General features: G+C 37.1%; 48 protein-coding genes and 1 rRNA gene. 26 read left to right on the forward strand and 23 right to left on the reverse strand.

What is annotated here, in order from left to right:
* The first annotated feature begins 7 nt into the window (after positions 1-7).
* Positions 8-116: ribosomal RNA gene (rrf, locus tag G6N06_RS17915) — 5S ribosomal RNA — on the forward strand.
* A 348-nt stretch (positions 117-464) separates the two neighbouring features.
* Here the strand turns inward: rrf and G6N06_RS17920 are convergent.
* The 11 genes from G6N06_RS17920 to G6N06_RS17970 all read right to left on the reverse strand — a co-directional run bounded on the left by G6N06_RS17920 (position 465) and on the right by G6N06_RS17970 (position 14,088).
* Complete coding sequence (locus tag G6N06_RS17920; RefSeq protein WP_163518080.1) at positions 465-695, reverse strand: DUF6095 family protein; 231 nt, start codon at positions 693-695, stop codon at positions 465-467.
* Positions 673-1,503, reverse strand: coding sequence for an N-acetylmuramic acid 6-phosphate etherase (gene murQ, locus G6N06_RS17925; RefSeq protein ID WP_163518081.1), 831 nt, complete (start codon positions 1,501-1,503; stop codon positions 673-675). The genes G6N06_RS17920 and murQ overlap by 23 nt, the downstream gene beginning before the upstream one ends.
* A 189-nt stretch (positions 1,504-1,692) precedes the next feature.
* Positions 1,693-2,505: a DUF4249 domain-containing protein gene (locus G6N06_RS17930; protein ID WP_163518082.1), complete on the reverse strand. Its 813-nt coding sequence runs from the start codon at positions 2,503-2,505 to the stop codon at positions 1,693-1,695.
* 3 nt (positions 2,506-2,508) lie between these two features.
* The gene (locus G6N06_RS17935; protein ID WP_163518083.1) at positions 2,509-4,884 is read right to left on the reverse strand and encodes a TonB-dependent receptor; all 2,376 of its coding nucleotides are present in this window, start codon (positions 4,882-4,884) and stop codon (positions 2,509-2,511) included.
* A 107-nt stretch (positions 4,885-4,991) separates the two neighbouring features.
* Positions 4,992-7,232 carry an NADP-dependent isocitrate dehydrogenase gene (locus G6N06_RS17940; RefSeq protein WP_163518084.1) on the reverse strand — a complete coding sequence of 747 codons (2,241 nt, stop codon included), beginning with the start codon at positions 7,230-7,232 and terminating at the stop codon, positions 4,992-4,994.
* Positions 7,233-7,326: 94 nt separating this feature from the next.
* Positions 7,327-7,899 (reverse strand): pentapeptide repeat-containing protein, encoded by a 573-nt coding sequence (locus G6N06_RS17945; RefSeq protein WP_163518085.1) that lies wholly within the window; start codon positions 7,897-7,899, stop codon positions 7,327-7,329.
* 693 nt (positions 7,900-8,592) lie between these two features.
* Positions 8,593-8,943 carry a 50S ribosomal protein L19 gene (rplS, locus tag G6N06_RS17950; protein WP_163518086.1) on the reverse strand — a complete coding sequence of 117 codons (351 nt, stop codon included), beginning with the start codon at positions 8,941-8,943 and terminating at the stop codon, positions 8,593-8,595.
* Positions 8,944-9,243: 300 nt separating this feature from the next.
* Complete coding sequence (gene trmD, locus G6N06_RS17955; RefSeq protein WP_163518087.1) at positions 9,244-9,921, reverse strand: tRNA (guanosine(37)-N1)-methyltransferase TrmD; 678 nt, start codon at positions 9,919-9,921, stop codon at positions 9,244-9,246.
* A 358-nt stretch (positions 9,922-10,279) separates the two neighbouring features.
* Positions 10,280-10,897 carry a tRNA (guanine-N1)-methyltransferase gene (locus G6N06_RS17960; RefSeq protein ID WP_163518088.1) on the reverse strand — a complete coding sequence of 206 codons (618 nt, stop codon included), beginning with the start codon at positions 10,895-10,897 and terminating at the stop codon, positions 10,280-10,282.
* 140 nt (positions 10,898-11,037) lie between these two features.
* Positions 11,038-12,486 (reverse strand): glyceraldehyde-3-phosphate dehydrogenase, encoded by a 1,449-nt coding sequence (locus G6N06_RS17965; protein ID WP_163518089.1) that lies wholly within the window; start codon positions 12,484-12,486, stop codon positions 11,038-11,040.
* A gap of 183 nt (positions 12,487-12,669) precedes the next feature.
* Positions 12,670-14,088, reverse strand: coding sequence for a trypsin-like peptidase domain-containing protein (locus tag G6N06_RS17970; RefSeq protein WP_163518090.1), 1,419 nt, complete (start codon positions 14,086-14,088; stop codon positions 12,670-12,672).
* 176 nt (positions 14,089-14,264) lie between these two features.
* Between G6N06_RS17970 and dapF the strand changes: the two genes are divergently transcribed.
* The 5 genes from dapF to G6N06_RS17995 all read left to right on the forward strand — a co-directional run bounded on the left by dapF (position 14,265) and on the right by G6N06_RS17995 (position 18,290).
* The gene (gene dapF, locus G6N06_RS17975; protein WP_163518091.1) at positions 14,265-15,038 is read left to right on the forward strand and encodes a diaminopimelate epimerase; all 774 of its coding nucleotides are present in this window, start codon (positions 14,265-14,267) and stop codon (positions 15,036-15,038) included.
* On the forward strand, positions 15,035-15,562 hold the full coding sequence (locus tag G6N06_RS17980; RefSeq protein ID WP_163518092.1) for a GNAT family N-acetyltransferase: 528 nt from the start codon (positions 15,035-15,037) through the stop codon (positions 15,560-15,562). The genes dapF and G6N06_RS17980 overlap by 4 nt, the downstream gene beginning before the upstream one ends.
* Positions 15,562-16,605: an endolytic transglycosylase MltG gene (gene mltG, locus G6N06_RS17985; RefSeq protein ID WP_163518093.1), complete on the forward strand. Its 1,044-nt coding sequence runs from the start codon at positions 15,562-15,564 to the stop codon at positions 16,603-16,605. The genes G6N06_RS17980 and mltG overlap by 1 nt, the downstream gene beginning before the upstream one ends.
* Positions 16,606-16,609: 4 nt before the next feature.
* Positions 16,610-17,515, forward strand: a complete 906-nt coding sequence (locus tag G6N06_RS17990) for a DUF2279 domain-containing protein (protein ID WP_163518094.1) — start codon at positions 16,610-16,612, stop codon at positions 17,513-17,515.
* 106 nt (positions 17,516-17,621) lie between these two features.
* Positions 17,622-18,290: a peptidoglycan-binding protein LysM gene (locus G6N06_RS17995; protein WP_163518095.1), complete on the forward strand. Its 669-nt coding sequence runs from the start codon at positions 17,622-17,624 to the stop codon at positions 18,288-18,290.
* Here the strand turns inward: G6N06_RS17995 and G6N06_RS18000 are convergent, their stop codons facing one another.
* From G6N06_RS18000 to dnaA, 4 genes are all read right to left on the reverse strand, one after another.
* Positions 18,291-19,007 (reverse strand): SAM-dependent methyltransferase, encoded by a 717-nt coding sequence (locus tag G6N06_RS18000; protein ID WP_163518096.1) that lies wholly within the window; start codon positions 19,005-19,007, stop codon positions 18,291-18,293.
* On the reverse strand, positions 19,007-20,410 hold the full coding sequence (locus tag G6N06_RS18005; RefSeq protein ID WP_240338103.1) for a PQQ-dependent sugar dehydrogenase: 1,404 nt from the start codon (positions 20,408-20,410) through the stop codon (positions 19,007-19,009). The genes G6N06_RS18000 and G6N06_RS18005 overlap by 1 nt, the downstream gene beginning before the upstream one ends.
* Positions 20,411-20,470: 60 nt before the next feature.
* Positions 20,471-20,932, reverse strand: a complete 462-nt coding sequence (locus G6N06_RS18010; RefSeq protein ID WP_163518125.1) for a low molecular weight protein-tyrosine-phosphatase — start codon at positions 20,930-20,932, stop codon at positions 20,471-20,473.
* A 133-nt stretch (positions 20,933-21,065) separates the two neighbouring features.
* Entirely contained in the window at positions 21,066-22,493 is a 1,428-nt protein-coding gene (gene dnaA / locus G6N06_RS18015) for a chromosomal replication initiator protein DnaA (protein ID WP_163518098.1), read from the reverse strand.
* Positions 22,494-22,684: 191 nt separating this feature from the next.
* On the opposite strand from dnaA, the gene G6N06_RS18020 reads away from it, so the two are divergent.
* The gene (locus G6N06_RS18020) at positions 22,685-23,095 is read left to right on the forward strand and encodes an acyl-CoA thioesterase (protein WP_163518099.1); all 411 of its coding nucleotides are present in this window, start codon (positions 22,685-22,687) and stop codon (positions 23,093-23,095) included.
* On the opposite strand, the gene G6N06_RS18025 is transcribed toward G6N06_RS18020, so the two are convergent.
* The 4 genes from G6N06_RS18025 to ribD are packed head-to-tail and all read right to left on the reverse strand — an operon-like array spanning position 23,092 to position 26,257.
* Positions 23,092-23,712, reverse strand: a complete 621-nt coding sequence (locus G6N06_RS18025) for an IMPACT family protein (protein WP_163518100.1) — start codon at positions 23,710-23,712, stop codon at positions 23,092-23,094. The genes G6N06_RS18020 and G6N06_RS18025 overlap by 4 nt on opposite strands.
* A 1-nt stretch (position 23,713) precedes the next feature.
* The gene (locus tag G6N06_RS18030; RefSeq protein WP_163518101.1) at positions 23,714-24,577 is read right to left on the reverse strand and encodes an EamA family transporter; all 864 of its coding nucleotides are present in this window, start codon (positions 24,575-24,577) and stop codon (positions 23,714-23,716) included.
* Positions 24,574-25,185, reverse strand: a complete 612-nt coding sequence (locus G6N06_RS18035) for an HAD family hydrolase (RefSeq protein WP_163518102.1) — start codon at positions 25,183-25,185, stop codon at positions 24,574-24,576. Before G6N06_RS18035 ends, G6N06_RS18030 begins: the two co-directional genes overlap by 4 nt.
* On the reverse strand, positions 25,178-26,257 hold the full coding sequence (ribD, locus tag G6N06_RS18040; protein WP_163518103.1) for a bifunctional diaminohydroxyphosphoribosylaminopyrimidine deaminase/5-amino-6-(5-phosphoribosylamino)uracil reductase RibD: 1,080 nt from the start codon (positions 26,255-26,257) through the stop codon (positions 25,178-25,180). Before ribD ends, G6N06_RS18035 begins: the two co-directional genes overlap by 8 nt.
* Positions 26,258-26,292: 35 nt before the next feature.
* On the opposite strand from ribD, the gene G6N06_RS18045 reads away from it, so the two are divergent.
* Positions 26,293-26,784, forward strand: coding sequence for a GNAT family N-acetyltransferase (locus G6N06_RS18045; protein WP_163518104.1), 492 nt, complete (start codon positions 26,293-26,295; stop codon positions 26,782-26,784).
* Positions 26,784-27,659, forward strand: coding sequence for a peptide chain release factor N(5)-glutamine methyltransferase (gene prmC / locus G6N06_RS18050; protein ID WP_163518105.1), 876 nt, complete (start codon positions 26,784-26,786; stop codon positions 27,657-27,659). Before G6N06_RS18045 ends, prmC begins: the two co-directional genes overlap by 1 nt.
* A 31-nt stretch (positions 27,660-27,690) precedes the next feature.
* On the opposite strand, the gene G6N06_RS18055 is transcribed toward prmC, so the two are convergent.
* A complete protein-coding gene (locus G6N06_RS18055; protein ID WP_163518106.1) occupies positions 27,691-28,416 on the reverse strand; it encodes a copper homeostasis protein CutC in 726 nt (241 codons plus the stop codon).
* A gap of 57 nt (positions 28,417-28,473) precedes the next feature.
* A complete protein-coding gene (locus G6N06_RS18060) occupies positions 28,474-30,738 on the reverse strand; it encodes a family 20 glycosylhydrolase (protein WP_163518107.1) in 2,265 nt (754 codons plus the stop codon).
* A gap of 62 nt (positions 30,739-30,800) precedes the next feature.
* Between G6N06_RS18060 and ligA the strand changes: the two genes are divergently transcribed.
* The 3 genes from ligA (at position 30,801) to G6N06_RS18075 (ending at position 34,790) form a co-directional block, all read left to right on the forward strand.
* The gene (gene ligA, locus G6N06_RS18065) at positions 30,801-32,795 is read left to right on the forward strand and encodes an NAD-dependent DNA ligase LigA (RefSeq protein ID WP_163518108.1); all 1,995 of its coding nucleotides are present in this window, start codon (positions 30,801-30,803) and stop codon (positions 32,793-32,795) included.
* A gap of 97 nt (positions 32,796-32,892) precedes the next feature.
* Complete coding sequence (locus G6N06_RS18070; protein WP_163518109.1) at positions 32,893-33,627, forward strand: hypothetical protein; 735 nt, start codon at positions 32,893-32,895, stop codon at positions 33,625-33,627.
* Between the two features lie 395 nt (positions 33,628-34,022).
* Positions 34,023-34,790: a hypothetical protein gene (locus G6N06_RS18075; RefSeq protein ID WP_163518110.1), complete on the forward strand. Its 768-nt coding sequence runs from the start codon at positions 34,023-34,025 to the stop codon at positions 34,788-34,790.
* On the opposite strand, the gene G6N06_RS18080 is transcribed toward G6N06_RS18075, so the two are convergent.
* Positions 34,787-35,698 carry a bifunctional metallophosphatase/5'-nucleotidase gene (locus tag G6N06_RS18080; RefSeq protein WP_163518111.1) on the reverse strand — a complete coding sequence of 304 codons (912 nt, stop codon included), beginning with the start codon at positions 35,696-35,698 and terminating at the stop codon, positions 34,787-34,789. The genes G6N06_RS18075 and G6N06_RS18080 overlap by 4 nt on opposite strands.
* 103 nt (positions 35,699-35,801) lie before the next feature.
* A complete protein-coding gene (locus tag G6N06_RS18085; protein WP_163518112.1) occupies positions 35,802-36,560 on the reverse strand; it encodes a 5'-nucleotidase C-terminal domain-containing protein in 759 nt (252 codons plus the stop codon).
* 67 nt (positions 36,561-36,627) lie between these two features.
* Between G6N06_RS18085 and G6N06_RS18090 the strand changes: the two genes are divergently transcribed.
* From G6N06_RS18090 to G6N06_RS18155, 14 genes are all read left to right on the forward strand, one after another.
* Entirely contained in the window at positions 36,628-37,146 is a 519-nt protein-coding gene (locus G6N06_RS18090; protein ID WP_163518113.1) for a DUF6913 domain-containing protein, read from the forward strand.
* Positions 37,146-38,024 carry a 4-hydroxy-tetrahydrodipicolinate synthase gene (dapA, locus tag G6N06_RS18095; RefSeq protein ID WP_163518114.1) on the forward strand — a complete coding sequence of 293 codons (879 nt, stop codon included), beginning with the start codon at positions 37,146-37,148 and terminating at the stop codon, positions 38,022-38,024. Before G6N06_RS18090 ends, dapA begins: the two co-directional genes overlap by 1 nt.
* Before the next feature lie 209 nt (positions 38,025-38,233).
* Positions 38,234-39,049 (forward strand): outer membrane protein assembly factor BamD, encoded by an 816-nt coding sequence (locus G6N06_RS18100; protein WP_163518126.1) that lies wholly within the window; start codon positions 38,234-38,236, stop codon positions 39,047-39,049.
* 13 nt (positions 39,050-39,062) lie between these two features.
* Positions 39,063-39,395, forward strand: a complete 333-nt coding sequence (locus tag G6N06_RS18105) for a DNA-directed RNA polymerase subunit omega (protein WP_205334795.1) — start codon at positions 39,063-39,065, stop codon at positions 39,393-39,395.
* Between the two features lie 5 nt (positions 39,396-39,400).
* Positions 39,401-40,633, forward strand: coding sequence for a bifunctional phosphopantothenoylcysteine decarboxylase/phosphopantothenate--cysteine ligase CoaBC (coaBC, locus tag G6N06_RS18110; RefSeq protein ID WP_163518116.1), 1,233 nt, complete (start codon positions 39,401-39,403; stop codon positions 40,631-40,633).
* Entirely contained in the window at positions 40,626-41,513 is an 888-nt protein-coding gene (gene porD / locus G6N06_RS18115) for a type IX secretion system protein PorD (RefSeq protein WP_163518117.1), read from the forward strand. Before coaBC ends, porD begins: the two co-directional genes overlap by 8 nt.
* 109 nt (positions 41,514-41,622) lie before the next feature.
* On the forward strand, positions 41,623-43,275 hold the full coding sequence (gene recN / locus G6N06_RS18120) for a DNA repair protein RecN (protein ID WP_163518118.1): 1,653 nt from the start codon (positions 41,623-41,625) through the stop codon (positions 43,273-43,275).
* 60 nt (positions 43,276-43,335) lie between these two features.
* Positions 43,336-43,560 carry a ubiquitin family protein gene (locus tag G6N06_RS18125; RefSeq protein WP_163518119.1) on the forward strand — a complete coding sequence of 75 codons (225 nt, stop codon included), beginning with the start codon at positions 43,336-43,338 and terminating at the stop codon, positions 43,558-43,560.
* Between the two features lie 63 nt (positions 43,561-43,623).
* Positions 43,624-44,439 (forward strand): enoyl-ACP reductase FabI, encoded by an 816-nt coding sequence (locus G6N06_RS18130; protein ID WP_163518120.1) that lies wholly within the window; start codon positions 43,624-43,626, stop codon positions 44,437-44,439.
* Positions 44,440-44,521: 82 nt separating this feature from the next.
* On the forward strand, positions 44,522-45,532 hold the full coding sequence (locus G6N06_RS18135; protein ID WP_163518121.1) for a glycosyltransferase family 2 protein: 1,011 nt from the start codon (positions 44,522-44,524) through the stop codon (positions 45,530-45,532).
* On the forward strand, positions 45,522-46,490 hold the full coding sequence (locus G6N06_RS18140; protein WP_163518122.1) for a YbbR-like domain-containing protein: 969 nt from the start codon (positions 45,522-45,524) through the stop codon (positions 46,488-46,490). Before G6N06_RS18135 ends, G6N06_RS18140 begins: the two co-directional genes overlap by 11 nt.
* A 3-nt stretch (positions 46,491-46,493) precedes the next feature.
* A complete protein-coding gene (coaE, locus tag G6N06_RS18145) occupies positions 46,494-47,087 on the forward strand; it encodes a dephospho-CoA kinase (protein ID WP_163518123.1) in 594 nt (197 codons plus the stop codon).
* A 68-nt stretch (positions 47,088-47,155) separates the two neighbouring features.
* Positions 47,156-48,730 carry a sensor histidine kinase gene (locus G6N06_RS18150; protein ID WP_205334796.1) on the forward strand — a complete coding sequence of 525 codons (1,575 nt, stop codon included), beginning with the start codon at positions 47,156-47,158 and terminating at the stop codon, positions 48,728-48,730.
* Positions 48,731-48,733: 3 nt separating this feature from the next.
* Positions 48,734-49,444 carry a response regulator transcription factor gene (locus G6N06_RS18155; RefSeq protein ID WP_163518124.1) on the forward strand — a complete coding sequence of 237 codons (711 nt, stop codon included), beginning with the start codon at positions 48,734-48,736 and terminating at the stop codon, positions 49,442-49,444.
* The last annotated feature ends 175 nt before the right edge of the window (positions 49,445-49,619 follow it).

A 49,619-nucleotide genomic window follows, 5' to 3' on the forward strand; every position in this document is an offset into this window, starting at 1 on the left:
TAGAGCTTAAGGTGGTTATAGCGACGGGGCTCACCTCTTACCATTCCGAACAGAGAAGTTAAGCCCGTTTGCGCCGATGGTACTGCATCCCGTGGGAGAGTAGGTCGCCGCCTTTTTTGGAGAATCCCTTCATGGAAACATGAAGGGATTTTTTTGTTTATACGGGCCGTATGGCCCTGACCTCTTTTAATCAGAATGATCTTGAGAAACTTTTGGTTGTATAATTTGGGAATCTGAATAGAATGTCAATGAATATAGAAATGCTCCAATCAATAAAGATGAAAAATGATGGATCTCATTAATGTAAATAGAAAATCCTGTTGATTAAAATACTTGTCACTGGCATGAATGAATCAGTAGTATTCAACACCTAATTTCTTACTTTTCGAAGGAGTTGTAAATGCTGTTGCCAGAATAAATACAACAATGTTTAAAATTATGTGGAGTGGAGGGACTAAAAGAATTTAGTCATTAAATAAGCTCTTCATAATAATATGGATGCCTCTAAATAAAAAGAAAATGGCACCAAGACATAGTATACTTCCAAGAATCAATACTAAAATATAGGTAGGCTTATCCTGATTGCTAAATGCAAGATGGAGGATGGTTGGTCCTGTAAACATTAATACCAGGCATATGCCCATATTTTGAATTCCCTTGACCAATAGATTCTTATTTGTGCGCTTTGTTTCCATGAGTGTAGTGTTGAATTGCAGACCTGACATTTTTGTGGGTCTCTAAAAGTGATTGAGCCTCTATAAAATCAATATTAAGCTCCCTCATTAGCATTTTAATGCCTCTATCCACTAGTTTATTATTACTCAACTGCATATCTACCATTTTGTTCCCTTTAACTTTTCCTAATTGAATCATAGCAGCAGTAGAAATCATGTTCAATACCAGTTTTTGAGCGGTACCTGCTTTCATTCTGGAGCTTCCTGTTACAAACTCTGGGCCTACAATAACTTCTATGGGAAATTGTGAGGTTTGAGATAGCGGACTATTGTGGTTACAAGAGATAGATCCCGTTGTAATATTATTGGCATTACATGCTTCCAAGGCGGAAATTACGTAAGGTGTGGTTCCTGAAGCGGCGATACCAACTACAACATCGTTGGAATTGACTTTGAATTCTTCTAAATCACGCCATCCTTGTTCTGTGGAATCTTCAGCAAATTCCACAGCATTTCTAATTGCTCCATCGCCCCCTGCAATTATACCGACAACTAAATCAGGGCTCACACCAAAAGTTGGCGGGCATTCGGAAGCATCCAAAACACCCATTCGGCCACTTGTGCCCGCACCAATATAAAATAGCCGCCCTCCCGATTTTAATTTTGGGATAATTTGTTTTATTAATGCTTCAATTTCTGGCATTGCCTTCTCTACAGAAAAAGCAACCGTTTTATCTTCTGCATTGATGTTTGACAGTAATTCAGAAACGCTCATTTTTTCTAAATGATCGTAGGATGAATCTTGTTCCGTAGTTTTAGTGAATTGCATAGTACAAAAATACGAAATTTTGTTAATTGCCCTATCAATTCGATTGGGTTAGTGCTATAGGGGGCATCCTTTTTGTGCGTTTTCTGTAAAAAATTAATGACTATTTCTTATTCACTTATATCAGCCCGTTGGTCGATGGGTGCACAAACCGATAGTGATGGAGGATGAAAATCAGAATTGACATGGCTTCTACTGAATTGTATATATGACTTCCGCTACTTCTGAAAGTCTAAAATATCCTAACGGAAAATTGTTGGGATTTGTCTGATTGACACAATTGCCTTTAACCACGGTAGGATGGGTTTCAAACGGCCCGCCTCCATTGCTGTTTTGTTGGAGCAAAATGAACATGTAGTTATAAAATCGTTCAGAAATTCCATGGTTTCTGATGGTAACCTGATCTCCAATATCTAAATCTTCCTCTGAATAGTATCCGAAAATCTGATTGCCATTGTTATACCTGTCCTCATAGACAGCTAAGGTTGGTATGGCAGGTATGTCGCTTATGAATTCGAAAAAGTAAAAGTTCTTTTCATCTGCAGGATCCGTGTAATAGGCTTTCAATTCGGTGTCTTCACCTGAAAAACCTCCTTCAAGGGTTTGTCCAACATAATCTATGGGAACTACCGATTTTAAATTTTCAGTAGCTGTATATACCTCATCATTATAGGTGATATGTAGTGAATAGGTGCTGTTGATGATTGGAACAAATTCAGTATTCTTGTAAATTCCTGATGTGCCTTCTTCCACAAAGTTATAGACCACATTATATTGATCTGTTATGACAACAGTTGCCCCATTGGCTGGTGGAACGGTAGAATCAAAGTAAGGCGCTGTTAGTGAAAGTTTTACAAATTGTTCGTTGCCAGAAGTGCCTTTTACCCAATTGATAGACGCTTCAATTACTAATTTAGGTTCTGCATTATTGAGATCAAGCTCAATAATTTCTTCACATGAGGTTTGAAGAATTAGTACAGATATTATGAATAAATAAGTTCTCATTTTCTAAAATTTAAAATTGTATGAAATTGAAGGAATAATACCGAAAAGGGACAGTCTGCTAGCTTCATTGACCCCAGTATCGCGGTTTTCCTTGAATGCGATTGACGCTGCATTTTTCCGATTATAAATATTATAAATACCAAAGACCCATTCACCTTTCCATCTTTTTGTTGAATTAGGATTGGGTTTATAATTGACAGAAAGGTCTAAACGGTGATAATTGGGTAATCGGCTTGTATTTCTTGCTTCATAATTGGGGATGGAAATACCATTATATTCGTATTGCCCATTAGGAAAAGTGGTAGGCTGTCCTGTTTGAAAAATGAAATTACTGCTCAAACTCCACTTTTTACTCAATTCATAACTTGAAGTTATGGAAATGTCATGGGTTTTATCATAAGGGGTATTGTACCAATTGCCATTGTTAATGCCTGTCTCACTAGCCGTTCTACCTGGAGTTTGCTGTTCGGATTTTGAGAGGGTATAGGCAATCCACCCTGTTAATTGACCTTCATTTTTTTTAAGTAAAACCTCTAATCCGTAAGCTCTTGCTTTCCCGTTTAAGATAACTTGCTCAATGGCGTCATTGGCTATAAGGTTAGCACCATCTATATAATCGATGCGGTTTTTGATGTCCTTGTAAAAGGTTTCAACTTCCAATGTATATCTATTGTCCTTAAATGTTTTGAAGTAACCTAAAGCAACCTGATCCAGTAATTGGGGCTTGATATATTTCCCACTGGGTGCCCAAACATCCAAGGGCGTAGGAGAACTTGTATTGGAAAGCAGATGAAGGTACTGGCTCATCCTGTTATAACTTGCCTTAATTGAGGAATTATCATTGAGTTGGTAAGCCAAGGCCAATCGCGGTTCGATATTCACAAATGATTCTATCACGTCAGATCTATGAAACGTGTCAACACCAATAACTTCTGCTTTTTCATAAACTTGAAGTTTTTCATTGAAACTGACCGGCTCATCATTTTCATAAATATTTAGTTCCGTTTGGCCCAATCGATCGAATGAGCTTAGTCTTACCCCGTAAGAAATGGCAAATTTGGAACTTATTTGATGCTCTGCATCTATATAAAGAGCATTTTCAAATGCGTATTTTTTGATGAGATCATAGGGATTGATTCCTGATGTTTCGGTAGTTGGATGAATCTCTCCAGGATTGAAGGTTAGGTAAAGACTGTTCAATCCATATTCCAGCTTGAAGTTGGAAGAGATATAATGTTTAAGGTCATACTTAAGATTGAAATTCCTGATTCCCGATATCCAATCAAACTCCACAAATTTGAGCGTTAGCCCATAGTAATAATCCGAATAGATGAGGGACATGTTCGAGAATAGTTTATCTGAATACAAATGGTTCCATCGAAAATTTAAAACGGTATTTCCGTAGGAATTATCAAAACTGTCAGAGATTTGGAAAACGTCCCTCCCAAAATAACCAGAGAGGTAAATGTTATTGTTTTTATTGATATTCAAACTTATTTTGGTGTTGAGATCATAAAAATAGGCTTTGCTATCGAGGTCAAAGAGGGGGAAGAACAAGTGTGCATAACTTGAACGGCCGCCAAATAAAAAGGATCCCTTTTCTTTTACGATGGGACCTTCAGCCAGCAGTCTGCTCGAAACAATGCCGATGCCTCCGTTCATATGAAACTTATTGCTGTTGCCTTCCTTTTGATAAATATCCAGAACAGAAGACACACGTCCTCCATATTTTGCCGGAATACCTCCTTTATAGAGTTTTAAATCCTTAATGGCATCTGGATTGAAGACTGAGAACAATCCGAAAAGATGGGATGAATTGAAAATAGTTGCTTCGTCCAAAAGAATTAAATTTTGATCTACTGCACCACCTCTGACATTGAATCCTGAAGAACCTTCGCCAGCATTGCTGACCCCAGGTAGGAGGGTTATTGATTTGAGAATATCGACCTCTCCCAAGATTACTGGCATTTGCTTTATTGTGTTTATAGATAGCGAATTGACACTCATTTGTGGTTTACGAATGTTCAATTTCTCCACATTTTCAGTAATGACAATCTCGTCCAAACTTTCCGTGGATTCGGTAAGTTTAAAATTAAGCGTTTTGTTTTTATCCATAGTGATGGTTTCGGAAATACTATTGAAACCCAAATAACTGATTTGAAACTTGTAGATCCCCTCCGATAAGGTGATGGAATAAAAGCCGTATTCATTGGTAATAGCCCCGGTTTGGAGTTCTGGAAAGATAATATTGACACCAATTAAGGTTTCATTACTAAGTGCATCTGTTATTTTTCCGCTGAGTGTAAATTTTTCTTGGGCAGTTATATATATGGGCAAACACAGCATCAGCCATAAATGGACTTTGAGTTTGGAGGTCATTTGCAATTTTTTATTAAAAATAAAAAAAGCTCCTCGATTAAAGGAGCTTTTTGTGATAATATTGTTTAATTAATTATGAATAATTATAAACAAATAAAAAAGTCGACTTAAGATATGTTTTCAGCTTTATTATTAAGTATCGCATTCAGCGTCAAACTAGGTCGCATGGCTGTATTGATCATATCTTCATTTGGATTATAATAGCCTCCAATTGACACAGGTTTTCCTTGAACTTCTATAAGTTCTGAGTTGATGACGCTCTCATTCGATTTTAGCACTTCTGACAGAGCCTTAAACTCTTCCTGCAATTGCATGTCCAAAGATTGGTTGGCCAATGCTTCTGCCCAATAGAGTGCCAAATAGAAATGGCTGCCTCTATTGTCCAATTCGCCTGCCTTTCGTGAAGGTGATTTTCCATTGTCCAATAATTTCCCGGTGGCTTCATCTAATGTATCTGCTAAAATCTGAGCTTTAGGATTATTATTTGTTTGAGCCAAATGTTCTAAAGATACCGCCAAGGCCAAAAATTCGCCCAAGGAGTCCCAGCGTAAATGATTTTCATCAACAAACTGTTCGACGTGCTTAGGAGCGGATCCACCGGCACCAGTTTCAAACAATCCTCCGCCATTCATTAAAGGTACAATAGATAACATTTTTGCGCTTGTTCCCAACTCTAAAATAGGGAAGAGGTCTGTTAAATAATCGCGTAGCACATTTCCTGTGACAGAAATCGTATCTTTCCCCTCTTTTATTCGCTCCAAAGTGAACGTTGTCGCTTCTGCAGGGGAAAGAATTCTAATATCCAATCCATGCGTATCGTGATTAGGAAGGTATTGATTCACTTTTTTGATCAATTCAGCATCATGCGCTCTGTTTTTATCCAACCAAAAAACGGCTGGGGTATCAGAAGCTCTTGCTCTTGTTACAGCTAACTTTACCCAATCCTGAATCGGTGCATCTTTGACTTGGCACATTCTCCAGATATCTCCTTTTTCAACATCATGTTCAATGATGGTGTTTCCTTCTGAATTGATGACCACAACTTTTCCATCATTGGTCATTTCAAAAGTTTTGTCGTGAGAACCATATTCTTCGGCTTTTTGTGCCATCAGTCCAACATTGGGAACTGTACCCATGGTTGTTGGGTCAAAAGCCCCATGTTTTTTACAGAAATCGATGGTCGCTTCGTATAAACCAGCATAGCTACTATCAGGTATAACTGCTAATGTATCTTCAGGTTTCCCTTGCGCATTCCACATTTTACCAGAAGTTCTGATCATTGCTGGCATTGAGGCATCGATAATCACATCACTTGGAACATGAAGATTGGTGATCCCTTTATCCGAATTGACCATGGCCAAATCCGGTCCGTTAGCAATGGCATCTGCAATGGCGGTTTTTATTTCTTTGCGTTTAGCTTCCGGAAGTGCATTCAATTCGTCATATAAATTCGCTAAACCATTGCTTGGGCTGAAGCCAATTTCTTTAAACTCGTTGTGATATTTATTAAAAACATCTTTAAAATAAACTTCCACGGCGTGCCCAAAGATGATTGGATCAGAAACCTTCATCATGGTAGCCTTTAAATGTACCGAAAGAAGGATATTTTTAGCTTTGGCTTTAGAGACTGCTTCTTGCAAGAATTCTAACAAGGCTTTTTTTCGCATTACTGAAGCATCAATAATCTCGCCATCCTTTAAGTTTAAGTTCTCCTTTAGAACAGTTTCTTTACCATTTTCGTCAATAAATTTAATGCTAACGGTATCGGCCTTAGAGAAGGTCAATGATTTTTCAGTGTGAAAGAAATCGCCATGGGACATGGTAGCTACTTCGGTTTTTGAATTTGGCGACCATTCACCCATTGAATGAGGGTTCTTCTTGGCGTAGTTCTTTACAGCCCTCGGTGCGCGTCTATCTGAGTTCCCCTCGCGAAGTACTGGATTTACTGCACTGCCCTTTACCTTGTCATAACGTGATCTGATGTCTTTGTCTTTATCTGTCTGAACTTCATCAGGATAGTTGGGAATATTAAACCCTTGGGATTGTAATTCGGCAATCGCCTCCTTGAGTTGAGGAACAGAAGCACTTATATTTGGTAACTTAATGATATTTGCCTCAGGCTTTTTCACCAATTCTCCCAATTCGGCCAGTGCATCAGATACTTTTTGGTCTCCCTTTAAATAATCAGGGAAAAGGGCCAAAATACGCGAGGCCAATGAAATGTCTTTAGTAACGATATCAATATTGGACGATGCTGTAAATGATTTTATGATAGGTAATAACGAGCGTGTTGCCAAAGCAGGAGCTTCATCTGTTTTTGTATAAATGATAGTGGAAGTTTTCGCCATAAGTACTGTGAATTTAATTTTTAAAAATATGCCCGAAATTAGGCTGTGCAAATATACAAAAATGAGTTTAGCATAGAAAGCCGAAAGCGCTCAATTAAACAATGCTTATTTGATAGTGATATAATAATCCCAAGACATTTTCTTTTGAGAATTTTGCTCGTGTGATGGTATTGTTTTCAGGGTTTATTACAAAGTTTTCCGAGGAACTTAAGTCGCTGTTTTTCAGATTGGTTTTCTCGAAAATGGCATGCTTGAAGTCGCAGTTATCGAATAGACCATTGCTAAGATCAGCCTCAACAAAATTGACTTGATTGAGATTGCAGTTGCTGAACCTGATTCCTTTTAGTTTTAATTTATAGAAGGATGAGAATTGCAATTGGCAATTTGAGAATGTAAACGACAGCAAAAACGGATTGCAATCCTGGAATTGGAGTCCAATCATTTTACAATCCATAAAATCAACTTCCCTAAAGGTGGTGTATTTGATATTGGCATTACTAAAATTACAAGTATCAAATTCACATTCTATAAACGTAACAGAAGACAGATCGACCTCCGTAAAATTACAGTTAGTGAATGTGCAATTGTCATATTCTGCTTTTTTAAATGGGCTTTCGGTGAAATCGATATTAGAGAAATGTTGGGAATCAATAAGGAATTGTGTCATGGTAAGGATTGAAGAGCGAAAGTTAAGTGTCATCTATTAAAAAACAAAAGCCATATCATTGTAGCTAAACTACCTTGACATGGCTTTCTTTGAAACAGTGACATGATCTAATTAACATTGCTGTTAAATCGGCCGACTAAAACTCACGCTTTACAATCGTCCTTTTCAATTCAAGTTTACTATTTCAATAAAACATTCCTTAACTTTCAAAATGTATTGACCTGTTATCGAAATGTTTCGGTTTATTGTTTTTCTTGATGTCATAACTCTTGCAATTCGCTTTCACGACCTACAAGATTTAAAACATTGCTTCCTACCTTAGTATTCACTTTCGTTGCTACTATCTTTGGAAACTTTCAACTTTACTAGTTACAACCTGCCTAAGCATGAGGCACTTTTTAAAGTATCATGATTCTTCAGCCTCCACGCATACACGTGACACTTAAAGAACCTCAAAAAACAATCTTATAAAGAACGTTACTTTATACGATCTGAATCAAGTTCAATTTTTTAAGTTGAAACCAACACAGAGGTTGTTATTAAATCGTTTTACTAATTTACAAAAAAATGTCTTGTTGCCAAAATTTTGGGATGTTTAGTTATCAACCGACTATGAACTTGAGTTATTAACATTTGTTCATAAAAAAAGCCTTGAAAAAATCAAGGCTATTAATTACTGTATGTTTGAGGTGATTATCCTCTTCTTTCTTTAATTCTTGCTTTTCTACCGGTAAGACCTCTAAAGTAGAAGATGCGGGCACGTCTAACCTTACCTTTCTTGTTCACTTCAATCTTCTGAAGTGCAGGAAGATTGATAGGGAAGATACGCTCTACACCGACTGTTCCTGACATTTTACGGATGGTAAAGGTTTCTGTACTGCCAGAGCCTTTACGTTGCAATACCACTCCTCTAAAGAACTGTGTACGCTTTTTATCACCCTCTCTAATTTCGTAATACACAGTGATCGTGTCACCAGCGCCGAATTGAGGATATTCTTTTTTTTCTACAAATTCGTCTTGTACAAATTTTACTAAAGAATTCATTTCTTTTAATTTTTAAGATTGATCCAAACCAACATTCACGTAAATCGTCAGAGGTTGATCTGAAATTGGATGCAAAAGTAAGGAATAATTAATAATTAGCAATTAATATTTTAAAAAATATTGTTTCTTGTTGTTCTGGATGTTGATGTATGTATAGGTTGGGTGTCTGTCGAGTATCAAGTACTAAGTATTAAGTATCAAGTACTAAGTATTAAGAATTAAGGATCAGGCATTAAGATCGTTTCACTAATAATTGAAAATCAACAATTATCCCTATGAGCTTTCACAGAGGCCACAACATTAATCTTCCAGTAAATCAGGCCTTCTTTTCTTGGTGTGTTCGTATGCCTGATCTTCACGCCACTTCTCGATGTTCGCAAAATGCCCTGAAAACAAAACTTCAGGGACCTTCATGCCTTTATATTCTCTTGGCTTGGTGTAAATAGGTGGTGCCAATAGATTGTCTTGAAAAGAATCGGTCAATGCCGAAGTTTCATTACCCAACACACCTGGAATAAGTCGTATGATGGCATCGCATAAAACCGCCGCCCCCAACTCGCCCCCGGAAAGTACATAATCTCCAATTGAGATTTCTTTGGTTATTAAAAAATCTCTTACACGCTGGTCTACCCCTTTATAATGTCCGCACAGAATAATAATATTCTCTTTTAAGGAAAGGGTGTTGGCCATGGCTTGATTTAAGGTATTGCCATCTGGCGTCATATAAATGATCTCGTCATAATCGCGTTCTTTTTTCAATTGGGAGATGCATTTGTCAATGGGTTCGATCATCATGACCATACCTGCGCCACCACCAAATTGTGTGTCGTCTACTGATTTATAGCGATCAGTTGTATAATCTCTTAAATTATGAAAATGGACTTCGACCAATCCGGCCTCGATGGCACGTTTTAAGATAGAGGCCTCAAAAGGACTTTTAAGTAACTCCGGTAAAACTGTAATGATATCTATGCGCATGTTGTTCAGTCTTCTGTTAACGGCAGCCCACAGTGTTCAGAATGAGACTGAAGAAATCTGCGGTCATTTCTAAATGGTAATTTGAATTTGTATTTTCAGAATCATTTTAGAAAAAGCATTTGTCCAATAATTTTCTTTAATTGCTAAAAGGCGGCTATGTTTCTAAATACTGAAGATTTCTATACCTCAGTTGTTCTTTGGGTTATAGTCGTTCAATAAAGGACAGTGCTTAAATAGGGTTCTGGTTCAATGCAAAGATGCGAAAAAAAGTATTCAATTTTCTGTATTGTGTCCTTACTTCTGCAAAAATGGAATCTATAAAAAAATCTGTAAGTTTTCTTACAGATTTTTTTCAGATTTATTTTATGGTTTTTTGTTTATTGATTTCGTCCTGCAACTGTCGCCTTACTTTTTGTTCGCGTTCAAGGGCAGTACGTCTGTGTTCTTCAAATTCCTCTTCCGTTTCTAACAACGACTTTTTGGCCAATTTTGTCACAGAATTACTGTTTTTGAATTTATAAATGAATATCAATAATAATGCAAAGAGAGCGCCAATAATGCTCCACATCAATACATTATAACTGCTTTTGCTCATTTGCCATCCAAATAATGCCATGTTATCCTTCTCTTCATTGGTAGCCTCAAGAGTTGATTGTGTTTCAGACAAATTGCTTTTTAAAGTTTTGATTTCGACAGCCTGACTGTCCACAACGGTCTGTGTATCCACTAAGTCTTTACGGATGGCTTTTAAAGAATCCATAGTATGGGCCTTTAATGCATATAACCACGTCTTTTTGACCACTTTATAATCCTGGTAGTTATTTGATCTTTGAATTACATATTCAAATTGGTTGTCTACCGTACCTTCAGTGAGGGACAGTTTGTCGTCTTCGTCTTTAGCAGATTGTTGAGCATTTGAAACGATAAAAAACAGGCAGGAAATGACAGTAAGGCTTAGAGTTTTTAATGAATACATTGGTTTGATTTTACTGATGTGGTTAAATTTTGAACAAGATAAAAAAATATGTAGATGTATGCTAATATTTAAAACAAATAGCCTCACGATAAGGAGGCTATTTTAATATACGATTGAAATTTTATTTTAGATGTCTCGTTTTAATAATATGTAAAACGTCTCACTTTTGAAATGTATTTGGCCAATCTGATGACTTGATGGCTATAGCCGTATTCATTATCATACCAGACATATAAAATGATATTTTTACCTCCATCTCTTACGATAGTCGCTTTGCTATCATAAATTGCCGGAGCAGAACATCCAATAATATCACTGGATACAAGTTCATCACTCAATTCGAACTTTATCTGTTCTACAAGATTGCCTTCCAAAGCATATTTTTTCATAATGGTATTGATTCCATCGATAGACGTAGGCTTTTTAAGCTCTAAATTCAATATTGCCAAAGATCCGTTTGGTACAGGAACTCGGATGGCATTGGAAGTCAGTTTTCCCTCCAATGATGGTAGAGCCTTGGAGACTGCACTGCCTGCACCTGTTTCTGTAATGACCATATTCAATGCTGCAGCACGGCCGCGACGGTATTTGTTATGGAAATTATCAACTAAATTCTGATCATTTGTATAGGAATGGATGGTCTCCAAATGACCATGTTTTACACCCAATGTATCTTCAACAACTTTTAATACTGGTGTAATCGCATTTGTGGTACAGGAAGCTGCTGAAAAAATATCCACTTTATCCGGATCGTAATCCAATTGATTAACTCCGTGAACAATATTCGGAACACCTTTACCTGGTGCAGTCAATAACACCTTACTGACGCCTTTTGATTTTAGATGCCTTCCTAAAGCTTCTTGATCCCTATAAGCGCCTGTATTGTCGATTACCAACGCATCCCTAATGCCATATTTGGTATAGTCAATATCTTCTGGAGCATTTGCAGAAATGACGTTAACAGTCGTACCGTTGATGATTAATGCGCTATTTTTGAGGTCTGTCACTACAGTTCCGGAAAAATCGCCGTGTACAGAATCATTCCGAAGTAAGGAGGCTCTTTTTTCTAAAACGACTTGATCAATCTTTCCACGGGTAACAATAGCTCTCAAACGCATTTGGCTGCCTTTACCTGTTTTAGCCATCAACTCTCTTGCCAATAACCGACCAATTCTTCCAAAACCATACAGAACCACATCTTTAGGTTTTATGGATTCAATTTTTCTTGCGCCTTTAAGCTTGTTAGCAACAAAAGCGGTGGCATTGGAGTATTTTTGATCTTCCAAATGAAATTCAAAGGTCAGTTTCCCAATATCCAATTTGGCTGGTGGAATATCTAAGGTTTTGATGGCCTGAGCAATTTCAACAGAATCGAAGATTGAGATTGGTTTCTGAACAAACTCGCCTGCGTATTCGTGTAAGTTCAAAATGTCACTGACATTTCTGTCAATCAATTCATTTCTGAAAAGTACAAGCTCAATGGATTTATCATACCATAAATCGCTGACTATTTTAATAAATTCAACTGTTGCTTTTCTTCTATCTGCCTGAAAAGCCAATTCGTTTTCATAAGTTCCGTTCAAACTCATTGTTTTAAAATTTTATGTATCCTCCTGGAGCGAAGACACGTTGATGTTGTGTTTTTTTTTCCGATGTTTCGGACTGCAAAAGTAATATATTTCAATCGTTTTCGTAATGTTTTGAAGAAATAAAAAACCCTATAGTAAAGTTGAGTACTATAGGGTTATGGATGGAATGAAAATCGCTCAATTCTATTTAAAAATAAAGCTCTCTTTTTGTCCTGACTTATTGATAATCGATAATTTTTTTAACTTTTTATCAAAATCTTCGCCATGTTGTTGTTTTAATTTTATAATGTCCTCTACGTCATTAATTTTTTGATCGTTGATTTCTGTAATGATATAGCCTCTATTGATGCCTAAATTTTTGTAAAGGGCATAATTCTCGTTTTTGACGACCACGACACCATTAGTGATATTTGCGCTTTTTTTGAGGTCGTCCGGGATGTTTCTCAATTGCATATTCAAAAAATCGACGGTTAAGATTTCAGTTTTAGACAGGGTGACCGGAATTATTTTTTCGGCTCCATTTCTTATTAATGTTAACGTAACGACATCATTTGGGCGTTTTGTACTCAAATAACCACTTAAGTCAGAGAATTTTGAAATGGTGATATTGTCAATTTTCTTGATGATGTCTCCTTCTTTAACACCGGCTTTTTCCGCTCCTGAACGTGCTTCAACATCACTCACATAAAATCCTTGGGTTGTGTTAACCTCAAGCGTTTCAGCGGATTTACTATTTAGTTCGCCACCTCTAACCCCTAATACACCTTTTTGAACATTGCCAAATTCCATGATATCCTCAACCACTTTTCTGGCAATATTACTCGGAACGGCAAAGGAATAGCCGATATATGAACCGGTTTGGGAAGTGATGGCCGTATTGATGCCAATAAGTTCACCTCGTGTATTGACAAGCGCTCCACCTGAATTACCTGGATTCACTGCGGCATCAGTTTGAATAAATGATTGCGAGTTTACCCCAGAGAGGTCTCTTGATTTTGCGCTAATGATTCCGGCGGTAACCGTAGAAGTTAAATTAAATGGATTGCCCACTGCCAAAACCCATTCACCAACCTTTGCTTGATCAGAGTCGCCAAAAGTGGCAAAAGACAGGTCTGTTTCAGCATCAATCTTTAACAGTGCGATATCCGTTTTTTCATCTGTGCCAATAAGTTCGGCGTCATATGTCCTATTGTCATTTAATGTAATGGAAAGTTTTTGTGCCCCATTAATCACATGATTGTTCGTGATTATATAACCATCTGGTGAAATAATGACGCCACTTCCGGTGCCTACTTGAGCACGCTCTGTGTTTCTGCCCATAAACAAGTCTTGTAATGTCATAGGCGCTCTGCTGATAGTCAAGTTTTTTACGTGGACTACGGAATGTACTGCATCATTTGCAGCTTCTGTGAAATCTGGGACAATTAAGGTGCCATAAGAAGCTACAGCCTTATGGCTTGTAGGGAAATAAGATAGGGTTGAATCTGGACTATTGGTAGCGATTTGAATTTGGCTATCTTTTTCAATAAAAAACTTATAGGCAGAAAGCGTCATGATTCCGCCTAATGCAGATACTAAAATTAGGGTCAAAATCTTTTTCATTAGAAATATAGTTTATTAGTGAATTATAAAATTTAAATGTTAAAATGTCAGTGTATAACGATTAAAATTAGTTTTTTGTTATATCAAAAGTATTTGTTTAACGGATTTTAACGTCAACTTTAACGCTCGTTTAACACCTCTATAAACCGTCAATAATTCTTATATTTGCCAAATCTATGAGACAGACATTCTTTAAATATCAGGGGACAGGCAATGACTTTATAATGATTGACAATCGTTATCTATCCTTTGACAAAAATGATACCAAACACATAAAATTTTTATGTGACCGACGTTTTGGCATTGGCGCTGACGGACTTATCCTGCTAGAAAACCACGAATCTTTAGATTTTAAGATGGTGTATTTTAATTCTGATGGGAATGAAAGCTCAATGTGCGGTAATGGTGGGCGCTGCATTGTAGCCTTTGCAAATTTCCTCGGTATTATTGAGCACAGCACAAGTTTTGAAGCGGTAGATGGTTTGCATCACGCAGTGATAGAAAAGGAGATTGTAAAACTTCAAATGCAGGATGTCAGTCATTTGGAGAAATTTGAATCGCATGTGTTTTTAAATACGGGATCACCACATCATGTTCAAATGGAATCAGATTTGACAGAGCTTGACATAAAAAGAGTTGGTTCTAAAATTAGATACGGTGCTCCTTATAATGACGCTGGAAGTAATGTGAATTTTGTTTCCAGGATTTCAGACGAGTCGTTTTCAGTAAGAACCTATGAGCGTGGTGTTGAAGATGAAACGTTGTCCTGTGGGACGGGAGTCACTGCAGTTGCTCTAGCAATGAATTATATTGGAGAAACCGAAAAAAACTTGATTACTTTAAATGTTCAAGGTGGAACCCTTCAGGTGTCTTTTGATAAAGACGGAGAGGGTTATAAAAACATTTGGTTAATTGGTCCGGCGGTCCAGGTTTTTAAAGGTGAAATATGAAGGAAACATTAAAAGGAAAACACATCTATTTAAGAGCCTTGGAACCTGAAGATTTAAGTTTCTTAAGCGCTATCGAGAATGATGAAACCTTATGGGAATTGAGTCATACCCAAACACCATATTCCCAGTACATATTAAAACAATATTTGGCAAATTCGCATCTTGATATTTATGAGGCTAAACAGTTGCGATTAGTTATTTCCAACTATGCAGGCCAACCTTTGGGCATGATTGATTTGTTTGATTTCGATTTTAAAAACCGTCGCGCTGGTATCGGTATACTGATCCAGCACTTTGGAGATAGACAAAAAGGATATGGTAAAGAAGCCCTCCAGTTATTGATCGATTACAGTTTTAAACATCTTGATCTGCATCAACTCTATTGCAACATTTTAGAAGATAATAAAGCGAGCATCAAGCTGTTTGTCAATCAAGGGTTTGAAATTGTAGGTCTTAAAAAAGACTGGGTTTACAGCAACAAAACATATAAGAACGAATATTTATTACAACTCATCAATTCCTAATGTATATAAAAAAAATTCTCATTGCCATTGTCCTCATCGGTTTAGTGGTAGCAGGTTTCATCGCCTACACGATTTATCAAACCATGTTTGTTTCTAACACGGCGTTCAATAATGAGGTAGCTCATATTTATATTCCAACCAATGCCACGTATAAAGAAGTTAGGGAGGAACTGGAGCCTTTATTGAAAGATATAGATAAATTTGACGCTCTTGCTGAACGCAAAAAATACACGACAAATATTAAGGCAGGTAAGTATGCCATAAAGAAAGGAATGAACAACAATGATATTATTAATTCCATTAGAAGCAATAATATTCCCGTGAAGCTATCATTTAACAATCAAGAATCCTTGGAGCGATTGGCGGGTCGGGTTTCTACTCAGATTGAAGCGGATAGTTTGGAATTGTTTACGGTCATGTCTTCTCCTGAATTTTTAAAATCGAATGGCTTTTCATCCAAAACGGCATTGGGAATGTATATTCCCAATAGTTATCAGTTTTTTTGGAACACTTCTGCTGAACAGTTTAGAGAGCGCATGCTAAAAGAGTATAATCGTTTTTGGAATGATGAACGATTGGCAAAAGCGAAGGCATTAAATTTAACCCCAGATGAAGTTATGACCATGGCATCCATTGTGCAGAAAGAGACCGCTAAAGTGGATGAACGGAAAAGAGTTGCAGGAGTATATATGAATCGATTAAAAATAGGGATGCCCTTACAGGCAGACCCAACCGTAATCTATGCCATTAAGCTCACTTCTGGCGATTTTGACCAAGTTATCAAACGTGTTCTTTATAAAGATTTGGAAATAGATTCACCGTACAATACCTATAAATATGCCGGACTGCCGCCAGGCTTGATTACAATGCCAGACATCAGTTCTATAGATGCGGTCCTTAATTATGAGAAGCATGATTATTTTTATTTTGTGGCAGATGTCAAGAATTTTGGTTATCACAAGTTTGCTAAGACCTTGTCACAACATAATGTCAACCGACAAGAATATGTACGTTGGATTAATCAGCAAGGGGTAAACAGGTAAAATTATGCCAGGATTAAAATTTATTTTAATTTTATTTCTCACTACTTCAGTTTATTCACAATCCAAACTTGACAAATTCCTAACGCCAAGTGACACTCTCAATACCTCAAGAAGGACTGCTGTTTATATATCAGAAGCAACTATTGGCGGCTTAACTTTACTGGCGCTCGATCAGCTGTGGTACGCTGATTTTGAGCGATCCAATTTCCACACCATAAACGACAATAATGAATGGCTGCAGATGGATAAAATGGGCCATGTTTTTTCGTCATATCAATTGGGAAGGATGGGAGCAAACCTTTTAAATTGGAGTGGTGCCAGTAAAAAAGAACAATTGATGTACGGTTCTACATTAGGATTCACTTTTTTAACTGCCGTTGAAATTTTTGATGGTTTTAGTAAAGAATGGGGGTTTTCATGGGGAGATATACTGGCCAATGGTGTTGGCACAGGACTCTATATTGGCCAAGATCTACTTTGGAAGGAACAGCGGATGACTTTAAAATTTTCTTTTCATCAGACGAAGTATGCTCAACTGAATCCTGAAAAGTTGGGCAACGGATTTTTAGAAGAAGTTTTAAAGGATTATAATGGACAAACCTATTGGTTGAGTTTAAATATACAATCCTTCATAAATAACAATCATATTCCCAAATGGTTGAATATAGCCGTGGGCTACAGTGCCGATGGCATGATATTTGCTCATAATGAGCCTGTTAACAACTTTGTTACTAACAAAAATAGAAAACGGCAGTTCTATTTGAGTTTAGACGTAGATTTGTCAAGGATAGAAACAAAATCACATGTATTAAAGTCCGTTTTTGATGTTTTGAACGTAATTAAGGTGCCTTTTCCTGCTATGGAGTTTACCGATAAAAATGGCATTAAGCTCCATGGTATCTACTTTTAGAGACCTTAAACGATTAATTTTGAGGGTTTAATAAAAAACCATACCTTTGCACGCTGAAATTTAAGTCTGCTAAAAAATATAAAAGGCTTTACAAAGATTAGGAATTATGTTAAAAAAGATCACTAATTATTTTGTTATCCCTTTTGCAATCTGTGTCATTTTAATCACGACACTTTTTCCAAAAACGACTGTAGATATGACTAATTTTTCCACTGAAGGATTAGAGCTAAATTACACAGTTTCGGAGGATATCGCACTTTCTGCCACATTTGAACAACCATCCCAAAACACAAATTATAATAAGTTTTTTCCATATTTAGGTAAGTCCTATTTAGGATTTAAGGAAGCACTTGCGTTTAAAGAATCTCGTGGAAATTATTTTACGGTGAATGATTTGGGGTATTTAGGTAAATATCAATTTGGAGCCGAAACATTAAAGTTATTGGGTGTTTATAATCCTGAATACTTCTTGTACACGCCAGAATTGCAAGAGAAAGCATTCTTAGCCAATTCAGAGCGTAACAAGTGGATTCTAAGGAAAGATATTGCACGTTTTGTGGGTACAGAAATTCATGGCACTACAATTACTGAATCGGGTATACTTGCGGCTGCACATTTGGCAGGACCGGGAAGTGTAAAGAAATTCTTAAGAAGTCGCGGAGGATATAATCTTTCCGATGCTTATGGGACGTCCATTTCGTATTATATGAAACGATTTTCCGGATACGATACATCGTTCATAAAACCCAATCAGAAGGCAAAGGCCAATTTATGATCAGTCTTTGTGAATGATAAATATGGCGGGACGTTTGTGCAGGTCCACTTTGATATGTTTCCAGTCACTAACGTGGTATGTCTTTATGTATTCTGAGGCCAAAGTAAGGTCGCAGGCCACACAGACCCTCGTTTGTGGATGTAGGGTCGTACATAAATCCTCCAACATTTTGTTGTTCCGATAGGGCGTTTCGATAAACATTTGGCTTTGGTTTTGATCACTGGATAATTTTTCCAGACGCTTCAATTCCATTTTTCTTTCGTTTTTATCGATGGGCAAATAGCCATTAAAAGCAAAGCTTTGTCCGTTCATGCCTGAGCCCATTAATGCCATAATAATGGATGATGGACCAACTAGCGGTACTACTTGAATCTTATTTTGATGTGCCAGCATGACAATGTCTGATCCTGGGTCTGCAATTGCAGGGCATCCTGCCTCAGACAGCAGTCCCATAGGCCTCCCTTCTTTGCAAGCATTTAAAAATGAGGATTTTTCAGAGGCTAAGGTAAACTTATTAAGAATTCTTAACTGAAGTGAAGGTTGTGATTTTTCGGGATGAATCTTTTTGATAAAACGTCTCGCAGATTTTTCATTTTCGACAATATAGTCGTTAGTGAGGTCTATGATTTTCTTTATTGAAGCGGGCAAAACTTCCCAAACGGGATCATCACCTAAATCTGTAGGAATTAAATATAGCTTACCGAAGTGGGGTTTCATTAATTTTTAATGAATTTACGGGTTGTTTTTTGGCCAGCATCATTGAAAATCTCCATAATATACATCCCTTTGGCCATGTTTTTAGTGGAAATCTTTGATGAATTATTTTCGAAGGTGATCAGTGTCTTGATCTGTTGCCCTTGAACATTATAGACATATACCTCAGATATTTGCCGGTTTGATGTGCCAAAATCTATAGTTAGTTCATCATTAACAGGATTTGGAAAGAGTTTGATGTGTGAAAGTGTGGATTCATCCAGACCTAAAGTTGCATCCTTTATTTTGTAAATTGATCCAGAACTGATGTCACCTATGTACAATTCACCATTAACATCTTCACCAAAGGTAGTCCAGTTATTGCCATTAAAGGGTTCAGTAAAGGTCATTGTCCAATTTCCGTTGTTTTCTTTGAGCATTCCAATTTCGGAACTACAATAGTCAGCAAAGAAATAAATACCTGTAAGATTTGGTTGTGCGGTACCTCTATATCTGTAGCCTCCAGTAATGGAACATTTGAAACGACCACTGTTTTCATGTGAATACTCAGCAATAGGAAAGGTTAGGGTGTTCACATCGGGGCAATTGCTGGTATTATATGTGTTATTTCCTTCATAACATCGCCATCCGTAGTTAAGACCTGCATCAGAAGCGGAAGCTTTATTGATTTCTTCAAATTTTAATTGACCAACATCCGCAATCCATATGTCATTAGTTGTTTTGTCAATTGAGAATTTCCAAGGGTTTCTTAGGCCAGAGGCCCAAATTTCGTTTAATGCATTGGGATTATCAACATAAGGGTTGTTGTTGGGGATACCGTAATTGTCTCCATTTTGTGGGTTGTTCACATCGATTCTTAAAAGTTTCCCTAAAAAGGTTCTAAGATTTTGAGACCTATCCTGCGGATCTCCACTGTCGCCCCCATCGCCAAGAGCAATAAGGAGAAATCCATTATTATCAAAAACAATTTCCCCACCATTATGGTTTGTATAAGGCTGTGGGATTCTCATAAGAATAAGTTCTGAATTAGGATCCGCAAGTTGAATGTTCGAGTCGCTTCTGGAGAATCTTGATATAATCGTTTCTAAGCTATTGTTGACGTAATTCACATAAAAATATCGGTTTGAAGCGTAGTTAGGATGAAATGCCAAACCAAGAAGTCCGCGCTCATCCTTGCCATCACTGACCCTGTCGATGATATCTAAAAATGGCTGATTATTTAGTATTCCGTTTTCATTTACGATTTGTATGAGGCCATCACGATCAAGAACAAATAACCGAGAATCTCCGGCATGTTGGATGTTTACCGTATTTGAGACCCCCGTTGCGAATAATTCCAATTCAATTTCTTGTGCATAGTTCTCCACACTGCATACAAGCGCAATAATAAAAAATACTTTATTCATAATCTTCATTTTTAAAAAGTTAGGTCTAAACTACGAAAAAAATAAAGAGGTATAATATAGTTACTTATTTAAATTGTAGGAAATTTTTTCACAGGCATCGTCCAAAAGAGTGAAGACATCCTCAAAATCTTGAGTGTTGCCCCAATAGGGATCTGGAACTTCGTGGCCAGTGGAGGTTTGAGCATCCTGTAAAATTAGTTTCACCTTAGCGATATCTTCTACATCTCTCGCCAATTTCACAACGTTGTCATAGTTGGATTGATCCATGACATAGATAATGTCGAAATTGTCAAAATCTGAAAGTTCAAATTGCCTGCATTTTTGATTGGAAATGTCGAGACCTTTCGCTTTTGCTATTGCAATGGAACGATGGTCGGGTGATTTACCTATATGATAATTGGCGGTTCCGGCAGAGTCAACCTCAAATTTGTCGGAAGGCAATTTGGATTCAAGAATGCCATGCGCTAATGGTGATCTGCAGATATTTCCCAAACAGACCATTAAGATTCTTGTCATGATAATTAAGTTTTGGTTCATACCTCCAAACAGAGTGATAACGGCAAATAGATTGACAACTTACATTTGCTATTCAAACTGCTTGGAGGCTCTGTATTTTTGATCAGAAGTTGAAAGGTTTAAATACGAATACAGTTTTTTAGAGAGCCAATTTCTTGGCAATGTCCTCAACATACTTTCTGAATTGTTTGTCTGTAGAAGAGAGGTTGTCAACTGTTTTGCAAGCATGAAGTACAGTGGCATGGTCACGTTTGCCAATTTGGGATCCAATGCTGGCCAATGATGCCTTTGTGTATTTTTTAGCAAAAAACATGGCTAACTGTCTTGCTTGTACAATATGTCTTTTTCTTGTTTTGGATTGTAAGGTGTCAACATCCATTTGGAAATAATCTGAGACGACCTTTTGAATATAATCGATGGATACCTCCCGCTTGGTGTTTTTGACAAACTTCTCAACAATTTCCTTAGCTAGGCTAATGGTGATCTCTTTTTTGTTGAATGAAGATTGGGCGATTAAGGAAATAATGGCACCTTCAAGTTCCCTTACATTGGTTTTTATATGTTTGGCTACATATTCAATAATATCATCGGGCATTTCCACACCATCACGATACAATTTGTTCTTTAAAATCGAGACTCTGGTTTCAAAATCAGGACTTTGCAATTCGGCAGAAAGCCCCCATTTGAATCGGGATAATAAACGCTGTTCAATATCCTGCATGTCTACAGGTGCTTTATCTGATGTTAGGATGACCTGTTTCCCGTTCTGGTGTAAATGATTGAAAATATGGAAAAACACATCTTGGGTTCCTGTCTTACCGGATAAAAATTGAACATCATCAATAATCAAAACATCAATGATTTGATAGAAGTGAATGAAATCATTTCTATTGTTCTTCTTGACAGAATCTATGTACTGCTGTGTGAATTTTTCGGCAGAAATATAAAGTACTGTTTTTTCCGGGTATTTATCTTTAATATCTATACCAATGGCATGGGCTAAATGGGTTTTGCCAAGACCAACACCACCAAAGATCAAAAGTGGGTTAAAAGAGGTCCCTCCTGGTTTATTCGCCACTGCCAATCCGGCATTTCTTGCCAAGCGATTGGAATCTCCTTCTAGGAAATTTTCAAAATTGTAATTAGGATTGAGTTGAGACTCAATTTTTACATTTCTAATTCCTGGAATGATGAATGGATTTTTTAATTCTGGATTTTTATTTTTTAGCGGAATATCAACATCTTGAGATTTTACTGCGCTTCTATTTGAACTTGGTATTTTTTCAGTAAATGGTTGTTTGTTGCCATAAGTGTTCTCCATTTTTATGACATATACTAATTTGGCCCGTTCTCCGAGTTCTTTGTTTAAGGCTACTTTTAGGATTTTTACGTAATGCTCTTCCAGCCATTCGTAAAAGAATTTACTAGGTACCTGGATGCTCAGGGCATTGTCAGTAAGCTTTACTGCTGTAATAGGTTCAAACCAAGTTTTATATGCTTGGGGTTGGATGTTGTCCTTTATAAAAGATAGACAATTTTTCCAAACCGATTGCGCAGTTACTTCCATTGTGAAAAGTTAATTTTTTGTTGTTAGTCAGATTAGCAAAAAAAAGAGAAATCTGTGTTTTCTCTTGAATAATTTCTGAGACAAATATGTGAACAAATTTCTGAAAAAAAAAATCAAATGCTATTGAATATTCAGAATTAAATCCCCATGTTTAATCCGCGATGAAAATACAAAAAATAAACCAAACAAAGATGTCAAATCCTTTATATTACCACGAAATTGAACTTAGAGTGCGTTATGCTGAAACTGACCAAATGGGTATTGTCTATTACGGAAACTACGCCCAATACTTTGAGGTTGGTAGGGTAGAGTGGTTGAGGAAATTTGGAATATCCTATAAAAGTATGGAAGAGGAGGGTCTCATGTTGCCTGTGGTAAGTCTAAGTGTAAAATACAAAAAGCCAGCGCGTTACGATGACCTTATTAAAGTGAAAACTCAGTTGGTAAAAATGCCTTCTGCAAGTATTGAATTTGATTACGAAATCACAAACCAATCGGGGGAAATTTTAACAAAAGGAAATACCGAATTGGTATTTATGGATGTTAATAGGAATAGACCTACAAGATGTCCTAAATATCTTTTAGACAAACTGCGGAATTAATCGTCCAAAATTTTTAATTCCACTCCGAAAATCGGCTCGAAAGCTTCTAAAACACTTTTTATATTTTTTAATCTAACCGAAATAATAATTGTGCATGTCAATTCTAAAGTTTGTCGTGATATTTTTAGGTTTTTTTCTTTGATAACACGCATCACTTTGTTCATGTCTTTATACTCAAATTTGAGTTCTATCTCTTGATTTATGGTTTTGGTGACAATTTTTGAATGCTCTAATGCCATTTGGGCGGCCGTTTTATAAGCGGTTATAAGTCCGCCAACACCCAATTTTACACCTCCAAAATACCTGACCACAACAATTAATACATTGGTGAGTTCAAACGATTGGATTTGACCATAAATAGGCATTCCCGCACTATTGTTTGGTTCTCCATCATCATTGACCCTAAATTGGTATTGATTTTCAAGAATTCCCAACTGATAGGCGTAGCACCAATGCCTGGCAGAATGATGTTGTTTTCTTAGATTTTCAAGATGGATTTTAACGTCATCTTCCGTTTTGATTGGAAATGCATACCCCAAAAACTTGCTGTTTTTCTCTTTAAACTGAACTTCAGCTGATGGTTTGGTTATGGTTTTGTAGGTGTCTTTTTCTGTCATATCACGCAAAAGTTACTAAATAAATGGCAATAAGTGCCAATCCAATTCCTATCCAATTCCTATTGGTTAAATGCTCATTAAAGAACCAAAGGCCAATTAATGTTGATATCATTACAATGGCCACGTTATTTATGGTGAAAAAAGAAGAGCTTTCCATATTTTGAGATTGTAGCGCTTTAATGATATAATATAAGGAAGCATAATTGAGAAGTCCTAAGGCGATACCTCCAGGAATGCTTTTTGAATCCAATTGCAACTGATTGCCAGATTTTTTGGCAGCTAAAATGCTTATTCCGATTAGTCCTGCAAATCCGAAAACACAAGCCGAAAATACTGGAATATTCTCTTCAGAAATAGATGTATGCTGTAAATAGTTGATATAGGTATCACTGATTCCTGAGCCCAAGAAAAGCAGGAATGGCAGCATAAGGTTTTTCTTGAAATTAACTGTGGTTTTTGACTTTGCTGAAACCAGATACACCGCAATAAAAGCTAAAACTATACCGATGATTTTTTGATACCCGATACTCTCACGGAATAAGATGACTCCAAAAATGATCGGGATGATGACACTCATCTTTGAGGCCACAGAAGCCACGGAAAGCCCGTTTTTCTGAGCGGTCCATGCCATCATAGTGAAGAGGCCAATAAATAGGGCACCTACGATAATACTTCCTAAAAACCACTCAGCATCAACTATGGAATTTATAGCCATTGAATCTCGAGCAGCGAGAAAACCAAAGCTGAAGGCTACTATATAATTGACTACAATAGTTTGAAAGGTATTGACCTCAAATTTCTCCAGTAGTTTAAAAACGACAAAAATGAATAATGACGCCGTTATACTGAGAATGAGGTATATCAAAATAGGTCTTTTTTAGTTGAGAGCAAGGTCGTGATATCCTCGGTTTCTGGATTGATATGCCATGTGTGGATGCCCAATTTTGCAGCAGTGATAATATTTTCTTCAGTGTCATCAATAAACAGGGATTCCTCTGCTTTTATATTGTTTTCTTTTAAAACGAATTCGTAAATATTGGCGTTAGGTTTTCTTAATTGGATTTCATGTGAAAGATAGAACGCATCAAAATGCGTTTTAAACTCTTCATAGAAACCTATATTTTCTTTGACCCAGTTGATATGCAGCTCATTCGTGTTGCTTAGCAAAATAAGTTTATACTTTTTGTCTGCCGCCAACTGTTCCAAAAACTCCAATCTGTGCAATGGGAAATCCCTTAAGATATAATTCCAGGATTCCAAAAGTGTGTCCCTGTCGTGGTCTGGGAAATTATCCAAATAAAACTCCAGAAACTCATCGGTACTCATAAGGCCTTGCTCATAAAGCGTATTTATGGCGTGTATTTCATCTGAGAGTTCATCCATTTCAAATAAGTTGAGCGCATGGGCCTTAGCGCCCTTTTTATCTAGATTGATAAATACATCTCCAAAATCAAATATGATGTTTTTAATCATTGGTATAAAGTTTTAAGGTGTCGTTGATGATTTTTTCTTCTGAAAGTAATCGTCCTGAAAAGTGGGGTGCTTTTGTGCCGCTGGTAAAATTTATGGTGCCTTTGAAAACTCGTGCTTCATCCCAAAGATTTTCATCTATAAAGGTTTGTAGCGTTTGGCGTCCACCTTCAATGATAACAGAATTAATATCATGTCCAAAAAGAATTGTACAAATTTGGTGGGCAATTTTATCTTTCAACTCCCAATTCAGCAACTCCAAATTTATGGAAAGGTTGGTGTTTTTCAAACTATCATCCTGAGTCTCCGTGTTCCGAGCTTCATCCTTCTCACTTATTAATATTGTTGTTGCCTTGGCATCAAAAACCGCGGCATCTAAAAATAGGCGTGAGTTTTTATCCAAAACTATACGTATCGGATTTCTGCCGCACCAATCCCTCGTAGTCAGGCTGGGATTATCTTCAATGACCGTATTCGTTCCAACTAAAATCGCTTGTTCTTCGGCGCGCCATTTATGTACCAACTGTCGTGAAAATTCATTGGTAATCCATACTGGTTTTTGTTCATCCCTTGATGAGGGCGCAATAAATCCGTCGGCAGTTTCCGCCCATTTTAGTATGATATAGGGGCGTTTTTTATTGTGAAACGTAAAAAAACGCTTGTGATGGGCTTTGACTTCATCTTCCAAAACGCCTACAATAATTTCACATCCTGAAGCCTTCAGTTTTTCAATGCCTTTTCCTGCAACGGCACTATGTGTATCCGTAGTGCCAATAACTACCTTTGGGATTTTAAATTTGATGATGGCATCGGCACAGGGTGGAGTTTTTCCAAAATGGGAACAAGGTTCTAAGGTCACATAAAGTGTTGCTTTAGAAAGTAAGTTTGGGTTTTTCACGCTGTTAATGGCATTCACTTCAGCATGGGCGCCGCCGTATGGACTTGTAAAGCCCTCTCCAATAATCGATTGATCATGTACTATAACACATCCCACCATTGGGTTTGGAGCTGTGGTCCCCAGTCCATTTTTGCCGATTTCGATGCAACGTTTTATATATTTTTCATGTATATTCATCCCGATAATTATCGAAACAAAAATAACATATTATCGTGAGCAAAGCGGCTATCTTGATCAGAGAAATTAAAACGGAAGATGACGCCCAGGTGGCAGAGGTTATACGTGCGGTTTTGATTGAAATGGGTGTGCCGAAGGTGGGCACTGCTTATGCCGATAAGGCGCTTGATGAAATGACCACCACTTATAATAAGGACAATGCAGCTTATTTTGTGGTTGAAGATCAGGGAAAAATTATTGGAGGCGCCGGAATAGCTCCATTGGAAAATTATAAAGGTCCGATTTGTGAATTGCAGAAAATGTATTTTTTGCCCGAGGCAAGAGGGAAGGGACTAGGTATGAAAATGATGGAGGTATGCTTGGAAAAAGCCAAATCGTTTGGTTTTGAAAAATGCTATCTCGAAACCTTCCCTTATATGAAAGATGCCACAAAACTTTATGCCAAATCTGGATTTGAACCTTTGGAAGGGCCATTGGGAGATACAGGACATTATTCATGTAATGTTTGGATGCTAAAATCATTATAATGTTATTAAAAACACTACGCGAACACTTCTATTCGTCGCTAAAAGGGGACTACCCTGAAACCGAAATTCAATCTTTTTTTAATTTGTTGTCCGAGTGTTATTTGAAAATGAAAGGAGTGGAGGTTAGCCTAAACTTGTATGTGCCTATTTCAGGAAAAAAAACGGAAAAATTTGACAATGCCATCACAAGACTTAAAAACCAAGAGCCGATTCAATATATTATAGGATCTACTGAGTTTTATGGTTTGCCATTTAAGGTTACGGAAAACACATTGATCCCACGACCTGAAACCGAAGAGTTGGTGCAATGGGTAACGGATATTTCCAAATCCAAAACTGAAAGCTTATCTATTCTTGACATTGGAACCGGAACGGGATGTATTGCGATCTCTTTATCAAAAAACAGACCCACTGACAAGGTGTTCGCGGTAGATATAAGTAAAAAAGCCTTGACGGTGGCCAGGACCAATGCAAAACTTAACAAAGTGGAGGTTGAGTTTATTGAGTTGGATATTCTCAATTGGAATCATAAAGTGTCGAGTTTGGAATTTAAAAACAAAGAATTTGACATCATTGTATCCAATCCGCCGTACGTTAGAGCCTTGGAAAAATCCAGAATGAGCGATAACGTATTGCGACATGAGCCCCCTTTGGCCTTATATGTGGACGATGATAATCCGCTAATTTACTATAAAGCGATAGCGGAATTTGCACAGACGTATCTCAAAAACAAGGGGCAACTCTTCTTTGAAATCAATCAATATTTGGGATCTGAAATGGTTCAATTGCTCAAAGACTGTAATTTTGAGGACGTAGTAATTAAAAAGGACATTTTTGGCAATGACCGAATGGTTTCCGGAATAAAGATCTCTTAGTGTTTAGCTAAAGAAGAAGGAATATACCCGATCAATCCTTAATTAGTTGGAGCATCGCCATAATGACATCTTGGTTGGATGCCATTTCCAGTCCCTCATTCAAAAACTTTGGAGTATTCAAGGGGATAGATGCTGGTGTTTGAATTTCTGGTGATAATACCGCGGAACAATGCGCTTCCTCAAATCCTGCGCCTTTAAAGATTAAAATATTTTTGGGATTGATACCAGATCCTGGGAGAATTGTTAGGGCACCATCTGCCAATTGATTTAACTGGTTCAATATCAATATGCCTTTTTCTGCTGAGATGGCCTGACCTGATGTAAGGATCCGATCGACTTTAAGTTCCATTAAAGTGTTCAAGGCCTCAAAAGGATTCGGTGTCCGATCAAAGGCACGATGAAATGTAAAAGGCAAAGGCTTCGAAAGCTCTATCAGTTCTTTTGTCCGATCGATATCAACCGTATTATCCATATTTAGAACGCCCGAAACAATACCCATACAGCCCAATTCTTTACAGATTTGAATATCTTGTTTCATAATTTCAAAATCCGCTTCAGAATAGGTGAAATTACCGCTTCTTGGCCTGATGAGTACAAAAACGGGAATGCTCAGGTTTTTCATAACTTGTTTTATCAGGCCATAAGAAGGTGTGACGCCACCAACGGCCAGTTCTGAGCATAATTCTATTCGATGTGCTCCAGCGTTTTGGGCATTGATTGCCGATTGGTAATTGGAGGCGCAGATTTCTAATATCATATTTACGTTTTTAAGACCTGATCGTCCCGATTGCTATCGGGACGATCAGATCTTCTATTAATTAACTATTATTTCATCAATAAATGTCCAAGGTTGATGTCCTGCACCCGGTTTGCCTTCTGGAATCAATCCGAAATTTGGAATTCTCAAATGGATATAACGTGTGGTTTCATTCAGTTTAATTTTAACGACTGTATGGGTGCCAATGCTCTCCGGGATTTCAGCTTTGGAATTTATACCCTCTTGGTCAATACCAAATTCTATGACTTTTGGGGCATATATCCACATCCAAGGTGCCTCGTAAAATCGCGTTTCAATCGAATTGATCTCCATTTCCTCACCCAGATCGATGGTGATTTCCAAATCCTCTCCATCAAACCCCAGCCATTCTTTATCATTGATGCGTGTATCGCTTCCAGTAATGCCATTAATCAAACCATCAGCGCCACTACCCGCATAGGTTTTACTCGGTTGTACATTGATATTGATCTTTTTTCCCAATGCTTTATGATAGTTGATGGGTTGAGTAAAAGTTGCACCCAATTTTTTATCGGAGTTGAAAATGGCCGCTTTAATAACGAGATCTGTGTTGATTGGAATGGCTCCGGAATATACTTCCGAAGTAAGACTCGGTTCGGTGCCGTCAGTGGTGTAGCGGATGGTTTTGTTCTCGAGGATGGATGTCAATTTATAGCCCGTAGAAGTGACCTCGCCTTCCACTTCATATAAATGATTCGCATAATTAATTTCCAAGGCATCCATGCGTTGATGGAAGTGTTCAACCCGAGCTACAAAATCAGCGTAATTTTTGTTGTTGGTTGGAGTCCATAACACTTCGCTCATGGCGAGAATTCTTGGGAACACCATATACTCCACTTGTTTTTCGTTCGGGATATATTCCGTCCAAACATTTCCTTGTGCACCCAAAACGTATTGGGATTCTTCTTCAGTAAGTTCCTCCGGGATAGGATTAAAGCTATATACCTTTTCCAAAGGCAAAAATCCGCCACTATTTGCCAATGGCTCATCTTCGTTATCAGATTGCTTGTAATCAAAATAGCAGTGAGACGTTGGCGTCATGATCACATTATGGTGTTGTTTGGCCGCTTCAATAGCTCCTTGGGTGCCACGCCATGACATGACCGTAGCATTTGGAGCCAATCCTCCTTCCAAGATTTCGTCCCACCCAATAATTTGTCGGCCTTTGCCATTCAGATACTTTTCAATTCTTGTGATGAAGTAGTTCTGAAGTTCGTGCTCGTCTTTCAAACCTTCCTCTTTAATACGTTGTTGGCAGTTTGGACAATTTTCCCAATGTGTTTTTGGCGCTTCATCGCCGCCAATATGAATATATTTGCTGGGAAAGAGTTCTAAAACTTCATCCAAGACATTTTCCAAAAACTCAAAGGTTTCATCTTTTGAACAGAAGATGTGGTCAAAAACGCCCCAGGTTTCGGCAACTTTAATCTGCTCGCCTGTACAACCCAATTCTGGATACGCAGAAATGGCTGCTTGCGCATGTCCTGGCATTTCAATTTCAGGAATAATGGTTACATGACGATTTTGGGCGTATGCTACCACATCTTTTATTTCTTCTTGAGTGTAAAATCCGCCATAACGCTTTCCGTCGAATTGCTGCGGATCGGCATTGTAGCTGCCAATTAACGTTTGTTCTCTAAAAGCGGCAACCTCTTGAAGTTTCGGGTATTTTTTGATCTCAATACGCCATCCTTGGTCTTCGGTTAAGTGCCAATGAAAAGTATTCATTTTGAGCATGGCCAAGGCGTCGATGTATTTTTTGATGAAATCTACCGAAAAGAAATGACGTCCTACATCCAAATGCATTCCTCTGTGTTTAAATTGTGGTGAATCTGTAATCGTAACACTCGGAATGGTTATGTTTTCCATATAAAATGTACCATTTTCAAGGTCGACAGGAAGGAGTTGGCGTAAAGATTGCACTGCATAAAAAGCACCTTGATCGGTTTTTGCCCTAATTTCAATCTGTTTTGGAGTGATGGTTAATTGATAGCCTTCATCATTTGAAATGGTGTCGTCCTGAATAAAGCTTATTTTATTGTTCTGTCGCAACTGAATTGCACTGCCTTTTTCAATAAATTCTTTTAAGAAAGTGGCAGAGACCTTTAAATTACTATCAAATGACATCCCAACCGATTGGTCGAGAACAAACTCCCCCTTAGTGCTTTCCATTTGCGCTGGCATTGGAATAATTTGTGGCTTGGTTTTTTCAGGGTTTGGCGAATCACAGTTGTATAAGAATGTGATAAAAACCATTAGTACGGCTATTTTCTTGAATTGCATTTTAGTATATTAGAGGCCTTAAAGATAAAGCAAAAAAGACAATTTACCTCTCAATTGACCCCATGGATATTCAACAGCAAATACTAAAGCTTCGCGACGAGCTTAATGAGCACAATTATAATTATTACGTTCTTGACCAACCCACAATCAGCGATTATGATTTTGACCTCAAACTGAAAGAATTGCAAGCGTTGGAAGATGCACATCCGGAATTTGCCGATGAGCACTCACCAACCCAGCGAGTGGGTGGCGCAATTACCAAAAATTTTGAAACAGTAGTGCACGATTTTCGTATGTATTCTTTGGACAACTCCTATTCTAAAGAGGACTTGCTGGACTGGGAGGCGCGCGTTAAAAAAGTCATTGACGATGAGGTGCAATTTGTATGCGAACTAAAATATGATGGCGCTTCCATTAGTTTAACCTATGAAAACGGAACATTGTTAAAAGCCATCACACGAGGCGATGGTGTACAGGGTGATGATGTGACTGCCAATATCAAGACTATCCGATCAGTGCCTTTGCGCTTAAAAGGAGATTATCCGTCAAGATTTGATATTAGAGGAGAAATTGTGCTGCCTTTTGAAGGTTTCAATAAAATGAATGAAGAGCGCATTGAAATAGGAGAGGAGCCTTATCGGAATCCGAGAAATACGGCTTCGGGAAGCTTAAAACTTCAGGACAGTGCAGAGGTGGCAAAACGGCCGCTGGAATGCTTACTTTATAATATCACTGGGAACAATTTAAACCTAAGTACCCAATTTGAAAGCTTAGAAAAGGCCCGAGCCTGGGGATTTAAGGTGCCAACAGCAGCTACTTTGGCAAATTCCATAGAAGAGGTGTTGGCATTTATTGATTATTGGAATATCCACAGACATGAGTTGCCCTATGAGACCGATGGAGTTGTGGTCAAGGTTAACGATCTGCATCAACAGGAGGAGTTGGGATACACTTCAAAGTCCCCGCGATGGGCAATAGCCTATAAGTTTAAGGCTGAGCAGGTATCGACGCTCTTGAATGAAATAACCTATCAGGTAGGCCGAACTGGCGCTATTACTCCGGTGGCCAATTTGGAGCCAGTTGAGTTGGCGGGGACGACAGTTAAGCGGGCTTCGTTGCATAATGCAGATCAAATAGAAAAACTGGATATCCGTGAAGGTGATACCGTTTTTGTTGAAAAAGGGGGTGAAATTATTCCTAAAATTATTGCGGTTGATTTTACAAAACGGCCTACAAATTCACAACCCACACAATATATTGAACACTGTCCTGAATGTGGTACGGAACTGGTCAGAAATGAAGGTGAGGCTCAACATTATTGCCCGAATTATAATGGCTGCCAGCCTCAAATCATTGGTCGAATCCAGCATTTTATTTCGAGAAAAGCCATGGATATAGAAGGTTTGGGCGGTGAAACTGTGGCCTTGTTAGTAAAGGAAAACCTCATAAATGATTATTCTGATCTATATGCGCTTAAAAAGGAAGAAGTGATCCATTTGGAACGTATGGCAGAAAAAAGCACAGATAATTTGATAAAAGGGATTGAAGATTCTAAAAACATACCTTTTGAACGTGTATTATATGCTCTTGGGATCAGGTTTGTAGGTGAAACTGTAGCCAAAAAACTGGCCACACATTATAAGAGTATTGATAATTTAGCCTTGGCTACAACCTCAGATTTGGTCACTGTAGATGAAATAGGGACGCGTATTGCTGAAAGTGTCGTTGCCTTTTTTAAATCAGAACAGAATCAAGAAATCATTGGACGCTTAAAAAGTTTTGGAGTGCAAATGGAGATTTGTGCTGAGAAACTTGCAAATCAAACCAACAAACTGGAAGGTCAGACCTTTGTAGTATCTGGAGTGTTTGAATCGGTTTCAAGGGATGAATTGAAAAAAATGATAGAAGATAATGGCGGGAAGGTTTCAGGTTCCATATCTAAAAAAACGAGTTATGTTATTGCAGGAAATAATATGGGGCCAAGCAAAAGGTCCAAGGCCGATCAGCTTGGAATTCCAATAATTTCAGAATATGAATTTCAAGAGTTTTTGGAGTAGAATTCCTACGAAATAACTTAATTCATCGATTAAACGCGTTTTTTCTCGTTTATTAACGTTATTTTGCTATGTTTGTCTTATTATTTGAATCGTTAATATGAGTATACAAAAAATTTTAATTGCTGTTTTGATTGCTCTTTCAGTGGTGTTCATGGGCTTTCAGATTTATGAACTGGAGGTTGAAGCGGCAGGAATAAGAGCCTTGATGTTAATCTTATTGACAGCATTGTATTATATAAGAGTTAAAAATAGGCGCCTTTTCTTTTTTTTATTTTTGATCACTTTTGCCATTGCCGAAATTTTAAATTTTATAGGTTGGTTAGTTCCTATTGTTCCAATCGATGATTTAGACTATATGTACTTTATTGGAAATTCGTTGTACATTTTGTCTTACTCGTTCTTAATTGTACGGATTTTATCCTCTATGAATTTGCTTGAGATTGTTAGAAAACTGCCATTTCATCTTCTTATTTTAATTGTACTTGATGTGTTTTGTGTTATAGTGGTTACAAATACAGCAATGGATCGATTAAATTATTATGAATATTTAGTAGAACTTGTGTATAACTCTGTCATCATGATTTTATTGACAGTAGCATTGATCAACTATATTCTTAAAAATGACAAAAAAGCCATCAATTTATTAATTGGATCTATATTTATCTTTTTTTCTGAAATCATACAGTTGGCGTACTTTTATGTTTCAAATATTAATTTACTCAACGTCTTTTGTTCTCTCTTTCTTGTTCTTGCCTTTGTGTTTTTCTACCTCCAATCGAGACTTTCGTACGAACCTCAAGAAGATTCTTTATATGGTGACCTTTTGGTTTAAGGTTGACCAATACACGATTGGCTTTTTGATATCAGAAATTAGTGAAAGATTAGAGCCGCCTCAATAGATAGGATTATTTATGCTATTATTTAGTGAGGGTCCTTTGAAACCATGCACTGAGTTAGGAATCTCGATCTCTTTATCTTAATGGCGAGTATACTGACGTTTACATACACTTGTCTTCCAATCAAACCTTTTGGATATAAACACAATCTGTCGCATTGATTGCCATAGGGGCGTTTTTTATAATTTAATAAGATGTGCTTGCATAAAAGGCCAAACATTAAAAAATAAATCGATTAAACTTTAACAAAATAATCGATGAAGCGTTCTAAAAAAAGGATTAAAGTCGATTTTTTGTGTATCTTTGCTAGACCTACTTATACTAATCTATCATGAAAAGATGGCATGCCTTATCGCCTAATTGGGCAATAACCTTATTGTTGGTTTTTATTGTTTCGCTCAATCCTATTTGCTCTTATTTTGGGTTTTCTCTGGTAAACAAAACCATGACCTTAGCTTTAATTCCCATATTGCTAACCCTTTATTTTAACAAGCAAAAAATAATGGCAAATATATTCTTCATCATTTTTATGCTGTATTTTTTAGGAATAATATTTAATGTCTTCGATCATTTTAAACTCTCCTCAAAATTGTCAGAATCATGTTTTCTGGGAGCCTATCTATTAATGGTGCTATTAATGATGGGAAAATTGAAAGACGTAAAGCTTGAAGGTCTCGTCACTTGGTATTTTGTGATTGTTTTTCTGATCAATACCTACCTTATGTTTTTACTGTTTGTTGCATTAAAGGATAGTTTCCAAGATAGTGTAATCCTAACCTTAACGGTAAGTAAAGGCGTGATTTTGTTGGTAATGGCAATTTTGGCATTTGCCATTTATTTGAGTAAGGACACGACACAGTCCATCATATTTTTAATGGTGGTATGTTCCTTTGCTTTTTCTGATGTATTAAGTTTGATTACCGCATCGTATATCCATTTCTGGTTGTATGAAGGAGTGCAATACATACTTCAAGGTGTTGGGCTTATCCTTTATTGTGTTTACGTTTATAACTATCAGGAGGCCGCAAATAGTGTTGATGGACTTAAAGAATCCAAATCAATTGCGCGGTCTAATAATCAGGTGTCTGTTCAATCTTAAACCAGAATAGACACTCCTTCAGATGTTTTATTTTTGGCACTATCAAAATAGAAATCGATTTTACCAAGATTAATCCCAAAGCAGCCTACCTGATTGACCAATACGTTCTGGCCCATACTATTTTTCACAATCGTAGGTTTTTTAAGGAATGTATGTGTATGTCCGCCAATTATCAAATCAATATCCTTTGTAGCCGCGGCCAACGACAGATCACTTGGTTTATCAGTATTATTGCGATAGTTATATCCTAAATGTGACAGGCAGATAATCAAATCGCATTTTTCATTTTCTTTTAATATGCGCGACATGTCCTGTGCAATCTCAACAGGGTCAAGATAAACGGTTTCTTTATACATGTTTTTGTCTACCAATCCTTCGAGTTGAATGCCCAAACCAAAAACGCCGATTTTTATTCCGTTTTTTACAAAGACTTTATAAGGTTTGGTGTGAGTGTCCATAATGGTGTTTGAAAAATCGTAGTTGGCACTTATAAAATCGAATTTTGCATGTGGCAATTGGGCATACAAACCTTCAAGACCATTATCAAAATCGTGGTTCCCGATGGTGGCAGCGTCGTATTTAAGCATGCTCATGAGCTTGAATTCCAGTTCGCCGCCGTAATAATTGAAATAGGGCGTGCCTTGGAAAATGTCTCCTGCATCAAGTAATAGAGTATTTGGGTTTTCAGCTCTAATGCCTTCAATTAAACTGGCTCTTCTGGCAACGCCTCCCTGGTTGGGATTTCTGCCGTCCTGAGGCCCGAAAGGATCAATATGGCTATGCACGTCGTTGGTATGCAAAATGGTAATCTTTTTTAGGCTGCTTGAAAATGATTGTAAACCAAATCCTCCCAATCCCACCAATGCAGTGGCAGCTGTTGTTTGCTGAATGAACTCTCTTCTTTTCATGTGTTGATGTTTATTGTTTTTCAATGGTCACATGCTGTTCGCCATAAATAATTCCCATAAATGATAAAATCTTTTGCATGCTCGTTTCATAACTTTAAAAAATTTATTCCTTTAACTGAATAAAACGGTCATCGGCTACCGGGTTGATGGTATCTGTTTTCATAAAATAATCAATGAGTGCATTTCTTATTTTATAATCCAATACGAATATCTCCTCGCTATCTTTAAAAAAGTCCATTCCATCACCACCATTTATAAGATAATCGTTGGTGGCAACATAATAGGTTTTGTTAAAATCGATTGGAATTTCATGTACCAAACTTTCGATGACTTGACCATCTTTGTCCAAGACTATTTTTAATTTGGAAATGGGATGGGCGCGCTTGGCTCTTGCTAAGTAATCTAAAAGCTCTTTAACGTTGGCTCCAGGTAGTTTTGAAACAACGATTGAGTTTTCAAAAGGCATTAGCTCAAAAGCAGTTCTTTTGCTGATGGGCCCTTTTGAGATGATGGACCTAATGCCGCCATGATTCATAAGTACAAAATCGATATGCTCTCCTGTCCTTTTAAAAAATATAGGATCGGCCTCATCGTAAATCACGTCTGCCATTAAATTGCCTATGGCCGTGTTAAGATATCCATCAGCTTTGGAATAGGTGTCCACCGAATAGGCTAAAACACTGTCCAGGTCCTTATTGATGTTTTCTCTGTAGGGCTTAATGAAGTTTTCAATGCTTGTTATGGTTGGCAGGCTATCATTAATATTGATGTTTTTTCCTTCAATTTTGTAAACGTCGGTTGGTGTTTTGCATGACATGGCCAAAAGCAGCCCTAATACCAGAAAAAGATTTTTAAAATTCATTGAATAACTTCTAAAATGTTAATTGTTAAATCTATTGTGTTTACTACCTTTGCGAAAACAAAAGTAAATGATTTTAAAGGCATTTAGAGAAAAATCCGATCAAAAATTCATCGATAAGCTGTTAAGTTCTAAAAACACTAGTGTTAGTGATAAGAAAATAGAATCTGTTGGCGTTATTATTGACTCAAGTGAGTTTTCTGATGCTGAAGTATTTAAAAATTTCTTTCACGAATTGGGAATCCAATTGCCTAAAATCAAAGTCATAGTTTTTGTCGATGACGTAAAGAAAACTGAACGTTTATGGGGTAATTATTTCAGTAAAAATGACTTCGGCTGGAGAGGAAAAGTAAAACACTCAGAGCTCCAAATGTTTTTGGATACCGAATTTGATGCTCTTCTGGGATTTTATAAAAACGATGCGATTGAGTTGAAAATGGTCACTGCACTCTCAAAGGCCAATTTTAAAATAGGATTATCGGGTATTGATGACCGTTTGTTTGATTTTATCTTGGACGTTGGCATTAAAGATTTCGACATATTTAAAACTGAACTTAAAAAGTATTTAACCATATTAAAAAAAATATAATGACTAAATTTCTTGGAACCGGTGTGGCACTGATCACTCCGTTCAAATCTGATTTGAGTATTGATCATCACGCTCTTGCAAACATTGTCAATTTCAATATTGATAATGGCACGGAGTATTTGGTTATTTGTGGAACCACAGCAGAAAGTGTGACACTTACGAAACAGGAGAAGAAGGATGTCATTGCTACCATAAAGAAAGCAAATGATGGCAGATTGCCATTGGTTTTGGGCATTGGGGGTAATAATACCGCTGAAATTATTGAAGAGATCAAGACTACAGATTTATCGGATTTAGACGCTATCCTGTCGGTTTCACCATACTATACAAAGCCAACTCAAGAAGGAATTTATCAACATTTTAAAGCCATCTCTGAAGCGTCTCCAAAACCTATCATACTTTATAATGTTCCGGGAAGGACGTCATCAAATATGTTGCCGGCAACCACATTGCGACTTGCCAATGATTTTAAGAATATCATAGCTATAAAGGAAGCGGGAAATAACGTTGCACAATATTTACAGTTATTAAAAAACAAACCAGACGATTTCTTGATCATTTCAGGAGATGATGATTTGGCATTAGGTGTTGTTTTGGCTGGTGGTGCAGGGGTCATTTCTGTGCTTGGGCAAGCCGTGCCCAAAGATTTTTCCAATATGATTCGTCTTGGATTGGAAGGGAAGGCAAAAGAGGCCTATAAGCTTCACTTCAAATTAATGGATGTCACCGCCCAGATTTTTGAAGAGAACAATCCAGCGGGAATCAAGGCTGTTTTCGAAGCTCTTGGTATGGCAAAGGACACTGTGAGACTCCCTTTGGTCGTGGCATCAGATGCGTTAAAAGAAAAAATTAAAAGAAGTGTGGGGCTTCTCAAATAAATAATAAACGTTAAACTTTACTTAAACGTCTCCACAGCCTAATTTCAACACTTATTTTAGCTAAAATTTTTTATTTTATAATACGTTATAAATGTGTATTTTTGCATTCTGTTTAAAAATGTCGATGTACCATTAAAAACATAACTTAATTTATGACCATACTTAATCAGGCATTACACTTAAACAATACAAAGAAGAACATTTCTTGGATGAAAAACATTGGTTATACCTTATTGATCACCATATTGTTGTCTTCTTGTAGCGAATATCAAAAGGCTTTAAAGTCTGAAGATATTGCTACAAAATTCAAATTGGGTACAGAGCTTTATGATGCGGGTAAATACAGCAAGGCCAATAAGTTGTTTGCCCAAATTGTCCCACAGTACAGAGGGAAGCCACAGGCAGAGAAATTGATGTTCATGTATTCCAATTCATTTTATAATATGAGGGATTACTATTTGGCAGGCTATCAATTTGAGCGTTTTGAAAGTCAATATCCGAAAAGTGAAAAAGCTGAAGAGGCATTGTTTTTAAGTGCAAAAAGTTTTTATATGTTGTCGCCAGTGTACAGTAAGGAACAAAAGGAAACTGTGACAGCCATTGAAAAGCTTCAAATGTTTATCAACAAATATCCTGAGTCAGAGTATTTGCCGCAAGCAAATAAATTAATTCAGGAATTGGATTATAAATTGGAAAGGAAAGCTTTTGAAATAGCAAAGCTGTATAACAGTATCGCAAATTTTGAATCCGCCGATTATGAGGCTTCAATTAAGGCCTTTGATAATTTCCTATTGGATTATCCAGGGACAAGCTTTAGGGAGGAAGCCATGTATTACAGATTTGATTCTGCGTATAAATTGGGAATCAACAGTGTTGAATATAAACGAGAGGACCGTTTAAATACGGCAATTAAATTTTACAATTCCTTTCATAAGGCCTATCCAGAATCTAAGTTTAGTTCTGAGGCAGCAAAAATGAATTCCGAATTGCAAACAGCAGTTCAACAATATACTAAAAAAAGTTAATTATATAGAAATGATGAATTTGAAAAAGACCGATGCTCCGGTGAGTACTATAACTTACAACCGTGATGAGATTGATGGGCCAACTGGCAATATCTATGAGGCCATCTCAGTTATTGCGAGAAGGGCAGAACAGATCAATACGGATATCCGTAGAGAGCTCGTAGATAAACTTGAAGAATTTGCGACTTATAATGACAGTCTTGAAGAAATCTTTGAAAACAAAGAGCAAATTGAAGTATCTAAGTTTTACGAAAGACTACCAAAGCCGCATGCGCTTGCAGTTCAGGAGTGGATAGATGATAAAATCTATTTCAGAAATACTGAAGACGATATTAAAGAAGCATAGTTAATATGTCAATTTTAAGCGGCAAAAATATACTTGTAGGCATAACTGCTGGTATTGCTGCTTATAAAACAGCAAACCTTGTTAGGTTATTTATAAAAGCAGGCGCTCACGTAAAGGTCGTGATGACGCCTGCTTCTAAAGACTTCATTACCCCCTTAACCCTTTCCACCTTATCTAAAAACCCAGTTTATTCGTCATTTGTCAATGATGGCGATGACGTACCTACTGGAAACCATGAAGATCCAGTGTGGAACAATCACGTAGAACTTGGGCTTTGGGCAGATTTTTTTGTTATCGCCCCCGCAACAGCAAATACTTTGGCAAAAATGGCCAATGGTGTTTGTGATAATTTGTTGATGGCCACCTATCTTTCAGCGAAATGTCCTGTTTATTTTGCACCCGCAATGGACTTGGATATGTACAAACATCAAAGCACTTTTAATTCTTTTAATATTTTAAAGGGCTTTGGCAATATTATGATTCCTGCAACCAGTGGTGAATTGGCAAGTGGATTGGTAGGTGAAGGTAGAATGGCCGAGCCAGAAGATATTGTCACTTTTATTGAAGAGGACATTCTTGGTCAGATGCCATTATACGGTAAGAGAATTTTAATTACTGCGGGACCAACTTATGAGGCTATTGATCCCGTCCGTTTTATAGGGAATCATTCCAGTGGCAAGATGGGTTACGAAATCGCTAAGGCGGCCGCCAAACTTGGCGCTGAAACAATCTTGATTTCCGGGCCAACACATCAAACGATATCGAACGGTAGGATTAAAGTGGTCAATGTGGTAAGTGCATTAGAAATGTATGATGCCGTGCATCAATATTTTGAATCCGTTGATATTGCCATTCTTTCAGCGGCAGTTGCCGATTACAAACCGAAAATTGTTTCAGATACTAAAATAAAAAAGAAGGATTCTACATTTACAATTGAACTTGAGAAAACAAAAGACATCTTGGCTTCTCTTGGAAAAATTAAGACCAATCAGTTTTTGGTAGGTTTTGCATTGGAAACCAACAACGAATTGGAAAATGCAAAAGGAAAATTAAATTCGAAGAATTTAAATTTAATTGTATTAAATTCGTTAAATGACAAAGGAGCTGGTTTTGGAGGCTCAACTAATAAAGTTACGTTTATAACTGAAGAACAAGACATCATAGAGCATGATTTAAAATCAAAAGAAGAAGTGGCGGTCGATTTAATGAACCAAATTATAAAACAAATCCATGCGTAATATTATTCTCATATTTCTTATATCCTTTACTACAGTTGGATTTTCTCAAGAGTTGAATTGTAACTTGGTGGTCAATGCACAACAAACAGGACAAGAAAACGTACAGGTTTTTAAGACCTTAGAGAGGCAGCTTAATGAATTTGTAAATAATACGCAATGGACCAATAAAAGCTATAAACCTCAGGAGCGTATTGATTGTAGTATGGTTATTAATGTCAGCAACTATAACAGCGATGTGTTTCAAGCCACCATTCAGGTACAGTCTTCAAGGCCTGTTTTTAATTCAACATACAGTACACCGGTATATAATTTTAATGACAAACATTTTACTTTTAGATATCTTGAGTTTGAGAATTTAGTTTATAATCCTAATCAATTTGAATCTAATTTGGTTTCAGTATTGGCCTATCATGTGTTCATGATTTTAGGTTTGGACGCTGATACTTTTGAATTGAATGGTGGCGATCCATACTTCCAACAAGCACAGACCATCACCAACTATTCCCAACAAGGTAATTTTAAAGGATGGAAACTGGAAGATGGTCAGCAATCCCGATTTGTGCTAATAGACAATATCCTATCACAAACGTTTAAAGAATTCAGGACGGTCATGTACCACTACCATCGCGACGGTTTGGATGTTATGGCAAATAACGAAAAACAAGGAAAGCAAGCCATTGCAAATGTCTTTGAAGATTTGAGAACCATGAACAACCGTAGGCCAAATTCTTTTCTAATGCGGGTTTTCTTTGATGCCAAAGCCAATGAAATCCTTGACATTTTTAGTGGGGGACCAAAAGTGAATATTACCGAAATAAAAGATATTCTTAACAGAGTTGCGCCAACCCATGCTTCAAAATGGCGTGAAATCAGCTTTTGATGTAAAAAGCTCGAAGTTGGAAGCGCGATGATTGAAGTAAAACTGAAGTTCAACATCAAATCCGAAACCTTGAATTTTGAATCCAAAACCTTAACTCTATACCCAAAAAATGCTCACCACACTTTCAATAAAAAATTACGCCTTAATAGATAGCCTTCAGGTTGATTTTGGTAGTGGATTGACTATTATTACTGGAGAAACAGGGGCTGGTAAATCTATTTTATTGGGCGGTTTGTCCCTTATTCTTGGTAAAAGAGCAGATTTGAGCAGTGTCAAGGATCCTTCAGAAAAGTGCATCATTGAAGCCACGTTTGATATTGCCAAATATAATTTAAAGTCTCTTTTCAAAGAAGAAGATTTGGATTATGAGCCCCAAACCATCATTCGTAGAGAAATTCTACCATCAGGAAAATCTCGAGCTTTTATTAATGACACTCCTGTCAATCTGGATAGTTTGCAAGCCTTGGGCGAACGACTTTTGGATATTCATTCGCAGCACCAAACTTTACAGTTGACCAATGATGATTTCCAGTTCCAGGTCATTGATGCCTTGGCTGAAAACGGGGGTTTGCTCCAAGAGTATACGCTACAATTGAGTAAATTCAAATCTTTAAACTCTGAGTTCAAAAAACTTCAAAACCAAAAAATTGAAGCTGCTAAGGAGCTCGATTACAATTTGTTTCTTTTGAAGGAATTGGAAGAGGCCAACTTGGTTGCGGGTGAAATGGAATTGCTTGAGGAAGAATACGAGACACTTAACAATATAGAAGAAATAAGTGAACGGCTCGCTGCGTCTCATGAATTGTTAAGCAGTCAAGAAATCGGCGTGATGGTACATCTGACCGAAGCAAAAAATCAACTTTCAAAATTGGCTGGTTTTTCGACCATTTATAATGCTGTATTCGAAAGGGTTACAAGCAGTTTAATAGAGCTTGATGATATATTTGCAGTTATTGAAGAACTGCAAGAGTCCTTGGAAGCCGACCCGGCACGATTAAATGCTGTTAACCTTAAGTTGCAAGTCTTGCATAATTTGATGCAAAAACATACGGCAACGGATGTATCTGAACTTATTCAGATAAGGGAATCGTTGAGAGAGAAAGTATCAATTACAGAAAATTTGGATAGTGTGATCGCTGATAAGGAATCCGAACTTTCTAGTCTTGAACATAAGCTTAATGAGATTGCATTAAAACTTAGCAAGAATAGAATAAAAGCAATCCCGGGACTCATCAAACAGCTGGAGGATATCTTAGCCATATTGGGAATGCCAAATGCACGATTTAATGTGGAATTGATCCCATCAGATACTTTTTTAAGTAATGGTAAAGATGATTTGAAGTTTCTGTTTTCAGCCAATAAAGGAGGACAATTCAATGAGCTGAAAAAAGCGGCCTCAGGAGGTGAATTGTCACGCATTATGCTGGCCATAAAATCGATACTGACAAATTATACTCAGCTACCTACCATTATGTTTGATGAGATTGATACAGGCGTGTCAGGAGAAATTTCCAATAAGATGGCCTCTATCATGCAACAAATGAGCAAGACCATGCAGGTGTTTACCATTACACATCTACCACAAATTGCTGCCAAAGGAGACACGCATTTTAAAGTTTATAAAGAAGATGTGGATGAGATTACCCTAACCCAATTAAAACGGTTGAATCAAGATGAACGGATTGTGGAAATCGCACAAATGTTGGGCGGTATCAACATGTCCGACTCTGCGATAGAGCACGCTAAACAATTACTGAATTGATTTGATATGCTTTGAAGGGTGAATTCATTTTAGTGGAGTTTGCATTTTATAATTATAATTATGGTTATAGGTTGTGCTGAATCTGAAACTGATCCTTGTGATGTCCAACATGTTATAATCAATGGTGAATGTGTAACAGATTATATTTTTCCTGCTAACAGAAATTATAAAAATGGTGATAAATACTTCCATCAAAAATACGGGGTCATGGTTTATATAAACAGTGATTGGTTTGACACAACTGAGCACGTTATTGAAGATTTTGAAATTAAAACGAAGCAATAAGTTCAAAGTTTTATTAACTTTGGATTTTAAATGGAGTAGCATTAAACAAAAAACAGAAAAAAGATGGCATACAACTTATTAAAAGGGAAACGAGGAATTATTTTTGGAGCTTTGGATGAGAATTCAATTGCTTGGAAAACCGCAGAACGTGTTCACGAAGAGGGTGGTACATTTGTCTTGACCAATGCACCAATAGCAATGCGAATGGGTCAAATTGATGAATTGGCCAAAAAAACGGGTTCTCAAATTATTCCCGCAGATGCGACTTCAGTTGAAGATTTGGAAAATCTCGTGGCTAAATCAGTAGAAATTTTGGGAGGAAAACTGGACTTTGTGCTCCATTCCATCGGAATGTCGATCAATGTCAGAAAGGGCAAGCATTATACAGATCAAAACTATGAGTGGACCCAAAAAGGAACAGACGTTTCTGCAATGTCTTTCCATAAGGTGATGCAAACCTTATACAAGGCGGATGCCATGAATGAATGGGGTAGTATTGTAGCGTTAACCTATATGGCAGCACAGCGTGTATTTCCTGATTATAATGATATGGCAGATAATAAGGCTTACTTGGAAAGTATTGCCCGTAGTTTCGGATATTTCTTCGGAAAAGATAAGAAGGTAAGGGTCAATACCATTTCGCAGTCGCCAACACCAACAACTGCAGGTCAAGGGGTCAAGGGCTTTGATGGTTTTATTGCCTATGCCGATAAAATGTCGCCTTTAGGCAATGCTACTGCCTTAGATTGTGCCAATTATACCGTAACATTATTCAGTGATCTGACCAAACGTGTCACGCTTCAAAACCTCTTCAATGACGGAGGTTTTAGCAATATGGGTGTGAGTAATGAGGTTATGGAGGCATTCATTAGAAAATAGATCGTTAAAAAATAGTATTCACAAAGTTTCAAAGGCCACCAATCGGTGGCTTTTGTGATTGGATTCCTTACCTTTGTTCTTTATGAAGCCATTGCATTTTTCATTTATAATACCTGTTTATAACAGGCCCGAAGAGGTTCATGAGCTATTGGAGAGCTTTACGAAGCTCGAGGGTGATTTTGACTATTCCATCTGTATTGTTGAGGACGGTTCGTCAATTTCTTCGAAAGGAATTGTTGAGCAATATGCAGGTCAATTGAACATTTCTTATTATTTCAAGGAGAATTCCGGTCCTGGAGATTCAAGAAATTATGGCATGGCGCGTGCACTAGGAAATTATTTTATAATTCTGGATTCTGATGTGCTGTTGCCTAAAAATTACTTACAGGTGGTCAGTAAAAGCTTGTCTGACAATTACACCGATTGTTTTGGCGGTCCAGATGCTGCGCATGTATCTTTTTCCAATCTTCAAAAAGCAATCAATTTTGCCATGACTTCTTTTATTACCACAGGGGGAATAAGAGGAGGGAAGGATTCCGACAAATTTCAGCCCAGGAGTTTTAATATGGGCTTGTCAAAAAGTGCTTTTAAGGCCTCAGGAGGTTTTGGGACTATTCATCCAGGTGAGGATCCAGACCTTTCATTGCGTCTCATCAAATTGGGCTTTAAGAGCCAATTGATAAAAGATGCATATGTATATCATAAACGACGGATTTCTTGGACTAAGTTTTACCAACAAGTTTATAAATTTGGAATGGTCAGACCAATTTTAAACACATGGCATCCTAATTCTGAAAGAATAATCTTTTGGTTGCCCACATTATTTTCTATTGGTTTTGCGTTAAGTATCATACTGTTTCTGTTTCAGGTGAAATGGTTGTTGTACATTTATATAATTTATTTCTTAGTTGCTTTTGTAACAGCTTTGGTCAGCACAAAAAATGTCATCATTGCTTTTCTTGCAGTTATTGCCATTGGAGTTCAATTTTTCGGCTACGGTTACGGATTTTTAAAATCGACATTGGCCATTAAACTTTTAAAATCAGATCCTGAGAAAAGGTTCCCAAAATTGTTTTTCAAAAATGCTCAATAAGTTAAAATCGAAACTTTCTAAATCGCTAAAGAGCGGGAAACTAAAAGTTTTCAGCATGTTCTTTTTGCTTTCATTTTTGTTTTTGGCATTGACCAAGCTCTCAAAAACCTATACGGAAACCATACCTTTTGAAATTGTTTACAAAAACGTTCCAGAACAGCATCATGTGGATACTGATAGCACCAAAAAAGTGAATGTCTCGGTCAATGCCTATGGATTTAACCTGCTCAAATATTATTTTTATAAACCAAAACTGCAAATTGATTTTGAAGCCGACGTGGTCCTGAAGAACAAAACCTATATTTGGATTGCACAGCAGAATGCTCCAAAAATTAGTGCTTCCTTTAAAAATTCGGTTGACGTGATTTCCATACAACCAGATACATTACGTTTCCCTTATCAAACATTGGCAGTAAAAAAAGTTCCTGTTAAAACCGATGTTTCCATAGAATTCACTCCGGGTTATGATATGTCATCTAAACTAAAAGTGACTCCCGATTCCATTAAGATAATCGGTTCAGAAAAGTTGGTTTCGGGAATCGATTATGTCACCACCAAGAAAACGGAATTGAAAAACATCAATTCAAATATTGATAAAGTATTGGATATTGAAATGGACGAGGCTCTTAAACATTTAAAGCTGTCTAATAAGAGCGTCACTGTTAAAGGGCATGTAGAGAAATTTACTGAAGGCACGTTTAATGTGGCCGTAACCATAGTAAATCTGCCAGCAGACACAAATATTAATTACTTCCCAAAAACCATTCCAGTGGCTTATAATGTCAGTCTTAATAATTACAAACTGGTGCGACCTTCTGATTTTAGAGTTGAGTGTAATTATAGAGATATTGATAATACACAGAAGACCTTTTTGATACCTAAATTAGTAAAAGTGCCGGACATTGTTAAAAGTGCGCGTTTAAAGCAGCATAAAGTTGAGTTTATTTTGATACAGTAGATTATGAAAATTGTTGGTTTGACAGGAGGAATTGGTAGCGGAAAGACAACTGTTGCAAAAATGTTTCAAGAGTTGGGTGTTCCTTTATATATAGCAGACGAAAGGGCAAAAGCCTTGATGAACACTTCTAAAGCAATCAGAAGAAAACTCATTCACTTGTTTGGAGAAGAGGCGTATATAGACCAACAACTAAACCGTCCTTTATTGGCTTCGAAAATATTCCAAAACGCCGATCTCTTAAAACAAATGAACGCCATTGTACATCCTGAAGTCGGCGCTGACTTTGAGCAGTGGAAAGAAAAGCAGACTTCGGCCTATGTGTTAAAGGAAGCTGCCATAATTTTTGAGAACAATTTAGACTCACAATACGATTTTATTATAACCGTGGTGGCCGATTTGGATCAGAGGATCCAAAGAGTCATCCATAGGGATAGTACAACAGAGGCCAAGGTTTTGGCTATTGTCAACAACCAATTATCGGATGACGAAAAAGCGAAACGATCAGATTTTGTGATTACAAATCATGATTTGGAAGAAACCAAGCGTCAAGTGCTTGCAATTCATCAGCAATTACTGAAAACCATTGCTGAAAAATAATCTTCAAATTTTGTTAAGGTAAGGTTAAAGCAAGTCACTTCTAAATGTTAAAATGTTAAATTTGGATGATGGGCAGAAAGCTATTCATTTTGTTGGTTGTTCTGATGAGTTTATCGCTCATAGGAATAATTTTCGTACAAATATATTTTATTGACAACTCCCTAAATAACGAAGAGAAGCAGTTTACGATGAACGTAAAACGTTCTTTGAGTAATGTTCGTAATCTTATTGAAGATAGAGAGTTCAAGCTTTATAGTAGTAAATTTCAGGAAATGCTAAGTAGTGGCAAGAACCCCGATACTACTAACATCAAAGGAATATTATTGTATAGCTATGATGATATTTCCAACGAAACCACAATATATCAAAACGGAATACTTGAAGAGAGCTTTAAAGTGCCATCCTTGTTCTTTGACATCGGAGGTTTAGATAGTTTGAATATTAGTCGCGTCAGCAACCAAAAGGAAATAAGAGTATTTAAAGAGAGTACTATTGAAAACAAAGTCCATATCACGCCGGAAAAAACGGTAATGCAGTATAATGAACTAGATGATATTGGCAAGAAAATCTTTGAAACGACCTACCGGGATTTATTTAAAAACTATCCAATTTATAAAAGGGCTTCTGCTGAGGATATCTCTACATTTTTGACGAATCAGTTTAATGAGAACGGGATAGATATTGATTTCGAATTTGCGATTTATGATAAAGATCTTGCTACAAAAGTGCAATCAGATAATTTTGAATTAGACCCGTCAAATACTTATGGCATACCGATGTTTTTGGACAATAACAATGAAAGTGATTTCAATCTGTATGTCAACTTTCCGGAGCGTAGAAAGTTTTTATGGTCGTCCATTTTAACAATGACCGTATTGTCCATCATTTTTACGATCATTATTATCTTAGCGTACACAAATGCTATTTATCAAATAATAAGACAACGGCAGATATCGCAGATTAAAACGGATTTCATCAACAATATGACCCATGAGTTCAAAACACCTATCGCCACGATCAATTTGGCATTGGATGCGATGAAAAACCCTAAGATGATCGAGGATAAAGAGAAGACAGCACGTTACCTGAAGATGATAAAGGATGAAAACAAACGGATGCACGCCCAGGTTGAAAATGTGTTGCGAATATCTAAACTGGAAAGAAACGAACTTAATATTAGTAAGGATAGAGTAAAACTTCACGACTTAATTGAAGATGCCATAATGCATGTTGAATTAATAATAGAAGATAGACAGGGCTATATAAAAACCCATTTGAACGCTGAAAAATCGTCAGTATTGGCAAATGACACCCATTTAACTAATGTTTTGGTCAATATTTTGGACAATGCCATCAAGTATTCTGACGACGCACCAAGAATTGATGTCACTACGGAAAATGTAGGAAATAGTATTATATTGAAAATTGCCGATCAAGGCAATGGAATGACAAAACAGGTTCAAAAGAAAGTATTTGAAAAGTTTTATAGAGAGCACACAGGAAATGTGCACAATGTTAAAGGTCATGGCTTAGGCTTGGCCTATGTTAAAAGAATGGTTGAAGACCACCATGGACATGTATCCGTGGAAAGTGAAAAAGGAAAAGGTAGCACTTTTATAATTAAACTACCATTAATATCATAGATTATGGAAGAACAGAACAAAAAGATTTTATTAGTAGAAGACGATCCGAATTTTGGAACCGTCCTGAAAGATTATCTTAACATGAACGATTATGACGTTGTTCATGCTAAAAATGGAATGGAAGGCTTTGAAAAATTTAAAAAGGACGATTATGACCTTTGTATTTTGGATGTCATGATGCCTTATAAAGATGGGTTTACCTTAGCCAAGGAAATTAGGGAAAAAAACAGTGATGTGCCTATTATCTTTCTGACGGCAAAGGCCATGAAGGAAGACGTACTTAAAGGGTATAAGGTAGGAGCAGATGACTATTTGAACAAGCCATTTGACAGTGAGGTGCTACTAATGAAGATCAAGGCCATTATTCAGCGTAAAGCTACTGATTCTGTTGCGGATAGTAAGCAGTTCGAATTTAAGATAGGTAATTTCGAGTTAAATTCTAAATTGAGATTCCTGAAGTTTAAAGACGAGCCTTCTATTAAGCTTTCCCCAAAAGAAAATGAATTGTTGCGACTGTTGGCATTACATGAAAATGATTTGATGCCGCGTGAATTGGCATTGACCAAAATATGGAGAGATGACAACTATTTTACATCAAGAAGCATGGATGTCTATATCGCTAAATTGAGAAAGTATTTAAGACCTGATGAAACTGTTGAGATCTTGAACATACATGGTGAAGGTTTTAGACTGGTCGTCAATCAAGATGATTAACTCTTGGATTTTGTTCAGTAATAGAAATAAAAAAAGCCCGTCATAATGGAGGCCACTGAAAAAGCATCTCATTTTTAGTGATTACTTTAAAGAAGCGATAAAATAAACCGAAATTTATTTTATCGCTTCTTTTTTTGGATCTGTTTTGACGAAGCTGATTAGGCTTTACCACAAC

Source organism: Gelidibacter japonicus (assembly GCF_010725055.1).
Classification (GTDB): Bacteria; Bacteroidota; Bacteroidia; order Flavobacteriales; family Flavobacteriaceae; genus Gelidibacter; species Gelidibacter japonicus.

What these genes read in the sequence shown, in the direction of transcription:
- ligA (WP_163518108.1), top strand. Translation starts at nt 30,801, where the DNA reads ATGGATATTCAACAGCAAATACTAAAGCTTCGCGACGAGCTTAATGAG.
- coaBC (WP_163518116.1), top strand. Translation starts at nt 39,401, where the DNA reads ATGTCAATTTTAAGCGGCAAAAATATACTTGTAGGCATAACTGCTGGT.
- G6N06_RS18075 (WP_163518110.1), top strand. Translation starts at nt 34,023, where the DNA reads ATGAAAAGATGGCATGCCTTATCGCCTAATTGGGCAATAACCTTATTG.
- G6N06_RS17960 (WP_163518088.1), bottom strand. Translation starts at nt 10,897, where the DNA reads ATGTATTCATTAAAAACTCTAAGCCTTACTGTCATTTCCTGCCTGTTT.
- G6N06_RS17965 (WP_163518089.1), bottom strand. Translation starts at nt 12,486, where the DNA reads ATGAGTTTGAACGGAACTTATGAAAACGAATTGGCTTTTCAGGCAGAT.
- murQ (WP_163518081.1), bottom strand. Translation starts at nt 1,503, where the DNA reads ATGCAATTCACTAAAACTACGGAACAAGATTCATCCTACGATCATTTA.
- rplS (WP_163518086.1), bottom strand. Translation starts at nt 8,943, where the DNA reads ATGAATTCTTTAGTAAAATTTGTACAAGACGAATTTGTAGAAAAAAAA.
- G6N06_RS17970 (WP_163518090.1), bottom strand. Translation starts at nt 14,088, where the DNA reads ATGAAAAAGATTTTGACCCTAATTTTAGTATCTGCATTAGGCGGAATC.
- dapF (WP_163518091.1), top strand. Translation starts at nt 14,265, where the DNA reads ATGAGACAGACATTCTTTAAATATCAGGGGACAGGCAATGACTTTATA.
- G6N06_RS17990 (WP_163518094.1), top strand. Translation starts at nt 16,610, where the DNA reads ATGCCAGGATTAAAATTTATTTTAATTTTATTTCTCACTACTTCAGTT.
- G6N06_RS18150 (WP_205334796.1), top strand. Translation starts at nt 47,156, where the DNA reads ATGGGCAGAAAGCTATTCATTTTGTTGGTTGTTCTGATGAGTTTATCG.
- G6N06_RS17930 (WP_163518082.1), bottom strand. Translation starts at nt 2,505, where the DNA reads ATGAGAACTTATTTATTCATAATATCTGTACTAATTCTTCAAACCTCA.
- G6N06_RS17945 (WP_163518085.1), bottom strand. Translation starts at nt 7,899, where the DNA reads ATGACACAATTCCTTATTGATTCCCAACATTTCTCTAATATCGATTTC.
- G6N06_RS18035 (WP_163518102.1), bottom strand. Translation starts at nt 25,185, where the DNA reads ATGATTAAAAACATCATATTTGATTTTGGAGATGTATTTATCAATCTA.
- G6N06_RS18125 (WP_163518119.1), top strand. Translation starts at nt 43,336, where the DNA reads ATGGTTATAGGTTGTGCTGAATCTGAAACTGATCCTTGTGATGTCCAA.
- dnaA (WP_163518098.1), bottom strand. Translation starts at nt 22,493, where the DNA reads ATGGAAGTAACTGCGCAATCGGTTTGGAAAAATTGTCTATCTTTTATA.
- dapA (WP_163518114.1), top strand. Translation starts at nt 37,146, where the DNA reads ATGACTAAATTTCTTGGAACCGGTGTGGCACTGATCACTCCGTTCAAA.
- G6N06_RS17995 (WP_163518095.1), top strand. Translation starts at nt 17,622, where the DNA reads ATGTTAAAAAAGATCACTAATTATTTTGTTATCCCTTTTGCAATCTGT.
- G6N06_RS18155 (WP_163518124.1), top strand. Translation starts at nt 48,734, where the DNA reads ATGGAAGAACAGAACAAAAAGATTTTATTAGTAGAAGACGATCCGAAT.
- G6N06_RS18070 (WP_163518109.1), top strand. Translation starts at nt 32,893, where the DNA reads ATGAGTATACAAAAAATTTTAATTGCTGTTTTGATTGCTCTTTCAGTG.
- porD (WP_163518117.1), top strand. Translation starts at nt 40,626, where the DNA reads ATGCGTAATATTATTCTCATATTTCTTATATCCTTTACTACAGTTGGA.
- G6N06_RS18020 (WP_163518099.1), top strand. Translation starts at nt 22,685, where the DNA reads ATGTCAAATCCTTTATATTACCACGAAATTGAACTTAGAGTGCGTTAT.
- G6N06_RS18105 (WP_205334795.1), top strand. Translation starts at nt 39,063, where the DNA reads ATGAATTTGAAAAAGACCGATGCTCCGGTGAGTACTATAACTTACAAC.
- G6N06_RS18025 (WP_163518100.1), bottom strand. Translation starts at nt 23,712, where the DNA reads ATGACAGAAAAAGACACCTACAAAACCATAACCAAACCATCAGCTGAA.
- G6N06_RS17980 (WP_163518092.1), top strand. Translation starts at nt 15,035, where the DNA reads ATGAAGGAAACATTAAAAGGAAAACACATCTATTTAAGAGCCTTGGAA.
- G6N06_RS17940 (WP_163518084.1), bottom strand. Translation starts at nt 7,232, where the DNA reads ATGGCGAAAACTTCCACTATCATTTATACAAAAACAGATGAAGCTCCT.
- G6N06_RS18140 (WP_163518122.1), top strand. Translation starts at nt 45,522, where the DNA reads ATGCTCAATAAGTTAAAATCGAAACTTTCTAAATCGCTAAAGAGCGGG.
- G6N06_RS18080 (WP_163518111.1), bottom strand. Translation starts at nt 35,698, where the DNA reads ATGAAAAGAAGAGAGTTCATTCAGCAAACAACAGCTGCCACTGCATTG.
- G6N06_RS17935 (WP_163518083.1), bottom strand. Translation starts at nt 4,884, where the DNA reads ATGACCTCCAAACTCAAAGTCCATTTATGGCTGATGCTGTGTTTGCCC.
- recN (WP_163518118.1), top strand. Translation starts at nt 41,623, where the DNA reads ATGCTCACCACACTTTCAATAAAAAATTACGCCTTAATAGATAGCCTT.
- mltG (WP_163518093.1), top strand. Translation starts at nt 15,562, where the DNA reads ATGTATATAAAAAAAATTCTCATTGCCATTGTCCTCATCGGTTTAGTG.
- G6N06_RS18135 (WP_163518121.1), top strand. Translation starts at nt 44,522, where the DNA reads ATGAAGCCATTGCATTTTTCATTTATAATACCTGTTTATAACAGGCCC.
- G6N06_RS18085 (WP_163518112.1), bottom strand. Translation starts at nt 36,560, where the DNA reads ATGAATTTTAAAAATCTTTTTCTGGTATTAGGGCTGCTTTTGGCCATG.
- ribD (WP_163518103.1), bottom strand. Translation starts at nt 26,257, where the DNA reads ATGAATATACATGAAAAATATATAAAACGTTGCATCGAAATCGGCAAA.
- G6N06_RS18100 (WP_163518126.1), top strand. Translation starts at nt 38,234, where the DNA reads ATGAAAAACATTGGTTATACCTTATTGATCACCATATTGTTGTCTTCT.
- trmD (WP_163518087.1), bottom strand. Translation starts at nt 9,921, where the DNA reads ATGCGCATAGATATCATTACAGTTTTACCGGAGTTACTTAAAAGTCCT.
- G6N06_RS18130 (WP_163518120.1), top strand. Translation starts at nt 43,624, where the DNA reads ATGGCATACAACTTATTAAAAGGGAAACGAGGAATTATTTTTGGAGCT.
- G6N06_RS17920 (WP_163518080.1), bottom strand. Translation starts at nt 695, where the DNA reads ATGGAAACAAAGCGCACAAATAAGAATCTATTGGTCAAGGGAATTCAA.
- G6N06_RS18005 (WP_240338103.1), bottom strand. Translation starts at nt 20,410, where the DNA reads ATGAATAAAGTATTTTTTATTATTGCGCTTGTATGCAGTGTGGAGAAC.
- G6N06_RS18000 (WP_163518096.1), bottom strand. Translation starts at nt 19,007, where the DNA reads ATGAAACCCCACTTCGGTAAGCTATATTTAATTCCTACAGATTTAGGT.
- G6N06_RS18060 (WP_163518107.1), bottom strand. Translation starts at nt 30,738, where the DNA reads ATGCAATTCAAGAAAATAGCCGTACTAATGGTTTTTATCACATTCTTA.
- G6N06_RS18055 (WP_163518106.1), bottom strand. Translation starts at nt 28,416, where the DNA reads ATGATATTAGAAATCTGCGCCTCCAATTACCAATCGGCAATCAATGCC.
- prmC (WP_163518105.1), top strand. Translation starts at nt 26,784, where the DNA reads ATGTTATTAAAAACACTACGCGAACACTTCTATTCGTCGCTAAAAGGG.
- coaE (WP_163518123.1), top strand. Translation starts at nt 46,494, where the DNA reads ATGAAAATTGTTGGTTTGACAGGAGGAATTGGTAGCGGAAAGACAACT.
- G6N06_RS18090 (WP_163518113.1), top strand. Translation starts at nt 36,628, where the DNA reads ATGATTTTAAAGGCATTTAGAGAAAAATCCGATCAAAAATTCATCGAT.